This is a genomic window from Pseudoxanthomonas kalamensis DSM 18571, assembly GCF_010211745.1.
GTDB lineage: Bacteria > Pseudomonadota > Gammaproteobacteria > Xanthomonadales > Xanthomonadaceae > Pseudoxanthomonas_A > Pseudoxanthomonas_A kalamensis.
The window spans coordinates 402328-457602 of sequence record NZ_PDWQ01000003.1; the positions used below are offsets into that span (position 1 = coordinate 402328).

The following is a 55275-nucleotide window of genomic DNA, read 5'->3' on the forward strand; positions in this document are numbered from 1 at the left end:
GATCTGGTGATCGCCGCCGATGGGTCGGCGTCCGGTCTGCGTTCGGCGCTGCCGGGGCGGCGAGTCGAACGGCCATACCCGTGGGGCGCTCTATGGTGCCTGTTGCCGGCTCTGGATTGGCCATGCCGAAACGAACTCCGTCAGCGCTACGTGGCGGCGCGCAAGATGATCGGACTGCTGCCGGTCGGCACCCGTCCCGGCGACGGCGTGCCGCGCCTGAGCTTCTTCTGGAGCCTGCCGTCCTGCGACTTCGAGGCCTGGGCTGCGGGCGACCTGCAGGTCTGGAAGTCGGAAGTGGCCGCGATCTGGCCGCAGGCCGGCGAGTGGCTGGAACCGGTCACCCGGCATGTGGATCTGGCGCGCGCCGGTTACCGGGACATCGTCCTGCACGAAAATTGGCACAGCGGCCGCATGGTGCTGGTTGGAGACGCCGCGCACGGCATGAGTCCGCAACTCGGACAAGGCGTCAACATGGCCTTGCAGGATGCCGAGGCGCTGCGCGACGCGTTGCGCGAATGCGCCGGCACCGGTGAAGCGCTGGCGCAGTACCAATTGCGCCGCCGCCGGCATGTGGCGATCTACCAGTTCTGGAGCCGCTGGCTGACGCCGCTGTTCCAGTCCGAACACGACACCTTTGCCCGCCTGCGCGATCTGTCGTTCCTGCCGCTGGGCCGTTTGCCGGGTGGTCGCGGCCACATGCTGCGGGTGCTCAGCGACACCCAGCGAGGCTGGTTCGGCCGGCTACCGCTGCAACCGGGCTTCATCGCAGCGATGGCGCGGCATGCACCCGGCGATCCGAACGACTGAGCAGGTGGCGGCATCGGCCATCACCATGCGCTAAGGTATGGGCAGGATCGGTTGGCGGGCAGGAGCCGCCGCAGAGGAGGGCCGATGTCCGTACCGCCGCAGACACGCAACGACAATGCGTTCGAAACCCACGTTGTCGACAACCAGCCGCCGGAGTTCGGGCCCCGTGACCTGTGGGCCGACGACATCGCCCTGCGCGAAGCCGTGCAACGCGAAGGTGCCGGCGATTTCGCGGCCGCACTGGCCGACTATGGCGCATTGGCCGGCGACGAGCTGTACCGGATCGGTTTCGACGCCAACCGCGACAAGCCGCGGCTGAAGACCCACGACCGTTTCGGTCACCGCATCGATACGGTGGAATTCCATCCGGCCTACCACCGGTTGATGGACGCGGCGAAGACGCATGGCGTGGCCGGGCTGTCGTGGCAGGGGTCGCACGCCGGTGGCCATATGGCCCGCGCCGCGCTCAGCTACCTGCATCATCAGGCCGAAGCGGGCACCAGTTGCCCGTTGACGATGACCCATGCCGCGGTGCCGGTGCTGCGCCGCGAACCGGCGCTGCGCGAATGGGCCGACAAGGCCGCCGCGCCGCATTACGACCCGCGCGACGTGCCGATCGCGGACAAGGTCGGCATCACCATCGGCATGGGCATGACCGAGAAGCAGGGCGGCTCGGACGTGCGCAGCAACGCCACCGAGGCCGTGCCGCTGGCCGCCGAGGGCGAATACCGGCTGGTCGGGCACAAGTGGTTCTTTTCCGCGCCGATGTCGGACGGCTGGCTGGTGCTGGCGCAGGCGCCGGGCGGGCTGAGCTGCCTGCTGCTGCCGCGGCGCCTGCCGGATGGACGGAAGAATGCGTTCCGGGTGATGCGCTTGAAGGACAAGCTGGGCGACTGGGCCAATGCGTCGAGTGAGGTCGAGTTCACCGGTGCCTGGGCGCGACGGATCGGCGACGAGGGGCGCGGAGTGGCCACCATCATCGAGATGGTCATGCTGACCCGGCTGGACTGCATGCTCGGTTCGGCCGCGGAAATGCGCATGGCGCTGGCCCAGGCCGTGCACCACGCGCGGCATCGCCGCAGCTTCGGCAAGCGGTTGCTCGAACACGTGCTGATGCGCAACGTGCTGGCCGACCTGGCGCTGGAGTCGGAGGCCGCGCTGGCGCTGTCGCTGCGGGTGGCGAGGGCGGTGGATGCCGCGCCGCGCGATCCGCGCGAGGCGGCGCTGGCGCGGATCGCCACCGCGATCGGCAAGTACTGGATCTGCAAACGCGCGCCGGCCTTCGTCAACGAGGCGCAGGAATGCCTGGGCGGCGCCGGCTACGTGGAGGAATCGATCCTGCCGCGGCTGTACCGGCAGGCGCCGCTGAATTCGATCTGGGAGGGCAGCGGCAACATCCAGTGCCTGGACGTGCTGCGCGCATTATCGCGCGAACCGGACACGGCGGCGGCACTGCTGGCCGAACTATTGGCCGGTTGCGGCCGCGAGCCGGTCTTCGACGTGCACATGGGGCGCCTGCGCGCGGCGCTGGAGAGCGGCAAGCTGCAGGAAGCCGGCGCCCGCAGCTGGACCGAAAAGCTGGCGCTGGCCCTGCAGGCTTCTGCGTTGCTGCAGGCCGGCAGTCCGATCGCCAGTGCCTTCGTCCGCAGCCGGTTGGACGGCGGGCATGGTCTGGCGTTCGGCACCTTGCCCGACGACCTCGATTTCGACGGAATGATCGCTAGGGCGTTGCCCTGATCAGCGTTCGCGCCGATACAGGGTGCGGTCGACCGGACCGCGCAGGCGGGAAGCGGGCAGCGGTCGCGAGAGCTGCGTATCGGTAAGCCTGGACGAAGAGCTTTCGCCAGTCCCAGTTGCGGCCGGCGATGGCGTCGCCGAACTGCGCACGGCGGCGGCCGAGGCCGTCGGCGCCAGGTCGGTCCCCTGCACGATGCCCAGCGGGGCATAGCCGGCGTAGCCGGGGAACAGGGTGGACAGATTGGGGTTGGCCATGCGCCGGATCATGATTTCGGAAAACACCCGGCGGTAATCGGTGGTGACCGGAATGTCGCCGAAGGTGGGCGACAGCACCACCGGGTCGAGCCCCGGCCAGCTGCCGTAGAAGCGCCGGCCGTTGACCGGTCCACCCAGCACCAGCAGCGGGTTGCCGTAGCCGTGGTCGGTGCCGCCGTTGGCGTTGGCACGCACGCGGCGGCCGAATTCCGATTGCACGACCAGGGTCACCCGCGACATCTGCCCGCCGGCCGCCAGTTCGGCGAAGAAGGCGCTCAGTCCCTGCGACAGCTCGGCGATCTTGTTCTGGTAGTAATGGTAGCCGCTGCCGGCGGTGCCCTGGCCTTCGTGGGTATCCCAGCCGCCCAGGTCGAGGGTGGCGAAGCGCAGGCCCAGGTTGAAGCGGATCGACTGCGCGATGGTCCACAGCTGCTGGGCGAAGGTGCCGGTCGGCCAGTTGCCCGGCAACGAGGCGAACGACTGCCGCTTGATGGTGTCCAGCGCGGCTTCGGCGCGCGCGCCGCTGATCTCGATGCCGGTGCGGCCAGCCCACATCTCGGCCAGGGTTTCGTTGTGACCCTTGAAGCCGGTGGGAGAGTCATCGCGCACCTGTTGCCAGGCCCAGGCGCCGGCGTTGAGCTGGAAATCGGTCGGGCTGCTCATCACCAGTGCATCGCTGGCCCCGATCAGGTTGGCCGGCTGGGTGCCGGCCACGCCCAGCACCGGCATCGTCGCGGCCGGACTGCCCGGCAGGGTCTGCCAGGCGCGGGTCATCCAGCCGGTAGGCGAACCGTATTTGCCCGGCGTGCCGAGGTCGATGTACAGCTGGGCGTCGAAATGGCTGCGGGTCACCGTGGTGGCCATGCCACAGGCATGGACAATGGCCAGCTTGCCGTCGTTCCACAGGTCGCGCAGCCCGGTGGCCGAAGGATGCAGGCCGAAACCGGTGGCCGCACCGGAAGACAGGGTCAGCGGCAACGCGCCGTAGGTGCCGCTGGCGTCTATGGACAGGCTAGGGCGGGCCTCTTCGTAATGTGTGCGGTCGTTGCCGCTGACCGGGACCACCAGGTTCAGCCCGTCGAAGCCGCCGCGCAGGAACAGGTGTACCACGGTGTCGTAACTGTTGGCCGCGGCGACGGCATCGCCGGCGAATATGAGCGTGGAACCGGCGGCGCCGACCACGGCGGCTCCGCAGCAGCCCTTGACGAATTCGCGGCGCGTCAGCGTGTAATCGGTCATGGCGGCCTCAGCGGGTGAAGAACTCGGGGGAGAGCAGGATCAGCGACACCATGCTGCGCAGGCGCTGCTGGTTGTAGTGGCGCTTCAGGTCGCTGGCCGCCCAGCTGTCGGTGTCGGTGATGACGTAGCTGGCCGGGTCGCCGTTCTGCGCCATGAACGCGGCCAGGCGCTGCCGCCGCGCCGCGCTGGGCAGGTAGCCCAGCAGCCGCCGGCACCAGAAATCGACCAGGTTGTTGGCGGTCCACTGGGCGACATTGCTGCGGGTGGTTGCCAGGATCGGGCTGATCGGCACGCTGTTGTCCTGGGTCTCGGTCATCCAGTTGACCAGCTTCCAGGTCATCGCCAGCGAATTGGAGCCGGCCCAGGCTTCGCCGACGTCCGGGTAACCGTTCGGCGCCGGCCAGGCGTAGGGCAGGTGACCGGTGAAGCCGGCCCGCCACATGAAGGTATTGCTGGTGTCGTGATCCAGACGCAGGGTCCAGTCCTGTCCCAGTGCACGCATCGCCGCCACCGTGGCTTCGAACGGGCGCCGGATCTTCTGCCCCCAGGCGTTGTACATGTCGTCGGAATTGAGGATGTGCCGCAGCACCTTCTCGATCTGGTCGGGTTGCTGCCAGTTGGCGCGGAAGATCTCCGCCGCGCTGTCGATCAGCTGCTGCGAGGGTGTGTCGCTGATGAAGCGACGGATGATCTTCTTGCAGATGAACTTGGCCACCCGCGGATGGCTGGCCAGGCGATCGAGCACGTCGCGGCCGTCCTTCATCGCCGGCTGCTCGGGGTACAGCAGCATGCCGAGCAGGAACTTGGGGCCGGCGTCGTGCCAGGACTGGTGGTAGACGAAGGTGCCGTCGTCCTCGTCCGGGAACTGCCAATGGCCGTTCTTGGCCGACCAGCCGGTGAAGGCGGAGGCGGTTTCGTACACGTCGATGTCGGTGTAGCCGATCGGCAGGCTGGGGTCCTCGGGGCAAGGCGGGACCTGGAACGGGTCCATGAAACCCAGGTAGTTTTCCGCGCCGAAGGTGTGCAGTTCCAGCAGTTCGCGGGCCCAGTTCTCGTTGGGGCCGGAGCGCGAATTGTTGATGTTGTCCAGGTAGTACAGCATCGAAGTGCTCGTCGCCACCGCTTCCAGCATGGTGCGGAAGTTACCGAAGGCGTTGGCGCGGATCACGTCGCGGTCGTAGTGGACGAATACCGGGCCGGCACTGAAGTCGGTGCCCATCACGTTGAAGTGCGCATGCCAGAAATTGACCATCACCTCGCGCAGCTGCCGCTTCGAATAGGTCGCGCGCACGTAGGAGGCGCGTTGCACTTCGTTGGCGGGGCGGATGCGCACCGAGTATTCGGGGTCCGAGGCCACGTGGTCGGTCCACAGCTGGGTCAGCGACTTGCCCAGGGTGGTGTAGCCGTTGCTGGTCAGCCGCTGCTCCAGTGCCGAGTCGTCGATCGTCTGCCAGTCCAGCTGCCAGTCGACCCAGTTGGCCAGCCGCTGCAGGTCGGAACTGCCCAGCGCGTTGAATTCGGCGATGCTGGCCGCGGTGGCGCCGTAGCTCAGGTTGTTGAGCATCTGCACGGCGAACGGCGGCTTGGCCAGGGTCAGCAGGCGCGCACGCGCCAGCCCGGCGCTGGCCTGGGCCTCCCCGGTGCCCGCAATGGCCGGATCGATCTCGCGCGTGGCCGGCATCTGCACTCCGCGATAGCCGTACAGTTCCCGATGGCGCTTGCGTACCCGCGCCTTCAGCACGGCTTGCGGGTCGATCCACGACAGCGAGGTGTCGTCCGCCAGCACGGAAGGCTCGCCGAAATTCAGGCTGTGCGGGCGGGAAACCGGGGAAAACTGCCAGAGACGGGAGACGGGAGACGCCATGTGCCGGTTTCCGGATGGGGAGGCTCCCCGGAAAAATAGCAGGCATGTCGTGAAATCAATGCGACGGCGCGCACAACTTCACCCGCCCGCATTGGCGATCAGACCAGTCCGGTGGCGTAGTACAGGCCGATGATGAAGAACACGGCGCTGGTCTTGATCACGGTGACCGCGAAAATATCCTTGTAGGACTGGCGGTGGCTGAGGCCGGTGACCGCCAGCAGGGTAATCACCGCGCCATTGTGGGGCAGGGTGTCCATGCCGCCGGAGGCCATCGACGCGACCCGGTGCAGCACTTCCATCGGGATACCGGCGGCGTTGGCATTGGCGATGAAGCTGTCGGCCATCGCCGCCAGGGCGATGCTCATGCCGCCCGAGGCCGAACCGGTGATGCCGGCCAGCGAGGTGACCGTGATCGCCTCGTTGACCAGCGGATTGGGGATCGAGCCGAGTGCGTTGGCCACCACCAGGAAGCCCGGCAGGGCGGCGATCACCGCACCGAAACCGTACTCGGATGCCGTGTTCATCGAGGCCAGCAGGGCGCCGCCAATCGCGCTCTTGGTGCCTTCGGCAAAGCGGCCCAACACCGTGCGTCCGGCGAACGCCAGCACGGTCAGGATGCCGACCAGCAACGCGCCCTGCACGGCCCAGATCGCAGCGATCTTGGATACGTCCTGAACTACCGGCGCGGCTTTGCCGACCACCGAGGGAACGAATTCGTGGCTGCTGCCGTAGAACTGCGGAATATAGTGGGTGAACACGATGTTGCTGATTCCGACCAGCAGCAACGGCAGGATCGCGATCAGCGGATTGGCCAGCTTGCCGCCCTCGAAGGGCTCGGGTTCGTTGATCAGGCTGGCCGGGTCGCCATAGCCTTCGCCAGCGCGTCTGGCGCCGCGTCGGCGCCACTCCAGATAGCTCAGGCCCATGATCAGGATGAACACGCTGCCCAGCGTGCCGAGCATCGGCGCGGCCCAGGTATTGGTGCCGAAGAACGCGGTGGGGATGATGTTCTGGATCTGCGGGGTGCCGGGCAGGGCGTCCATGGTGAAGGTGAACGCGCCCAGCGCAATCGTGCCCGGGATCAGTCGCTTGGGAATGTCGCTCTGGCGGAACAGTTCGGCCGCGAACGGATACACCGCGAATACCACCACGAACAGCGACACCCCGCCGTAGGTCAGCAGCGCGCACACCAGGACGATGGCCAGCATCGCCCGTTGCGGGCCGACCAGGCGGATGGTGGCGGCGACGATCGATTTGGAGAAGCCCGACAACTCGATGACCTTGCCGAACACCGCGCCGAGCAGGAACACCGGGAAATACAGCTTCAGGAAGCCGACCATCTTCTCCATGAACAGGCCGGTGAACATCGGCGCGACCAGCGACGGGTCGGTCAGCAGCACCGCGCCCAACGCCGCGATCGGCGCGAACAGGATGACGCTGTAGCCGCGGTAGGCCACGAACATCAGGAAGCACAGTGCTGCCAGCACGATCAGGAACGACATCGACAGACTCCTTTCCGGGCACGACCGAACTCATGGTCCGCCCATTGCAGGGTCGGCAGTATCGGTCCCGCCACTACGGGGCGTCCCCTGTACGAAGGTACAAGTGATGCGGTCGCGGCAAGTGCCTAGTCTTGCCGTCGAACCGGCGACCCCCCGTTGCCGCATCTGGTAGTACCCGGAGGAGGGGAAAACGAATGAAGCGCAAGCACTTGAGCCTGGCGATTGCCGGCTTGTTGATGTCACCGGCGGCAGTCTGGGCGCAGGATGGCGCGAGCGCAGCGCCGGCCAGCGAGGCACGGACTCTGGACGCTGTCACCGTCACCGCCCGCAAGCGCGAGGAGACCCTGCAGGAAGTTCCGGTCGCGGTCACCGCATTCACCCCGGAAGCCCTCGAGAAGCTCAACGTCGAGGACATCGGCGACCTCGACGCACAGGTCCCAAATCTGACCATCTACGCCGCCCGCGGCTCGACCAGTACGGTGACCGCGTACATTCGCGGTGTCGGTCAGGCCGATCCGCTGTGGGGCGTGGATCCGGGCGTCGGCATTTACCTGGACGATGTCTACATCGCCCGCCCGCAAGGTGCATTGCTGGACGTGTTCGACGTCGAGCGCATCGAGGTGCTGCGCGGCCCGCAGGGCACCCTGTATGGCAAGAACACCATCGGTGGCGCGATCAAGTACATCTCGCGCGGCCTGCCGAACGAGGTGGACGGCTTCGCTTCGATCACCGTGGGCAGTCATAACCAGCTGGACGCCAAGGCGGCCATCGGCGGCCCCATCGGGGGCAAGGACAGCGGTCTGCGCGCCCGGGTCTCGGTGGCCAGCATGAACCGCGACGGCTACGGTGAGAACCTGTACAACGGCCAGGACGTCAGTGACAAGGAAATCAACGCCGCACGCTTCCAGCTCGGTGCCTACGCATCGGACGATTTCGACGTGCAGTTTGCCCTGGACTGGATGGACGACCAGTCCGGCGTTCGTGGCGGCAAGCTGCTGTCGGCCAATACCAGCCCGACTGCCAATTTCCTGTTCCCGGGTCTGGCGGCCTATACCCCGATGGATGATCGCTACGACATCTACAGTGCGATGGCCAACGTCAACGACACCACGATGAAGGGTGCCTCGGTCACTGCCACCTGGCGGCCGAACGACAACTGGGTGCTGAAGTACATCGGCGCCAAACGCGAGTCGGACACCGAGACCAATATCGACTTCGACATGACACCGTACCCGGTCGCCGATGTGCGTGCGTATTACAGCGACAACCAGGTCAGCAACGAGTTCCAGGCCAATTTCGACGCTGGCGGCCGCGCTCGCGGGGTGATGGGTGTGTACTTGTTCGACGGCGACGCCGGCGGCCAGGTGCTGAACAATTTCTTCGGCTTGAGCTTCGGCGACACTCAGGGTGTGGTCAACACCAAGAGCTTCTCGCTGTATACCGACTGGACCGTGGACCTGACCGAGAAACTGAAGCTCGACGTGGGTGCGCGCTATACTGATGAGGACAAGCACGCAGTTGCCTACAACATCGGCTATACCGATGACACGTTCACCATTCCGAGCGGTGTGGTGGCGGCGAATTTCGACAAGACGATCAACTTTAAGAACGTTTCGCCGAAAGTCTCGCTTGACTATCAGATCACCCCGGACATCATGGTTTACGGTCTTGCCTCGCGTGGCTTCAAGTCCGGCGGCTACAACATCCGTGCCAATACGACCGCGGTACCGCGCTCGGGCGAGCCGTTCGACGACGAGAGCGTGGACAGCTACGAAATTGGCGCCAAGATGGGTCTGCTGGATCAGACGCTATTCCTGAACCTGTCCGCGTTCCACAACATTTACGAGGACATCCAGCTCTCGGTGTTCACCCAGTACATCGACGGCAACGGCAATCCGCAGTTTTTCGGCGACTTCACCAACGCCGGCAAGGGCACGGTGGACGGCGTCGAGGTCGAATACCAGTGGCTGCCGACCGCGCACTGGCTAATCAGCGGCAACCTGGCCTGGCTGGACGCCAAGTACGACGAGTTCATCAGCGCCGGCGTCAACGTCGCCGATACGCAGAAGTTCACCAATGCGCCCGAGTTCTCCGGCGCGATCAACGTCGAGTACCGTACCGATCTGGCCAATGGCGGCAACCTGTCGGCACGGGTGGGCTATGTCTACCAGTCCGAGGTCTATCCGACCACCGACCTGAGCGAGGCGATCAAGCAACCGGGTTACGGCCTGCTCAACGCCGGTGTGATCTGGCGCTTGAACGATGCCTGGTCGTTCTCACTGCAGGGCAGCAACCTGACCGACGAGGAGTACCGTACCACCGGCTACAATCTGGAGTCAGCGCTGGGCATCCTCTCCGGTTTCTACGGGCCGCCGCGCGAATACTCGCTGACCGCCCGCTTCGACTTCTGAGTCGGACGCGCTTTCGGGCAATGAAACGACGGCGGCAGGCGCAAGGCCTGCCGCCGTCGCGTTATGCTCGGCCGATGCCAGCACGTCGCGCCATTCCCCGTAACGACCTGACCCGCACGGGATCGGCATGCTGAGCCTGGGCGTGGTCGTCATCGCCGCGTTGCTGTGGCTGGCCCTGCTGTTCGGCACCGCGCTCTACGCCGAACGACATGCCGGGGCGTTCGCCCGGCAATGGCGGCACGTGTACGCGCTGTCGCTGGCCGTGCACTGCACCTCGTGGACGTTCTACGGCACGGTGACCCAGGCGGTCCGCTATGGCTGGCCGTTGCCGCCGACCTTTGTCGGCGCGATCCTGTTCTACCTGCTGGCGGTGTTCTTCATGATCCGGCTGGTGCGGCTGGCGCGCGAGAGCAACGCCACCTCGCTGGCCGACCTGATCGCCACCCGGCTAGGCAAGGACGCATGGTTGGCGGCCACGGTGACGTTGATCGCGGCGCTGGGACTGATTCCGTACATCGCGCTGCAGCTGCGTGCCGTCACCCAGAGCTTCGCGACCCTGACCGCCGGACTGTCCGCCGGCGACTATGGCATGCCGCCGCTGTGGCGCGACGGTTCGCTGTACTTGGCGCTGGCGATGGCCTTGTTCGCGATGTTGTTCGGGACCCGCCGGGCCAGTGCCATCGAGCACAACCGCGGCCTGGTGCTGGCGATCGCTTTCGAGTCGGTGTTCAAGCTGGTGGCGATGCTGGTGCTGGGCGCTTTCGTCTGGTTCGGCCTGACCGAGTTGCGCGAGGTCTCGTTGCCGGCACCGGTGCAGGCGCAGCCGGTCGGCGGATTCGTGCCTCTGGTGCTGCTGGGTGCGCTGGGCATGTTCATCATGCCGCACCAGTTTCATGTCGGCGTGGTCGAATGCCGAGACGATCGCGACATCCGCACCGCGCGCTGGCAGTTTCCGCTGTACCTGCTGCTGATCGCGATTCCCGGACTGCCATTGGCACGTGCTGGCGCAAGCATGCTGGGGGACCGCGTTTCTTCGGACATGTACGCGTTGGCGGTGCCGATGGCGCAGGGCTACGACGGAGTGGCCCTGCTGGTGTTCCTCGGCGGCCTGAGCGCGGCCACCGGCATGGTCATCGTCAGCACGCTGACGCTGAGCCTGATGATAGGTAACCACTGGTTCGCGCCGGGTCTGCTGCGCAGCACCTGGTCGCGCGGGCGCAGCGACGACCATCGCGGCGGCCTGCTGATGCTGCGCCGCGCCTGCATCGTGGCGATCATGCTGCTGGGCTGGAGCTACAACCGCCTGCTCGGAGGCAACGAGGCGCTGGCCGACGTCGGCGCGGTGTCGTTCTCGGCGCTGGCCACGCTGACTCCGGCGCTGGCGTTCGCGGTCTGGCGTCCGCAGACCCCGGCGCGCGCCGCGACCGCCGGGGTGCTGGCCGGCTTCCTGGTCTGGGCCTGGGTGATGCTGGTGCCGATGCTGGTGGCATCGTCGGGGGCTGCGGGCGAATGGCTGCGCGAGGGGCCGTGGGGGCTGGCCTGGCTGGCGCCGGACTCGATGTTCGGCCTGACCGGCTGGAGCCGGTTGGCGCGCGCGGTGGGGACCAGCCTGTGCGTGGGCACCGCGGTCACGCTGCTGCTGGCCTCGCGCCGCAGTGCGCCGCACCGCAGCGAGGCGCGCGGCTCGGACCTGCAGACCCTGCGCAACGCCGGCCGCCGTTTCCTGCCGTCGCAACGGGTCGACGAACTGCTGCGCGGCGCGCCGGCCAGCGGCCCGGTGCCGGCGGCGATCGAGGCCGGGCTGGAGCGCGAACTGGCCGCAGTGCTCGGCAGCGCCTCGGCGCGGCTGCTGCTGGACGCGGCGCGGCGCGAAGCCGGGCCGGACCTGGACACGGTGGCGGCGATCGTCGGCGAGGCCTCGCAGGACCTGCGCTTCAACCAGCGCCTGCTGCAGGCGGCGCTGGAGAACATGAGCCAGGGCATCAGCGTGGTCGACCGCGAACTGAAGCTGGTGGCCTGGAACCGCCGCTATGCGCAATTGTTCGGCTATCCGAAGGAGTTGCTGCGGATCGGCGTGCCGGTGGCCGACCTGGTCCACTACAACCTGCGCCGGCTCGGCGCTTCCGAGCAGCGCACGGCGCATGACGTCGGCAAGCGCCTGCAGCACATGCATGCCGGCACCCCGTACGTGGCCGAACGCCGATTCCCGGACGGTACCGTGGTCGAGATCCGCGGCAACCCGATGCCCAGCGGCGGCTTCGTCGCCACCTTCACCGACGTCACCGCGTTCCGCGATACCGAGGCCGAACTGAAGCGCAGCAACGAGACCCTGGAGCAGCGCGTGCAGGAACGCACGGCCAGCCTGGATCAGGCACGGCGCGAGGCCGAGCGCGCCAACGATGCCAAGAGCCGCTTCCTGGCCGCCGTGGGCCACGACCTGCTGCAGCCCTTGCATGCCGCACAGCTGTTCACCGATTCGCTGTCGCAGCAGTTGAGCGGGCCGCAGCGGACGTCGCTGGCGCAGGTGCGCGGCGCGCTGGATTCGACCAGCGACCTGCTGACCGGCCTGTTCGACATGTCGCGGCTGGAGGCGGGCGGACTGGTGCCGGAAGCGCGTGACTTTCCGCTGGCCGAGGTGCTGGAACCGCTGGCTTCGGAGTTCCGTGCGTTGTCTGCCGATCGCGGACTGCGCCTGCGCTACCTGCCCAGTGCCGGCTGGGTGCATGGCGACCCGCAACTGCTGCGGCGCGTGCTGCAGAATTTCCTCGCCAATGCGGTGCGCTACACCGCGCAAGGCAGCGTGCTGCTGGGCGTGCGCCGCGAAGGCGGGCGCTGGCGGATCGAGGTTCACGACACCGGTCCGGGCATTGCCGAGGCGCAGCAGGAACTGATCTTCGAGGAATTCCGACGCGGCGACGGCGTGGCCGGGCAGGGACTCGGGTTGGGTCTGGCGATCGCCGATCGCATCGCCCGGCTGATGCGGGCGCCGCTGCGGATGCGCAGCCGGCTGGGGCGGGGCACGGTGTTCTCGCTGTCGCTGCCGATGGCGACAGCCGCCGCGGGACAGGAGCCGGTCGTTGTCCGCGTCGGTCTGGATGGTATCCATGTGCTGCTGGTCGACAACGATCCGGCGGCGCTGGCGGCGCTGCGGCAACTGCTGCAGGGCTGGGGTTGTACGGTCGATGCGGTCGCCAACGGTGTTGCCGCCGAGCGCGTATTGCAGACGCATCAGCCCGCATTGTGGCTGTTCGATTACCACCTGGACGATGGCGATACCGGCGTGGCGCTGTACCTGCGGCTGGCCGAACGGCATGGCGAGCGGCCGACGCTGATCCTCAGCGCCGACGATGGCGGCGAGGTGCGGCGGGCCGTGCTGGATACCGGCCTGTCGATGCTGCAGAAACCGGTGCGGCCGCTGGCGCTGAAATCGGTGCTCGACCGCATGCTTGCGCGACGCATGCAGGCCTGAGTCGGCGACCCCGGCGGGGTGGCGCTTACAATGCGCGTTTCCCGATTCCGGTCCTGCCGCATGCCTTATACCCCGATCGTCGCCACCCTGGGCTATGTGCTCTCGTCCGACCGCCGCCAGGTGCTGATGATCCATCGCAACGCGCGCGCGGACGACCAGCATCTGGGCAAGTACAACGGCCTCGGCGGCAAGCTGGAGCCAGACGAGGATGTGGTCGCCGGCATGCGCCGCGAGATCCGCGAGGAGGCCGGGGTCGAATGCACCTCGCTGCAGCTGCGCGGCACCATCAGCTGGCCGGGCTTCGGCAAGCAGGGCGAGGACTGGCTGGGCTTCGTCTTCGTCATCGACGCCTTCGAGGGCACGCCGCTGACGCGCAATCCGGAAGGCACGCTGGAATGGATTCCGGTGGACGCAATCATGGACCTGCCGATGTGGGAGGGCGACCGCGAGTTCCTGCCGCTGGTGTTCGACGCCGACCCGCGCGCCTTCCACGGGGTGATGCCGTACCGCAACGGGCGGATGCAGTCCTGGCGCTATTCGCGGATCTGAGGCGTTCCGGCGTTCACAGCAGGCCGGGGATCAGCGCGCGGGTGCGCTGCCGATAGCGAACGTAGTGTTCGCCGAACAGTTCCTGCAGCCAGCGTTCTTCCAGCTTCAGCTTGCGCCAGAACGAAACGAACACGATGGCGACCGCCAGCAGGCCGCGCAGTTCGTCGATCATCAGCGCGGTGCCGATGAAGCCGAGCAATAGGCCGGTGTAGATCGGGTGGCGCAGGCGGCGGTACGGGCCGGATTCGATCAGCTCGTGGTCCTGCTTCAGCTGCACCACCGCGCTCCAGTTGCGGCCGAGTACGGCGCGCGACCAGATTGCCAAGGCAAAACCGGCGTAGGCCACGATCAGGCCGGCCCAAGCCAGGATGCTGGACTCGGGCAGGAAGTGGCGCTTCAGCCAGGGCAGTGATTCGAACCAGTGGCCGGGGCCGATCAGCACGCAGGCCAGCCCCAGCGGCAACCAGTATTTCAGCCATTCCGCGCCGCGGCTTTGCGCACGGCTGGCGCGCTTGGCGCGCAGGCCGGAGACGGTCCAGTAGCCCAGCAGCACGGCCCAACCGGATTTCAGCGCAATCTCGAAGGGTGGCGTCATGCGGCAAGCGTACCCGGCTTGCGCCGGGTCGCGCATTCAGGCTTCGACCTGGCGTGCCGGGTCGCTGAGTTCGAGTTCGCGCAGCACCACTCCAGCCTGGGTGCGGTTGCGCACGCCGAGGCGGTCGAAGATCGCCGACAGGTGCGCCTTGACCGTGCGTTCCTGCACGTCCAGGCGATCGGCGATCTGCTTGTTGAGCAGGCCCTGGGCCACGTAGGTCAGGACCCGGAACTGTTGCGGCGACAGGCTGGCCAGGCGCGCGGCCAGTTCGGTGTCGTGGCTGGACGACTGTGCGCGCGCCACCGCGCCACGCAGCGAGGGCGGCAGCCACTGCTCGCAGGCCAGTACGCTGCGGATCGCCTCGCGCAGTTCCTCCAGGCCGGAACTCTTGGGCAGGTAGCCGGCCGCGCCGTGGTCCAGCGCGCGGCGCACCACGCGCGGGTCGTCGTTGGCCGAGACCACGACCACGGCCACCGCCGGGAACTGCGCGCGGATCGCCGCCAGTCCCGCCAGACCGTGATTGCCGGGCATGTGCAGGTCGAGCAGGACCAGGTCGATGTCGGGATGGGATTCCAGCGCGGCCAGCACGCCGTCCAGCGATTCCGCTTCCAGCACCGCCATCTGCGCCACGGCGTCGGCAGCGGCGCCACGCAGGGCGGCGCGGAACAGCGGGTGGTCGTCGGCGATCAGCAGCTTGGGCATGGAAGAACGTCCTGTGCCATTCACCGTAGCAGGAATGCTCGCCTGCTGCGTGGTACCAAAGTACGATGCCGGTCCTGCCGCGGACGACTACCCTGCAGCCATGAATATCCATACCTTCCCCGTAATGCGTGCTGCCGGCGCGCTGATGCTCGGACTGCTGGCGGCCTGCGGCACCCCTTCACCGCGCCAGCAGGCAACCGCGGAGGCCCGCATGATTTCGCCACAGCGCATCACCGAATACCGCGGCAGCGACGACCTGCTGACCGCTGGCCTGGGCATCGACGGGTTGCGTGCGATGACGCCGCCGGCCTTCGCCGATGCCGAACATCCGACCGCGGCCGAACTGCGCCGGCGCGCCATCTGGAGCAACTGGCGCGGGATCGCCGACCTGTCGCCGACCGGCGGCTACGGCCAGCTGTACGGCAGCACCGCCAGCGTGCCGGGGCGCGAATACGCGGCCTTCGCACGGCTGCCGGGGGCGAAGCAGCCGCATCGGGTGCTGGTGCAGGTGCCGGACGCATTCGATACCGGCAAGCGCTGCGTGCTGGTCGCGCCGGCATCCGGGTCGCGCGGCGTGTATGGCGCGATCGCCGTGGCCGGCGCCTGGGGGCTGCCGAAGGGCTGCGCGGTGGCCTATACCGACAAGGGCGCGGGCAGCGACTATGTCGATCTCGACAGCGGGCAAGGTGCGCGTTTGGACGGCACCCTGGCTGCGGCCGATGCCGGCGATGAACTGGGTTTCGCACCCGATGCGCCGGCAGGTGCGAGCGGGGTGGCGTTCAAGCACGCACATTCGCAGGACAATCCGGAGGCCGACTGGGGCCGGCACGTGAAGCAGGCGGCCGAGTTCGCGCTGGCGGCGCTGGACGAAGCCCTGCCGCAGGCGGCGCCGTTCACCTTCGACAACACCCGGATCGTCGCCGTCGGCATTTCCAACGGCGGCGGCGCGGTGCTGCGCGCCGCCGAACTGGATGGCGACTGGCTGGATGCGGTGGTCGCCGGCGAGCCGAACATCTACGTGGACAGCCACGGCGGACGTCCGCTGTACGACTTCTCGACCGAGGCCGCGTTGCTGATGCCGTGCGCATTGCTGCACCTGCCAGCCGACAGCCTGCCGCAGCCACCGCTTCGGGCGCAGGTCGAGCCGCTGTGGCAGGCGCGTTGTGCCGCGCTGCAGGCGGCCGGCCTGGTGCAGGGCGCGGACGTCGCCGCGCAGGCGCGTTCGGCCTATGAACAGTTGCACGACCGTGGCTGGGCCGATGAGACATTGCATACCGGCGTGCTCAGCGTCGGCTTCGACCTGTGGCGGGCGGTGGCGGTGACCTACGCCTCGGCCTATGGCCGTTACGGCGTCGGCGAGCATCCCTGCGGTTACGCGTTCTCGGCACAGAACCCGGATTTCAGTCCACGTGCGGCCACCGCGGCCGAACGCGCGGCCTGGTGGCCGGATGCGGCCGGCATCCCGCCGGGCAACGGGGTCGGCATCGTCGATACCCGGTTGGCGCCGCCGGATTTCACCCTGCCGGGCCTGCAATGCCTGCGCGACCTGTACGTCGGGCAGGGCGAAGCGGCAGACCGTGTCCGTGAAGGCATCGCCGCCACCCGCGCCGGCATGCCGCGCAAGGGGCTGCCGGTGGTGGTCGTGCACGGTACCGACGACGGTCTGGTGCCGCCGGCCTTCACCAGCGCGCCCTACGTGGCCGCGGCGCAGGCGGCCGGGCGCGACGTGCGTTACTGGCAGGTCCGCAACGGCGAGCATTTCGATGCCTTCCTCGCGCTGCCGGCCTACGGTGCGCGCTACGCGCCGATGCTGCCCTACGTGTACGCCGGACTGGATCAGGTCGACGCCCTGCTGAATGGTACGGGCGACATGCCGGCCGATGCGGTGATCCCGGCCCGCGGCCGTGGTGCCGGTGCGGTGGAGGCGGCGCAACTGCCGGTACCGTAGCCGGTTGCGGGATCCCGCGCGACCAAGGTCGAACGCGATGTCTCGGGGCCAAGGCTTCATCGTCGCCCTGTGGTTGCTATGATGAAGCCGTCCTCCGGGAGGGTCGGTGATGTTCGGATTTGGAACGGGTCAATCAGGTGATTTCGAGTCGCTGGCGCGGCAGTACTGGAGCGCCTGGGGCGATGCCCTGAGGCAGGGAGGCGCATCCGGCTTCGCTTCCGCGCAGCCGAACTGGCAGCAGGCCATGCAGTGGTGGTCGCAACTGGTGCCCGGCAGCGGTGCCGGTGTCGACGCGATGGGTGCGATCCATCGCTTCAACCAGCAGGCCAGCGACTGGTACGGGCAGATGCAGCAGATCGCTGCCCAGTTCGCCGGCACCGACAGCAGTGCAGACCAGATCGGCCATGCTTGGCGCGAGGCGATCGGCGCCAACGCCGCCAATGGCAACCCGTTCGCCGACCTGTTCAGGATGATGCAGGGGCAGGGACAGCGCAGCCTGCAGGGCTGGCTGGATCAGCTGGCGCCGGTCATCAACGGCATGCTGGAAAGCGCGGGCCAGCAGGGCGCGCAATGGCTGCATCTGCCGGCTTTCGGCCCGGCGCGCGAGCACGAGGAGCGCTGGCAGGCGCTGGCGCTGGCGCAGGAGGAGTACCAGAAGATCAGCGCCGAATACAACGCGGCGTTGTTGCGGGTAATGGAGCACGCGCTGCAGCGCTTCGAGGACAAGCTGGCCGAGCACGAATCGCCGGGACTGCAGCTGGCCAGCGCACGAGCGCTGTTCGACCTGTGGATCGACGCCGCCGAGGAAGCCTATGCCGAAGCCGCGCTGTCGGACGAATTCCGCCATTTGTACGGTGCGCTGAGCAATGCGCAGATGCGTCTGCTGGCTTCGGTGCAGGGCGAGGTCGAGCGTTTCTGCAGTCTGCTCGGCATGCCGAGTCGTACCGAAGTCGACGCCGCGCACCGCAAGATCAACGCGCTGGAACGGGCCATGCGCAAGGCTGCCCGGCAACCGGTCGCCGAACGGCGTGCGCGCCCGCAGGCGGAAACACGGCAGGACGCGCCGGCACCGGCCGAAGCGAAAACCGCACCACCGGCACGTCGGCGTGCGCCGCGCAAGACCAAGCCCGCGGCCACTGCCAAACGCTCGGCCCGCAAGCCGGCCAGGGTTGCCGCGCCGGCGAAGAAGCGGGCGATCGCCAAACAGGCGCCCAAGCCGACACGGACGGCGGAGCTTGCGAGTCGGCCGGCACCGAAGAAGACCGCACGGAAAACCGCCGCGAAGAAGCCGGCGACAAAGAAATCCGTGGCGGCAACGAAGCGCGTTGCGGTCAAGAAGCCCGCCATCGCCAAGGCGAAGCCGACGACCGCGACCCGGCCGACGCCAAGGAAGCCTGCGAAGAAGAAGGTGTCCGCGCGTCCGGCTACGGCGAAGAAGTCCGCGGTTGCCCGCAAGCCAGCGGCAGCGAAAGCCGCCCCCGGTAACGTGGTGTCGATGAAGGACTGGGTGGCGCGCTACGTCGCCGCCGGCGAGCCGGCATCCGCCAAGGCGGCATCGCGTAACCGCAAGCAGGGAGGCCGGCGATGAACGGTCCGCTCAACTTCACTCCCTTCACCCTGGCGCAGGAAGCGCTGAACATGCAGCAGAAGCTGGCCGCCGGCCTGCGCGTGCTGCCGCAGGTGGAGGATGTGCACTACGGCGCCACCGAGAAGCAGGAAGTCTGGCGCGACGGCAAGGTCGTGCTGTACCGCTTCGTCGGCGAGCGTGAACCTACCGCCAAGGTGCCGCTGCTGATCGCCTATGCGCTGGTCAACCGGCCGTACATGGTCGACCTGCAATCCGACCGTTCGCTTGTCAAAGGGCTGCTGGCGCAGGGCGAGGATGTCTACATCATCGACTGGGGCTACCCGGATCGCTCCGACCGCTACCTGGAGCTGGGCGACTACATCAACCGCTTCATCGACGGCGCCATCGACCACCTGCGCCAGAGCAGCGGGCAGGACGCGGTCAACCTGCTGGGCATCTGCCAGGGCGGGGCGTTCTCGCTGTGCTACGCGGCGCTGCACCCGGAAAAGGTCCGCAATCTGATCACCATGGTCACGCCGGTGGATTTCCACACCGCCGACAACATGCTGTCCAACTGGACGCAGGAAATGGACGTGGACTTGTTCGTCGACACGCTGGGCAACGTGCCGGCCGACCTGATGAACGCCAGCTACCTGATGCTGAAACCGTTCCGGTTGAACCTGCAGAAGTACGTCGGCCTGATGGACATTCTCGACGACACGCATGCGGTCGAGGATTTCCTGCGCATGGAGAAGTGGATCTTCGATTCGCCCGACCTGGCCGGCGAGGCCTTCCGCCAGTTCATCAAGCAGTTCTACCAGGCCAACGGTTTCGTCAACGGCTGCATCCGCATCGACGACGAGGCCGTGGATCTGGGTTTCGTCGACATGCCGGTGCTGAACATCTTCGCCGAGCAGGATCATCTGGTGCCGCCGGACGCCTCGCGGGCGATGCAGAAGCTGGTCGGCACCCGCGACTACACCGAACTGAGCTTCCGCGGCGGGCACATCGGCATCTACGTCTCCAGCCGCGCCCAGCGCGAAGTGCCGACGGCGATCCACGACTGGCTGGCCAAGCGTTCGCGCTGACCCGGGCGCCGCGCGCTAGACTTGCCGGCGAGCCAGCAGGAGGGCCATGCCATGTCCGCATCCCCCGAGTCCCGCCCGTTCACGCGCTCGCTGAATGATCGGATGATCGCCGGCGTCATGGGCGGTATCGCCCGCCGCTTCGGCTGGAGCAGCACGCTGCTGCGGATCGTGTTCGTGCTGGTGTCGATCCTGTCGGCGGCGTTCCCCGGCATCCTGGTCTATCTGATCCTGTGGCTGCTGATGCCGATGCAGACGGACTGAGGCCGATGCCCCGTGCCGTGGTCGTGTTGCAGCGCCTGCTGGGCGCGGCGTGGACCTTGCCCAACACCCTGATCGGATTGCTGGCCGGCGCGGCCGGGTTGCCGTTCGGCGCCCGGGTGGCGTGGCGTGGCGCGGAACTGGCGCTGGTGTTCCGACGCTGGCCGTGGGGGCCGGGCGGGGCGATCACCTTCGGCAACGTCATCCTGCACACCGGCCATGATCTGGATGTGGCGTGTTCCACCTACGAACACCGCGCCGGCCGTTGCGAACATCCGCTAGTGCGGCTGGGCGACCACGAACGCGCGCATGTGTACCAGTACATGCTGCTGGGGCCACTGTTCCTGCCGGTGTACCTGCTGTGCGGTGGAGTCAGCGTGCGCAACCCGTTCGAACGGGCCGCCGACCGTTATGCCCTGACCGGGCGCGGCTGGTGGCCGGGCATCGGCGCGCCGGGCGAATGAACCCACGTGCGGTGGGCCAGGGCCCACCCTACGCGGATCAAAGGATGACGGCAGGTTCCGTAGGGCGGGCTCAAGCCCGCCTTACGCGGGTTGGGCGTGGCGTGGACCTTGCCCAACACCCTGATCGGATTGCTGGCTGGCGTGGCCGGGTTGCCGTTCGGCGCCCGGGTGGCGTGGCGCGGCGCGGAACTGGCGCTGGTGTTCCGACGCTGGCCGTGGGGGCCGGGCGGGGCGATCACCTTCGGCAACGTCATCCTGCACACCGGCCATGATCTGGATGTGGCGTGTTCCACCTACGAACACCGTGCCGGCCGTTGCGAACATCCGCTAGTGCGGCTGGGCGACCACGAACGCGCGCATGTGTACCAGGTTCCGTAGGGCGGGCTCAAGCCCGCCTTACGCGGGTTACGGGACGCAGCGGATCACATGGGCTACCAACCTGGAGATTCGACTTCCTGATCACCAAGACGCTCGCGCTTCTCTCCGGTAGCGCGAACTAGTCCGGGGTTGTGGCCGGGCGGAGGCGGGGTCGGCACCTTTTCGGCGGGGTGTCGGCCCGACTTTTTTATGCGAAGCGATACATCGCTTCATCGGCATGAAAGTTATCCACAGAATATCAACAAAAATAGAACAACGGTCTTGACCCGCTTTCCGTAGCGTTCCGTAGGTATCCCCCTAAGTCCTTGACACAATGTTGCATCTCACAAGCTGAGACACGGGGTACCACAATATATGGGGGTGAATATTTTTTTCCGCCACTATTTTCGGTGTCGCTCCGCCGTGTTAACATTTGTTCGCAAATGGAACACTGCGTGTGACGTTCATCCAAGAAAAAACCCTCGCTTGCAGACGAGGGTTCGTTCCAAAACTGCTGACCGCGTAAGGAGGTGCCACAACCCGAAACCTGAACGAACTGTCCAACAGGGCGGATCGCGACAAGACAACGCAGGCAGCCTTGGCAGGCTCGGAATTATAGGCGTTTTCGCCGTTTCCGTAAACGTCTACGAAGTCTTCGAGTGACTCCGGCCATATCGGCAATCTACGACCCCTTCGATGGGAGCGGCGGTTTCCTGTTGGGTAGTTGCAATGACCCCTCAACTACGGAAATACCGATCATGACCGCACTACCGAAGTTCGACCCGGCTAAGCCGGTTGTTGTCAAACCGCGTTTGTCCGTGCGCAGTGCTGCAAAGTTCGTGCAGTTGCCTGCCACGGAACAGATGCGTCTGCTTCACGACCAGAAGTTTCCGAAGCAAACGCCGCAGGTGTTCATGCAGCCCTATTACGCTCCGCCGATCAACGGCATCAGAGGTTTCCTAGAGCGCGGTGTGGCTGCGTTGCCTGATGCTCGTGCGCAGCTGCAATCCATCAAGATTGCTTCAAGACGAATGCACTGCACTCGTGTGCTGGAGTCTTTCGTGCAGTCGGAGCACGCCAAGCGTGACTTGAAGCCGCAACCCACACCGCGCTACTACATTGACTTGAACGGGTTGGAGTTGCGCTTGGCACCTGATCTCGTTGCGCTCGATGGCGACGAGCTGCGATACATCTACTTTAACGCGAATGCTCACGAGCAGGATCCGAAAACTGCGCGGTTGCAACTGGAGTTCGCGTACTGGCTTCTGCGAGAGAGCGGGGTTGATGTGTTGCCGCGTCAGGTCGAACTCATCGACCTGTTTTCTGGGAAGTTGTTCCTCGGCAAGAAGCCACGCAAGGCGAGCCTGCGCGACCTTGCAGACAATGCGCGGATCATCGTCACGCTGTGGGAGACGATTGAGCCGTAACCCGTGAAATGGTGCGTCGTAACGCCGCCGGGGTTTTATTACCCGGCGGCGTTTTCATGTCAGCAGCCCAACGCCTATTGTGGACACTATCGTCCGTGGGCAGCGCGGGTAGTAGGAACGCGCCGCATGCGTGTGTAGGGCAACGCCGCGCCCACCTGCGCCCCAGCCTTACACCAGCCTTACACAGCAGCTAGCGCCCCAAATGGCAAGGGCCTAGCCTTTCGGCTAAGCCCTTGTTTTTATTGGTGCCGAAGGTGGGACTCGAACCCACACGCTTTTAAGGGCGGCGGATTTTGAGTCCGCTGCGTCTACCATTCCGCCACTTCGGCGCGGCCGGCGATTATAGCCGAGTCGGGGGCCGCAGGATCAGGCCGATAGTGCCTTGAGGACATGCTCCGGATCGTTGTGGATGGCCTTCAGCAGGGCCTTGGCCGGTCCGGTGGGGGAGCGCCGGCCCTGTTCCCAGTTGCGCAACGTGCCAATCTGCACATCGATGACCTGCGCGAACCTGGCCTGCGACAGCCCGGTCGCGGCACGGATGTCCTTGACCTTCAACGCATCCACGTGGAACTCGCGCGAAGGCGTGCGCTCTCCGCGGGTGATTTCGCCCATCTGCTCCAGGCTTTCGGCCAGTTGTTCGAAAAGCTGCTTGTCCATCATGCCCACCTGTCTTTGATCTGGCGCAGCGTCCGTTTCTGCTGTGGTGTCAGGTCGTCCTGGATGCCTTTCCGGTAGATCAGCAACAGCCTGATCTGCTCCGCTTCATCCACGTAGTAATAGATCACCTGCACTCCACCGCGCTTGCCCTTGCCGCCGGCGGACCAACGCACTTTGCGCAGCCCGCCGGTGTCCTGGATGACGTCGCCCGCCAATGGGTTGACGATGAGGAACCGCTGGAACAGCGCGTATTCCTCGTCGGTCAGCAACAGGCCGTGAAGATCGGCGTCTCGACGAAGATCATGGAGGGATACTACGCCAATGGCGTATATACGTCAACGGCGTAGTCACTACTCAGTGGCTGTTCGCCTCGTCCGTGCCCAGCTTGCGTTCCTCGCGGTGCTGCCACGGGCCGTCGGCTTCGGGCACGAATACGCCGCAGCACAGCATGGAGCGCTGGTAAACGTGCAGCGACACCGCCACCGAGTCGGCGCTGGGGTTGCGGATGGTGTGGTACTCGTGCGGCGGGATCAGGCTGCCGCAGGAGCCGGCGCCGGCCTCGATGGTGCCGACCGGGATGAAGCGGAAGCGGTCGGCGTCGGCGATGTCGCGTTCGGCCAGTTCGTACTGGGTGATTTCCAGCCGCCCGTGCCACACGCCCTCGACGCACCACATGCCGGAATGGTCGTGGATCTTGGTGCCTTGGCCCGGCCCCCAGGTCATGGCGATGACGCTGTAGCCGTGCTCGGGGCTGGTGTACAGCTCGCGGCGGGCGTAGTGGTCGGCGATCGGCTGGAACACGCAGTCGGGCAGGGCGACGCCGTCGTCGCGGATCAGGCCGCCGATGCCGCGGCGCAGGGCGTCGGTGACTGCCTGGTCGTCGCCCAGCGCCACCGCGGCGTCCAGGGTGGCGATCAGCTTGTCGGCGCCGGGGAAGTGCAGGGACATGGCACGGGTCCGTGGAAAGAAGGTGGACCCATTCTAGCCACGGCCGGCGCCGGCCGCAGACGCCGCCTGTCGCGCGGGCCGCAAGACCGGGCGGCGGTTCAGATCGAATCGAGGAAGTCGCCGATGGCCGGGCCGAAGCGCTCCATGTCGACCAGGAAGGCATCGTGGCCCTGCGGCGAGTCCAGGCCGAGGAATTCGGCGTCGTTGCCGCCCAGTCGCAGGCCTTCAGCGATCTGCTCCTGCTGCTGCAGCGGGAACAGGATGTCGGTGGTGGCGCCGATCGCCAGCGCCTTGTCGATGCGGATGTGGGCCAGGCCGCGCAGCACGCACAGGTGGGCGTCGTCGCTGACATGTTCGGCCAGGTCGAACCAGTCCATCGAACGGCTGAGGTACAGGTAGCAGTTGGGGTCGAAGCGGCGCACGAAGCGGCGGGCGTGGCCTTCCAGATAGCTTTCGACCTCGAATTCCATGCCGAACGGGTCGTCGTCGCGCAGATCGGTGTCCAGCCGCACGCGGCCGAAGCGGCCGTGCCATTCCAGCGCCGAGCGGTAGGTGATGACGCCCAGCTTGCGTGCCATGCGCATGCCCGACTCGGGGTAACTGTCTTCGCTGTAGTGGCCGTTGTTCCAGGCCGGGTCCAGCCGGATCGCCTCGCGCTGCAGCGAACGGATCGCAATCGAGAACGGCAGGGCCTGGGCGCTGCCGGAGACGTTGATGTGGGTACGCGCCAGTCCAGGGTGGCGCAGCAGCAGCGACAGCGCGGTCATGCCGCCCATCGAGTTGCCGATCAGGCAGGCCAGTTGCTCGATCCCCAGTCCGCGCACGACTTCGGCCGCGGCGTCGGCCACGTCCTCGATGGACAGCGCGGGAAAGTCCAGCCGGTAGAGCTGGCCGGTGGCGGGATCGACCGAGGCCGGGCCGGTCGAGCCCTTGCAGCTGCCCAGCGAATTGACGCAGACCACGAACCAGCGATCGGTGTCGATCGGCTTGCCGGGGCCGAGCATGCGTTCCCACCAGCCTGGCTCCGGGTTGTCGGCATGGCTGGCGGCGTGCGCGTCCGGCGACAGACCGGTAACGATCAGGATGGCGTTGCCGCGCTTGGCGTCCAGCCGGCCCCAGGTCTCGTAGGCGACCCGCGCGCCGTGCAGCTCGCCGCCGCGATGCATCGGAAACGGCGAGGGCAAGGCATGGAAACGGGTGCCGGGCGGGATGAATTCGGTCATCGCGCAAGTTTACCGGGCATGGCCGCAACGGCTGGCGGATTCGCCGGAAAACAGCATTGCAGGCTCAAGGCCTGCTCAGGGCGATGGGGCGCCGATGATCAGTTCCACCGGTTCACTGCTCGGCAGTTTGACCCGCACCGGCGTCGATTCGACATCGCCCTCCTGCCGCATCGCGCTGCCGCTGGCCGACAGGCGGGCGAACACTTCCACCTCGTCCAGCATCGACAGCTTCTGCGTCGGCATCGGGCTGTCGCCGTCACCCAGGGTCAGCGACAGCGGCAGATCGGTCAGCGGGTGGCGTTGCACGGCCACCGGCATCGGCGGTCCGCCGGGGATGCGGGCGATGACGAACACGCTGGCCCCGCCGTGCGCTTCGCGTGCGGCCAGCTCCGGGTCCAGCGAGACGCGCACGGCGATGGCGTGCGGACCGGCGGTGTCCGCAGCAGGTGCCGGGGCTTCGGCCGGCGTCAGCGGCGGCAGGCCGGCTTCGGTGCGGGCTTCGTCGATCTGCTGGCGCAAGGCCGCAGCGGCCTGCGGATCGACCTGGGCCAGCAGCGGTTCCCAGGTGGCGGCGGCATCGGCCGGACGACCGTCCTGGCGTTGCCAGACGCCGAGGAACCAGGTGGCGCGCTGGTGCATGGGGTCGATCTTCAGCGCGCGCTGCAGCAACTCGACGGCAGTGGCGTCGAAGCGTTTCTGCGGATCGGCCATGCTGCGCGCCTGCGCGGTTTCGGTCAGCGCCTCCGGGTCGTCGGGCAGCAGCGCCAATACGCGTTCGTATGCCTGCAGGGCTTCGGCATGGCGGCCCTGGCTGGACTGCGAGCGCGCCAGCAGGCGCCAGCCCTCGGGCTGGTTGGGGTCGCGCTGCAGTTCTTCCTGCAGGCGGGCGATGGCTTCGTCCAGCGAGGCCGGCATCTGCGCGGTATGGTTGGTCTCGACCTGCAGCGCGGCCGGGGTGCCGAGCACGGCGTACAGCGCCACCGCGCACAGGGTCATCACCGCGACCGCAACCAGCATCGGCTTGCGCGCGTGCCGGCGCAGCGGCCACAGCACGGCACCGAAGGCGAGCAGGGCGGCGCAGGTGGCGACGATGGCGAACAGGGCGTTCTTCGGGTCCATCACCACTCCTGTTCGTCCTGGTCGGCGACCGTCGGCAGCGCGCCACGGCGGCGGGCCAGCACCCGCCAGACGATGACGGCGCCAAGCAGCAGCAGCAGTGCCGGGCCGAACCACAGCAGCCAGGTGCCGGTTTCCAGCGGCGGGCGGTACAGCACGAACTCGCCGTAGCGCTGGACCAGGTAGTCCTTGATCTCGGCGTCGCTCTTGCCCTGCTGCATCAGTGTCAGCACTTCGCGGCGCAGGTCGTGGGCGATCTGCGCGTTGGAGTCGGCCAGCGACTGGTTCTGGCACATCACGCAGCGCAGTTCGTGGGTCAGCGTCTGGAAGCGGGTCTCCTCGGCGGTGTCGCGGAACTGCAGCGGCGCGGGGTCGCTGGTCTGGGCCAGGGCGGACAACGGGGCCAGCAGCAGGCATGCCAGCAGGATCCAGCGACTCATGGCGTGCCCTCCAGCGTGTCCAGCAGCGGCAGCAACTGGTCGTGGATGATATCGTCGTCCAGCGCGCCGACATGCTTCCAGCGCACGATGCCTTCGGCGTCGACTAGGAAGGTTTCCGGTGCGCCGTAGATGCCCCAGTCGAGCGCGGCGCGGCCGTCTTCGTCGGTAATCACCACCGTGTACGGGTTGTCGTACTGCTCCAGCCAGCGCAGCGCGTCCTCGCGGGTGTCCTTCAGGTTGTAGCCGACTACGATCACCCGCTTGGTATAGGCGAAGCGGGCGATCACCGGATGCTCGACCCGGCATTCCGGGCACCAGCTGCCCCAGACGTTCATCAGGAACGGCTTGCCGCGGAAATCGGCCAGGGTCAGGCGCTTGTCCGGCGCGTGCAGGACCGGCAGCTCAAAGGCCGGTGCCGGCTTGCCGATCAGGGCCGAGGGCAGGACGTCGCGGTCGGGATCGCCGGAGCGCTTGACTCCGTAGGCCAGCAAGGCGAGCAGGCCCAGGAAGACGACGGCGCCGGCGACGATGCCGAGCTTGCGCGCATTGCCGGAGGCGGGCGGGAGCGGGGCGCTCAAGGTGAAGCCTCCTGCGCGGCCGTGTTGCGTTCGGCCGGACTGCGGCGGAAGCGGCGGTCGGCGGCGGTGACGAAGCCGCCCAGCGCCATCAGCAGCGCGCCGAACCAGATCCAGCGCACGAACGGCTTGACGTGCACGCGTATCGCCCAGCTGCCGTCGCCCAGAGGTTCGCCAAGCGCGACATAGACATCGCCGAACACGCCGGGACGGATGCCGGCCTCGGTCATGACCTGACCACCGCTGGCGTAGGCGCGCTTTTCCGGATGCAGGGTGGTCAGCGGCTTGCCGTCGCGCAGCAGCTGCACGTGGCCGCGGTCGGACAGGTAGTTGGGTCCCTGGGTTTCGTCGACGCTTTCGAAGTGGAAGGCATAGCGCCCCACTTCGACCGTCTGCCCGGGCTGCAGGGCCAGTTCACGCTGCACATTCAATGCTTCCACCAGCAGGGCGCCGATCAGGAACACGGCGATGCCGAAGTGGGCCAGCGTCATGCCCCACATTTCCAGCGTCAGCCGGCCACTGTTGCGCAGCCGCGTCCACACGAAATACCCGGTGCCGGCGGCCACCCACAGCGCGCCGAGGATGCCGGTGGCGGTTTTCCACGCACCCTGCGGCGCCAGGAACCAGACAATGGCGGCGCCGACAATGGCCAGCCCGGCCCATGGCGCCAGCAGTGCCAGCACGCGGCGGGGCTGTTCGCGTTGCCAGCGTACCAGCGGGCCGAACGGCAGCAGGGCGACCATCGGCGCCATCAGCACGAAGAACAGCAGGCCGAAGTACGGCGGGCCGACCGAGATCTTGCCCAGGCCCAGCGCGTCGGCCAGCAGCGGGTACAGCGTGCCGAGCAGGACCATGCCGCAGGCCGAGGCCAGCAGCACGTTGTTGGCCAGCAGCAGGGTCTCGCGCGAAGCCGGCGCGAACGGCGCACCGGCGGCGAAACGCCCGGCCCGCAGCGCGTACAGCAGCAGCGAGCCGCCGACCACCAGCGCCAGGAACACCAGCACGAACAGGCCGCGGGTCGGGTCGGCGGCAAAGGCGTGGACGCTGGTCAGCACCCCGGAACGGACCAGGAAGGTGCCCAGCAGCGACAGCGAGAACGCGGTGATCGCCAGCAACAGGGTCCAGCCCTGGAAGCTGCCGCGTTTCTCGGTGACCGCCTGCGAATGGATCAGTGCCGCACCGGCCAGCCAAGGCATGAAGCTGGCGTTTTCGACCGGATCCCAGAACCACCAGCCGCCCCAGCCCAGCTCGTAGTACGCCCACCAGCTGCCCAGCGCGATACCCAGGGTCAGCAGGCCCCAGGCCACGTTGGTCCACGGCCGGGTCCAGCGCAGCCAGCGTGCATCCAGCCGACCTTCCAGCAGGGCAGCGATGGCGAAGGCGAACGGTACCGCGAAGCCGACGTAGCCGGTATACAGCAGCGGGGGATGGACGATCATCCCCGGGTCCTGCAGCAACGGGTTCAGGTCGCGGCCTTCGGCCGCCGCCGGCAGCAGGCGTTCGAACGGGTTGGAGGTGAACACCAGGAAGGCGAGGAAGCCGACCGCGACGATCCCCATCACCCCCAGCACGCGCGCGACCACCGGCTGCGGCAACTTGCGCGAGAACTCGGCCACCGCCGCCGTCCACAGCGCCAACACCAGCGCCCACAGCAGCAGCGAGCCTTCGTGCGAGCCCCAGACCGCCGTGTAGCGGTAGACCAGCGGCAGCAGCGAGTTGGAGTTCTCGGCCACGTAACGCACCGAGAAGTCCTGGGTGACGAAGGCGACGGTCAGGATGACGAAGGCGGCCAGCACCAAGGTCAGTTGCACGACGGCGGCCGGGCGCGCCACGGCCATCCACTCGGCGCGCCCCAGCTGGGCGCCGGCCAGCGGCAGCAGCGCCTGCAGGCAGGCGACCAGCAGGGCGAGGATCAGGGCGACTTGGCCGAGTTCGGGAAGCATGGGGTCAGGTCAGGTAGAGACGGCGGACTGGCCGCGGGCGAGAAGGAACACAGGACCGGTCAATTCGCCGGCTCCGCGGGCGCGGCGGTCTGCACGTCGTGCTTCTGGTGCGCCATGCCCATCTTGTCGGCCACTTCCTTGGGCATGTAGGTCTCGTCGTGCTTGGCCAGCACGTCCTCGGCCACGAACACGCCGTCGCGCATGCTGCCGGTGGCGACCACCGCCTGACCTTCGCGGAACAGGTCGGGCAGGATGCGGTCATAGCTGACCTGCAGTTGCGCATCGCCGTCGGTGACGCGGAAACGCGCCTCCAGCGAGCCCGGCTCGCGCCGGAACGAGCCTTTCTCGACCATGCCGCCCAGGCGGAAGCGGGTCTGCTGGCCGGGGTCGCCGCGCAGCACTTCTGCTGGCGTGTACAGATAGGTGATGTTGCGGCGGATCGCCAGCGTGACCAGGGTGGTGGCCACGGCGGCGGCGACCAGCAGGGCCAGCACCCACAACAGGCGGCGGCGGCGGGTCGGGTTCATCGGTGCAACTCCACGCTGCCGTCGCGTCGGCCCTGTTCGCGCTGCACGCGCATGCGCACGCTGCGCAGCACGCGCCGAATCTGCAATTTCGGCGAGAGCCAGTCCCACAGCAGCACCACGGCGAACACGGCGTAGGCGCCGATCACGTAGGACAGGTAGTTCATCGGTCCGCCCCGGCCAGTTTCGCCACCCAATCCTTGCCGGATTCGCGGCGCAGGTTGTCGGCGCGCGCGCGCGCCAGCAGCGAACCGGCAAACCAGAATTTGGTCGCCAGCACCATGATCCACAACGGCGCCATCATGCTCGAGTCCATGCTGGACTCGCCGAACACGCGGATGGTCTGGCCCTGGTGCAGCGAATTCCACCACACCACCGAATAGCGGATCACCGGCAGCAGGGCAAGCCCCACGATCGACAACAGGCCGGCGGCGCGCGCGGCGGCGCGGCGGTCATCAATGGCGTTGTACAGGCCCATGACGCCAAGATACAGGAACAGCAGGATCAGCTCGCTGGTCAGGCGCGGGTCCCAGTCCCACCAGGTTCCCCACATCGGCTTGCCCCAGATGCTGCCGGTGGCCAGGGTGATCACGGTGAAAGCGGCGCCGATCGGGGCGCAGGCCATGGCCAGGATTTCGCACAGTTTGATCCGCCAGATCAGGGCGATGGCGGCATACACGGCCATCAGCCCGAACACGAACAGGCTCATCCAGGCGCTGGGCACATGGATGTAGAGGATGCGGAAACTGTCGCCCTGCTGATAGTCGGCGGGCACCCCGAACAAGGCTCGCCAGATGCCCAGGCCAAGCAGTACCAAAGCCGCCAGATAGCACCATGGTGCCCAGCGTGCGGCGAAGCGGTCGAAGTACGGAGGCGAACCCAGTTGATGGAACCAGCGAATCACCGGATTCATGTCGAACCTTGTCCAGACTGACGGAGAGCGGGCATCGATTCCGGGGCAACCCCGATCAGGCTCGACGCCGGATATGCGTAACCCGGCCATTTTTCCAGACTCTGCCCGGCACGCCAAGCCGGCGGCCGGACAGGTGTGGGTCCACGGTTACGGCTTCAGGGTCAGCGTGCCCTTCATCATCGCGTAATGGCCGGGGAAACTGCAGAAGAACGAATACGGGCCGGCAGTGAGTTTGGCGACGGGAATCTTCACCGATGTGGTTTCCCCGCCTCCGATCAACGTGCTGTGGGCGACCACGCGGGGATCACCGGCCTTGACATAGTCGGCGGCAATGCCGGCCTTGATGCCGTCGGAGGCGATTGCGGCAATGTCGGCGGTCTTGGAGATGACCACGTTGTGGCCCATTGCGGCCTTCGGCAATTTGCCGGTGTGCTTGAGGTTGATGGTGAACTCGGCGCAACTCTTGCTGACATCGATGTTGGCCAGGTTGAACTTCATCGCGTCGTTGCCCTCCAGGTCGACCGAACAGGTGGCAGCCATGGCCAGTGGGGTGGCAGAGCACAGGGCGACGGCGAGGAAGAGCTTGCGAATCATGCGGTTCTCCAGTGGGTTGAATGGGGGAGCGTTTTCCGAGCACGTGTCGATTTTTCCAACTTTGAAGTTTCGACAACCCGGAAGTGGAAGAAGTTCAACTTGTGCATGGCGCTGTTATTGCCAGGCATGCGGGCTGCGTGCGTGGTTCAGGGCGGCAGACTCGACAGCCAGGTGGACAGGGCTTGTATGCTTTCCGCATCAAGGCGTTGGCCGACGCTGGTCATGACGGCGTCGTTGCTCGAATAGTGCATCTTGCCCTCATGGAACGCATCCAAGCGCGACTGCAGGTAAACAACATGCTGACTGCGCAAGGCTGGGTAGATTGCGTAGGGCGTATTGCCGCTGCGGTCGGTTTGGTCGGCCAGCGCGTGCCCGCGTGCGTCGGAGCCATGGCAACCTTGGCAAGGGGGTATGCCTTTGTCCGGGTCGCCGTGCAGGTATAGCGCTTCACCGCGTGCCAGCAGTGTCGGATCGGGGGATGGAACACTGTCGTCGTGCGGCTGTGCCTCGGGTTTCTGCGTGGCGTAGAAGCTGGCTAGGTCACGGATGTCCTCTTCGCTGACCTCGGCAGTCAATACCGTCATCGGAGAGTCCGGTAGTGTGCCGCGCTTGTATTCCATCAATTCCCAGTAGAGGTAGCTGGCGCTTTGCCCAGCCAAGGTGGGAATCATTGGTGCAACCGAAACTGCACCGGTGGGACCGTGGCAGGTGGCGCAGAGCTCGGCCTTCCGGCGGCCGGCCTCGATATCCCCCGGCGGTGCGCCACGGTGGCGAAGGTCGTACCAGTCGTGTGTTACCGCCGCGGAGGCTTCGTCTGGAAGCGCGCCGGCGGTTGCAGTTTCGTCGCTGGCAGTCGATTGTGCGAAGACAGCCGCGTTGACGGCCAGTGCGACGACGAAGCCCAAGGAGAAACGGATTCGGCTCATAGCTGGATCTCCAGCAGTACGCCCAGCAGGTTGACGCTGTAGTTCTCGGGGCCACCATCGGTGTAGACGCGGTGATCCAAGACCTGGCCGTCGGCAAAGCCGAGATAGTGCCAGTCGGACATCACTGCTTTCTCATACGTGTCGAACAGGCGCACGCCGATCCGTGAACTGAGTGGTAGCAATAGGCTCAACGTGTACGAGTTCGAGCGATAGACCATTGGCGGGTAGCCGCCAGTCAGAAGCGGAGCTAACGCCGGATCGGTCAGCGCCGCCGGTGAAGCGAAACGGTAACCGGTGATGCCGCGCGAGTACGTCCAATTCCAGGAACCATCGAGAGTAGCGCGACCGATTCGCTGAGACCAGCTTGCACCGGCGTAGTGATTGCGTTGCTTGTCGTCGAGCCACCAGCGGTTTTCCTCAGGATAGTTCTCACCGCCGAGGCTGGGGTTGTCCGTCAGTGCGCCAGTATCGTTGACGTTGGCAAACGCCAGTTTCGATCGATCATGGCCGTACCAAAGTCCGGCCACGGTGCCAGGGTTCGGTTGCCACTCCCATTGCAGGCTGGCGCCGAGGGTGTCGTACTTCTGCCGACCGAGTTCGGCGTCGTAGTCGTTCCAGTCGCCGCGCACCGAGGCGTAGACCGTCATCGCGTGCGGCAGAACGAAGGTTGCCATCACGTCAAGTTTGTTCTGATCGCGACTGGAAACATCGTACTTGCGCAATTCCTCGACCGTATGCGCCATCGTGCCGCCAACTGGCTCGACGTAACCGGGCAAGTCGCTGGAGAAGGTGAACTCGTAGGGGTCGTATTCGTATTCGCTGCCACTGCGCTTCAGCCAGGTGTAGTTGACCCGAAGTGTCAGCCAGTCGAACGAGCGATTGGTCCAGTTCAGCTTGATGCTGTTGTCGTCGGTGGCCTCGACTTCGCGGTGGGATCGCTCGGTGCGGCTGAAAGTGAAGGAGGCGCCGACGGTATTGCTCGTCCCCAGTCTCCAATCAGCGCCAGTCGAGGCCTCATGGATTTCCTTGTCGAGCGGCAGGTTGCGTACCCGGGTCAGCACCGAAGCGTTGCCATAAGGATCCCAGACCCCCATTTCACCAGGGACCACGCTGCCTTGAGCGCCGTTTTCACTAATGTAGCCGTATTGCCCGGTCAACGGGTTGTATGCCCAGTAGGTACCGTCGTAATCGTCGCGCTGGAAGCGGACACTGGCGCGCCACGTCAGATTGCCAGTTGGTTGCAGTACCACGCGTGCATCAAGTAGCTGGCTGTTGATGGCCAGATCGGCCTTGGTGCGCGATAGCGCCGCAGTGGTGTTCCAATCTGCGCAGTCGTACAGGAATCCAGGAAGCGGGATGCCGAATTGGCCCTGGCAAGGCATCGGTGCTACCAAGTCATCGTTCTGGCTGCTGCGGGTCAGCGAGGTGGTCAGTGAGAAATCGCCGTTCCAAGCGATCTTGCGGCTGAAGCTGGCGCGCAGTTGGTGGTAGTCGTTGTCGGGTTCGTAGGAGAACTCGCCCAGTCCGAGCTGTGGGGTCGACACTGGTACAACGGGATAGGTGCCCAGTGGTACTTCGTAATCGAAGCTGTTGTAAGCATTGCGGAAATATGAACCGGTATAGCCGAATTCCATCCGCCACAGGTTGCCAACAAAACGCAGGCCACCATTGAGATTCACTGTGCTGTCATCAATCGGGCGAGGAATTTCGTAGACACCACCGTTGTCGGGAAACGGGTAGTTGAAGAAGAATGGGCCGCCGAACTGACGTGCGCCCTCGCGGGTCTCGTGGCTGCCGTTGAAGTAGCCAGTCCAGCGCTTGTTGAAGGCGTAAGTGATGCCCAGCCCCTGCTTGTCGCGAACCACCTTGAGGATACTTTCCGGCTGTGCTGCTGATACCGCTGCGACTTGCGCCGAGGTGCTGGTGGTAGGAGTCAGCGGCTCCTTCAATGTCAGGTGTTGGCTGCCGATGCCGTCCCAGATCGAGCGCGCGTTGCCACTGACGACATTCGGCTGGGAACGAACGAAGGCCTGCATCCGGTACTTGCCTGCTTTGCCGAGCAGGGCACGGTAGTACTGGCTGTCTTCGTTGAGCATCGAGCCGTGGAATTCAAAGTAGCGGCCGTCGGATGGGTGCTCGAAACGCAGGTCGGCCCCCAGGACCATGCCGTCGTCCCAATTGGAGAAACGCCGCCACTGCATCGCGTTCTCGTCGCCGGAAAGCGACAGGTAGCCCAACTGGAACGTTTTCCGGCTCAGCCACTCGCCATCTTCGGCATATTCGGGTGTGGCCGGGACGCAGGTATAGAGGAAACCGGTCGGGGTACGTTTGGGTTCGCCAGCCAGCCAGCTATAGCTGTCCGGGTCGCAACCATGGTCGAGTTTGCCGGCGGGGTTGAGCGCGTTGCCAAACTGCAGGTCAATACCCAATCCGCTGTCTTGCGCGTACGCGTGACCAGCGCCCATTGCCAACGATAGCAGCGACAGACGCAATAAACTGTTTCGAGCTTGCCAAGCTTTGGACATCATGGCTCTCCCGCTACTTGTGGAATCGCGGTCCAGAAGGGTTATTGGAACCATGGATCTGGGAATGGCAGCTCAGGCAGCCACGTCCCATCAAACGCTCGTCCGGAGCTGCGCCGGTAGCCAGCATCTGCTCGTTGAACAGATCGTTGGGGTGACGCATGTGCGAGTGGCATTGTTGACACAGCATCGGCACCGGAGCGACCAACAACGCATGCTGGTTCGACCCATGAGGGGTGTGGCAGTTCAAGCAGCTTTCGCGTACTGGTGCATGCTCGAACAGGAATGGACCGCGCTTCTCGGCGTGGCACTGGTAGCAGGTCTCGTTGACGGTATTGGTTTTCAGCAGGGGGGCATTGATCGTCCCATGTGGGTTGTGACAGTCGACGCAGGCCATCTGGCCTTCTGGCAGGGGCATGTGCGAGCGACGGTTGAACTGCTGGCGGATGTCCTTATGGCAGGTCGCGCATGTATCGTTGATCGATTGCTTCGCGGTCAGCCCCTCGGCCGAAAGTTTGGCCATCGGGTTGTGGCAGTCACTGCACGACAGGTCGTTGCGCTGGTGCACCGAACCGGTCCAGTGGTCGCGAGGGCCGCCGGCGTGACAGCCGAGGCAGCTGGAGGTCTGTGTCTGGATCGGGGTGCCGCCGTCGTGGGTAAAGGCGATGATCAGGCCTTTCTTTGTGGGGTTCTCGGCATGAGCCGAACCGGCTCCGTGACAGGCCTCGCAGGTTGCAGTCGAGGGGTCGGCGGCCAACGCCACGCGCATGCCCAAGGCATGGGTTGTATGGGCGAAGTTCTGCTGCTCGCGCGAATGGCAGGCGGTGCAAGTGGCTTCGCCGACAGGCTTAGCATCCGGGGCCTGTGGATTGCGGGCTGCAGTTGCGTGGGCAAAGCCGGGGGGCGCATCAAACCCGCCGTGCCAAGCCTGCGGCCCTTCGCTTGCAAGATTGGTTTCCGGCAAGTTGTGCGGGTTGCTTCCCCGCGTGTCCTGCGCGCCAACCGGCGTCAGCCAGCCGACAGTCACGAGAATGGCAACTGCTGAAAGCAGCAAACCCGCGAAAAATCGCATTGTTCCCTCCTTGCACTAGCTGGCCGATGCTGCTGGCTAATTGCACGGTATAACCACAATTACACTTAAGTCTGGGAACAAATTTCCAGAAGGTCAAGTGCGGGTGCAGCAAAATCGGAGAGGAGGGGGGGCAATCAGGCCGCAGAAATGGGCAGCATGCCGTGCAGGAAGATCGATAGTGCCTTGCGGGCGCCTTCGCGCAGCTGTTCCTGGCTCATCCGGTCCATGCGGCCGCTGGCGCTGTGAATGATCACTGTGCCGAATACCATCGGGAAAAACTGGCTGGCCGCCAGTTCGGGAGGGAAGGGTCTCAGCCGTCCGGCATCCATTTCGCGGGTGAAGTATTCGGTCAGCGAGTGTTCTGCAGTCTCCACTCCGTAAGCGAAGAACCAGTCGCGCAACTCGGGAAACTGCAGTCCTTCGGCCAGGACGATGCGGTGGGTGACGATCCGTTCCGGGGTCAGGAATTCGTCCAGCATGTGTTCGGCGGCGGTGACCAGCGCCTGTTCCGGCGGCAGCGGGGACTGCAGAAGTTCGTCGAGATCCTCGCCGAAGGCGCGAATGCTGCGGGCCATGATCGCGTGCGCCAATCCTTCCTTGTCGCCGAACACGCGGTACAGAGTGGCCAGCGAACCGCCAGCCTTGGCGACGATGTCCGACAGCCGCGCGTTGCGGTAACCCTTTTCCAGGAAAACCTCAGTCGCGGCCGCCAAGATGCGTTCGACACGCTCCTCGCCACGCTTGCGCAATTCGACTTGCGGGCGGGGCTTGATCGGTGCCGAGGCTTCGTAATCAGTCCGTGATTTTGCTTGGCGTTTCATGTTCGATGGCAGAAGACGGAGTGTGGCAAGCCGGAGATGCGGGGCCGAATGCGCAATGTAACTGCCCGGAGGATGCCAGCGGTGGTCGGAGAGCCTTGCAAAAGGTTTCCAGTTCCGGGCAGTTCAGGTCCCGTGGTTCGGACGTGACGCGGTATACGGTACCACCCGCATTTGTGTATGGCACATTTCTGCTGGACCGAATTGTCCGGCAGGGTCAATTCAGCGAAATTTTTATCGCGGCAGCGGCCGCCAACGGCGCAAGGATGATGACCAATATCAGTCCTGCGGCCAGCATCAGCAAAGGGCCAACCGGATCGGCGCCTTGCGCTGCGCGGGCAACGCTGCCGACACCGAACACCAGCACGGGAACGTACAGCGGCAAGGCCAGCAACGCGACCAGGATGCCGGAACGGCGCATGCCGACCGTCAATGCCGCGATCACCGAGCCGAGCAGGCCAAGCAGCAGTGTGCCCATCAGCAACGAAACCATCAGCACCGGGAGCAGTGCGTGCGGCAATTGCAGCAGTTCGGCGAACACCGGCGTGGCCAGCACCAGCGGCAGCGAGGTGCCCAGCCAGTGCCCGAACACGCGCACCGTTACCAGCCAGGTCAGCGGTACCGGCGCCAGCAGCCATTGCTCCAGCGAGCCGTCGTCGGCATCGCCGCGGAACAGGCTGTCCAGCGAAAGCAGGCCGGCGAGCAGCACGGCCACCCACAGCACGGCGGCGCCGACACTGGCCAGTCGTTGCGGATCGCGGCCCAGGGCGAGGGCGAACAGCACCACCACCAGCAGGGCGAACAGCATTGGCTGGAAGGCGTCGCCGCGCCGGCGCCACAGCAGCCGCAGGTCGCGCAGCAGCAGGGTGCGGGCGCTGGAAAGCAGGGTCGGCGAATTCATCCGGTCACCGCCCGCAGCAGCAGGGTGGAAGTGCGCACCGGCGGCGCCGCGTAGGCGCCGTGGGTGGTGACCAGCGCCGCGCCGCCGGCCTGCAACTGTGCCGAAATCATCCGGTTGACCAGATTGATGCCGTCCAGGTCGAGGTTGGCATAGGGTTCGTCGAGCAGCCACAGCTGCGCCGGCGACAGCCACAGCCGGGCCAGCGACAGGCGCTTCTTCTGCCCGGCCGACAACTGCCGTGCCAGCGCTTCCTGGTAACCGGCCAGGCCGACGATGGCCATCGCTTCGTCGATGCCGTGTCCGTCGCGCTGTCCATGCAGGCCGCACAGGAATTCGAGATTCTCGACGGCGCTCAGGTCGGCCTTCAGACCCGGCAGGTGTCCCAGATAGGCCGCACCGTGCGGCGAAGCGAAGCGCACGCTGCCGGCATCGGCCGACAGCAGACCGGCGAGCACCCGCAGCAGGGTGGTCTTGCCGGCGCCATTGTCGCCTTGCACCAGCAGGGCCTCGCCGGCCTGCACGGAAAAGTCCAGCGGCCCGAACACCGGCATGTCGTTGCGGGAAAAGGCCAGGCCGCTTGCGGTCAGCAGGGGCGGGGAGGAAGCGACGGCGCTCATCGTCGCCATTGTATCGGCAAGCGCGCTTCAGCCGGCCCAGTCGGTATAGGGATGGTCGAAGGCATCGTCCGGGCGCGGCCACAACATGCGCAGGCGGACCGGTTGTCCCTGCTGCCAGTACAGGATTCCGGCCTGGCCGAAGTCGCGGGCCAGCGCCTCTGCCTGGTGTAGTGGCAGGTCCGACACCAGTTGGCCGTATTCGACCGCACCGCCCTGCGCATTGCAGCCCAGGGCGGTGCAGGCGTTGTAGCCGGCACTGGACAGGCGCTGGCTCAGGCGTTCGCCCGCCAGTCGGTTCTCGCCCGGGGTGGCGGCATCGGAGTGCGGGTTCCAGGCGGTGATGAAGGTGTAGCTGGCGCCCGGCAGCAGGCGTTCGATGTCGTCGGCTGGCATGCCGACCTGGAACAGCCATTCGCGCCGGCCGATGGCGACGAAGTAATGGGCCAGGGCATAGGCTCTGGCCAGTTGCACGGTCGTTTCCGTTCCCGGAACACTGTCTTTGGACATGTCCGCGATCCCCAGTCGCCCGCTTTGCGTACACTGCGGCCCCCGTACCCTGAACCATCGGAGATCGCTTTGCAAACCAAGCTGCCCAAGGTGGGGACCACCATTTTCACGGTGATGTCGCAGCTGGCCGCCAAGCACGGCGCGGTCAACCTGGGTCAGGGCTTCCCCGACTTTCCGGCGCCGGCGCGACTGGTCGATGCGCTGGCGCAGGCCATGCGCGAGGGCCACAACCAGTACGCGCCGATGACCGGCGTGCCGGCGCTGCGGCAGGCGATCGCCGACAAGGTGGCGCGCTGTTACGAGGTACGGGTCGACGCCGAAAGCGAGATTACCGTGACCAGCGGCGCCACCGAGGCGCTGTTCGATGCGATCCACGCGGTGGCGCGGACCGGTGACGAGGTGATCGTGCTGGACCCGGCCTACGACAGCTACGAGCCGGCGATCGAACTGGCGGGCGCGGTCGCCGTGCATGTGCCGCTGGATCCGCAGACCTTTGCCGTGGACTGGGAACGGGTGCGGGCGGCGATCACTCCGCGCACCCGGCTGCTGATGATCAACAGTCCGCACAACCCGTCCGGCGCCATGCTGGACGAAGGCGACATGCAGGCGCTGGCCGCGATCCTGCGCGACAGCGGCATTTTCCTGATCTCCGACGAGGTCTACGAGCACATCGTGTTCGACGGCCGTCGTCACGAATCGGCGCTGCGTTACCCGGAACTGCGCGAGCGCGCCTTCGTCGTGTCCAGCTTCGGCAAGACCTACCACTGCACCGGCTGGAAGATCGGCTACGCGATCGCGCCGCCGGCGCTGAGTGCGGAATTCCGCAAGGTCCACCAGTACAACACCTTCACCAGCTTCTCCCCGGCGCAATATGCCTTCGCCGAAATGATCCGCGCCGAACCCGAGCACTACGAGCAGCTCGGCGCGTTCTACCAGGTCAAGCGCGACCGCTTCCGCGCGCAGCTGCTGCAGACGAAACTGCAGCCGCTGCCGGTGCCGGGCGGGTATTTCCAGCTGGTGGATTATTCGGCGGTCAGCGATCTGCCGGATCACGAATTCGTCCGCTGGCTGACCATCGAGCACGGCGTCGCCGCGATCCCGCTGTCGCCGTTCTACGCCGTGCCGCCGCCGGGGCAGAGGCTGGCGCGCTTGTGTTTCGCCAAGAACGAGGCCACGCTGGACGCGGCGATCGGGCGCTTGAAAAGGCTGTAGGGGCGGCATCAGCCGCGACCGGGCTTTCATGGGAAAGCTTCTTCGCGGCTGACGCCGCTCCTGCAGGAAGCCCCCCCTACAGGAACACGAACGATGCAAGACCTGCGCATTTCCCTGGTCCAGGGCGCGACCCGCTGGCACGACCCGGTTGGCAACCGCGGGTACTACGCTGAGCTGATCGCGCCGCTGGCCGGCAACACCGACCTGGTGGTCCTGCCGGAAACCTTCACCAGTGGCTTCAGCAACGATGCCATCGACAGGGCCGAGGACATGGACGGGCCGACGGTGGCGTGGATCCGGCAGCAGGCGCGCGACCTCGGCGCCGCCGTGACCGGCAGCGTGCAGCTGCGGAACGAAGGCGGCGACGGCGCGGTCCAGGTATTCAATCGCCTGCTGTGGGCGACGCCCGACGGCGAGCTGGACTGGTACGACAAGCGCCACCTGTTCCGCTACGCCGGCGAGCACAAGCGCTACGCGGCCGGGCGCGAACGGCTGACGGTGGAGTGGAAGGGCTGGCGGATCAATCCGCAGGTCTGCTACGACCTGCGTTTCCCGGTGTTCTGCCGCAACCGCTACGACGTCGAGCGGCCCGGTGGGCTGGACTTCGACCTGCAACTGTTCGTTGCCAACTGGCCATCGCCACGCGCGTACGCCTGGAAGACCCTGCTTCGCGCCCGTGCGATCGAGAACCTGTGCTATGTGGCCGCGGTCAACCGGGTCGGCCGCGACGGCAACCAGCTCGATTACGCCGGCGACAGCGCGCTGATCGACTGTCTCGGCCAGCCGTTGGCCGAGATGGGGCCGGAAGAGGGCATCGTGACCACCATCGCCTCGGCCGAGGCGCTGCTGCAACACCGTGAACGTTTCCCGGCGATGCTGGATGCGGACCGTTTCACACTGGACTGAGCGTGTGCGGCCTCAGCGGTAACCGGCTGCCTGCAGTTCGAACAGCTCGGCGTAGCGGCCGCCCTGCGCCATCAATTGTTCGTGGGTGCCGCTGGCTTCCACCTTGCCCTGGTCCAGCACCAGGATGCGGTCGGCCATGCGCACGCTGGAGAAACGGTGCGATATCAGCACCGCGGTACGGTCGTCGGATAGTTCCTTGAAGCGCTGGAATACCTCGAACTCGCTGCGCGCATCGAGCGCCGCGGTCGGTTCGTCCAGGATCATCACCTGCGCGTCGCGCATGTAGGCGCGGGCGATGGCGATCTTCTGCCACTGGCCGCCGGACAGGTCCAGGCCGGTATGGAAACGGCGGCCGATCAGCTGGTCGTAGCCGTGCGGCAGGGTGGCGACCACCTCGTCGGCCATGCCGCGCTCGGCGGCGCGGCGGATGCGTTCGCCATCGCCGATGAACTCCACCTGGCCCATGCCGATGTTCTCGCCGGCGGTCAGGTGGTAGCGGACGAAGTCCTGGAAGATCACCCCGATGTTGGCGCGCAATTCGTCGATGTCGTAGTCGCGCAGGTCGTGGCCGTCGAGCAGGATGCGGCCCTCGTCGGGGTCGTACAGCCGCGCCAGCAGCTTGACCAGGGTGGTCTTGCCGGCGCCGTTCTCGCCGACCAGGGCCAGCACTTCGCCGGCGCGCAGCTCGAAGCTCAGTTCGCGCACCGCCCAGCGCTCGGCGCCCGGATAGCGGAAGCCGACGCCTTCGAACACGAAACCCCGGCAGATCGGCCGCGGGAACGCGACCGGATGCGGCGGCGAGACGATCTCCGGCTGGACTTCGAAGAACGAGAACAGGTCATCCAGGTACAGGGCCTGGCTGGCGACCTGCGAGAACCCGGCCAGCAGGCCTTCCAGCAACTGGCGCAGGCGCTGGAAGCTGCCGGCCAGGAAGGTCAGGTCGCCGATGCTGAAATCGCCGCGCACCGTGCGCCAGGCGATGTAGCCGTAGGCGGCGTAGTAGCCCATCGTGCCGAGCGCGGCCAGCAGGGTGCCCCAGAAGGCACGCTGCCGCGCCAGTTGGCGGTTGGCCAGATAGAACTTGTTGGCGAGGTCGCGGTAGCGGTCGATCAGGAAGCGGTTGAGGTTGAAGATCTTGACCTCTTTGGCTGTCTCCACGCTGGCGCCGGCCTGGCGCAGGTATTCCAGCTGGCGGCGCTCGGGCGTCCAGCGGAAGTTGAGCGAGTAGCCCTGGGTGTTGAAATGCGATTCGCCAAGGAATGCTGGTACCAGCGCCACCGCTAGCAATACGATCAACCATGGCGCGTACACCACCAGGCCGGCGGCCAGGCTGATCACGGTAATGGTGTCCTGCGCCTGCCCGAACAGCAGACTCATCAGGTTGGAGCGGCCCATGGTCTGCCGGCGCGCGCGTTCCAGCTGGTCCTGCAGGTCGGCGTCCTCGAAATCCTCCAGGTCCAGGGTCGCCGCGTGCTCCATCAGGCGGATACTGGTGGCGTTGTTGAACAGCTCCGACAGCAGGGTATCGGCGTAGCCGACCAGACGGCCGAGCAGGTCGGACAGGATCGCCAGGCCGAACTCCAGCGCCAGCAGCCACAGCAGGTGATTTAGCATGCCGTCGCGCCAGGCGTCGCCGAGCTGGTCGAACGGCAGCCCGAGCCCGACCAGTCGCACCACTTCGTCGATGATCAGCTTGCCGATGTACAGCGTGGCCAGCGGCATCAGCGCGCGGATCAGGCGCAGGCCGATGCTGGTTACGGCCAGCGCGGGGCTGGTGGCCCAGACCTGCTTCAGGAACGGCGGCAGGTTGCGCATCGCGTCGAAACGCTGGCGCAGGCTGAGGCGGGATTCGGCGGTACTCGGCTTGGGAGCGGCTTCGGCGGTGCGGGAGTTGTCGGTCGGCATAGACCTATTGTGCATGCGGATCGGGCATCGGGTGAGGTGGCCTCGGGTAAAATATCGATTCCCCTGCAAGCACCGAGCCCGCCGTGAACGCTTCCCCCGCCAGCATTCGCCAGCAAGACCTGATCCAGTCCATTGCCGACGCGCTGCAGTACATCAGCTATTACCACCCGGTCGATTACATCCGCAGCCTGGCGACGGCCTACGAGCGCGAGGAATCGCCGGCGGCCAAGGACGCGATGGCGCAGATCCTGATCAACTCGCGGATGTGCGCCGAAGGCCACCGGCCGATCTGCCAGGACACCGGCATCGTCACCGTGTTCCTGGAAGTGGGCATGGACGTGCGCTGGGAGGGCTTCACCGGCTCGCTGGAAGACGCCGTCAACGAAGGCGTGCGCCGCGCCTACAACGACCCGGACAACAAGCTGCGCGCCTCGGTGTTGGCCGATCCAGCCGGCAAGCGCCAGAACACCCGCGACAACACCCCGGCGGTGATCAACGTCAAGATCGTGCCGGGCAACACCGTGGACGTGATCGTCGCGGCCAAGGGCGGCGGTTCGGAGGCCAAGAGCAAGTTCGCCATGCTCAATCCGTCCGACTCCATCGTCGACTGGGTGCTGAAGACGGTACCAACCATGGGCGCCGGCTGGTGCCCGCCGGGCATGCTCGGCATCGGCATCGGCGGCACCGCCGAGAAGGCGATGTTGCTGGCCAAGGAGTCGCTGATGGAACACATCGACATCCAGGAGTTGATCGCGCGCGGGCCGTCCAATCGGATCGAGGAACTGCGACTGGAGTTGTACGAAAAGGTCAACGCCCTCGGCATCGGTGCGCAGGGTCTGGGCGGGCTGACCACGGTGCTCGATATCAAGATCAAGGATTACCCCACGCACGCAGCCAACCTGCCGGTGGCGATGATCCCGAACTGCGCCGCGACCCGCCACGCGCATTTCACCCTCGACGGCTCCGGCCCGGTGGCGTTGACGCCGCCGTCGCTGGATGACTGGCCGAAGCTGACCTACAACCCGCAGAACGCACGACGGGTGAACCTCGACACGATCACGCCGGAAGACGTGTTGACCTTCAAGCCCGGCGAAGTGTTGCTGCTCAACGGCAAGATGCTCACCGGCCGCGATGCCGCGCACAAGCGCATGGTCGACATGCTCAACAAGGGCGAGCAGCTGCCCGTCGATCTGAAGGGGCGCTTCATCTATTACGTCGGCCCGGTCGATCCGGTGCGCGACGAAGTCGTGGGTCCGGCCGGCCCGACCACCGCCACCCGCATGGACAAGTTCACCGAACAGGTGCTGGCGCAGACAGGCCTGCTGGGCATGATCGGCAAGGCCGAGCGCGGACCGGCGGCCTTGGACGCCATCCGCAAGCACCAGTCGGTCTATCTGATGGCAGTCGGCGGTTCCGCATATCTGGTGTCGAAGGCGATCAAGGCAGCCAAGGTCGTCGGCTTCGCCGATCTCGGCATGGAGGCGATCTACGAGTTCGAGGTCAAGGACATGCCGGTCACCGTCGCCGTGGACTCCCAAGGCACTTCGGTGCACAGGACCGGTCCGCGCGAGTGGCAGGCGCGAATCGGCAAGATCCCGGTGGTGGTCGAACCAGCATGAGCAAGGCGACCGTGCTTGTTGCTGGAGCGGCGGACGCTCAGTTCACGTAATCGTCGAACTTCCTGCCGCCCTGGAACGGCATCAGGTGCTGGCGCAGGATGCCGCGCGGCACGCTTTCCAGTTTCATCACCCCGTATTCCCGCGGCCATTGGCCGCGGTCACGCGGCAGCTTGAAGGTGCCCATCAGCATGTCCACCAGCGGCAGGTGGATCGCGTAGTTCACGTCCAGATAGTCCTCGTGCCGGGCGTGGTGCCAGTGGTGATAACGCGGCAGCACGACCAGATACTCCAGCCAGCCGAAACGGATGCCGAGGTTGGCGTGGGCGAGTACGGCCTGCAGGCCGACCAGGATCACGTAGGCGTTCACCGCCGAGGCGGAAAAGCCCAGCACCAGCAGCGGCAGCAGCACTGCGCTGCGGGTCAGCACGATCTCGACGAAATGGATGCGCGAGCCGGCCAGCCAGTCCATCTCGCGGCTGGAGTGGTGTACGGCGTGGAAGCGCCATAGCCACGGCACGTTGTGATAGGCCCGATGCAGCACGGCCTGGGCGAGGTCGGCCATGAACACGGCGATCAGGAATTGCGCCCACACCGGCAGCGACTGGATCAGGTTCTTCAGCGCCGGGAACGCGGCCAGTCCGGCGATGGTCGAGGTCGACGCGGTCACCAGGATCAGGATGAACTGCACCAGCACGTGGCTCATGAAGAAGTAGGCCACGTCGGTCCGCCAGCCGGGGCGCAACGGCGAGACCTGGCGCTGGCCGAGGTAGCGCTCCAGCGGCACGAACACCAGTGCCGAGAAGAACAGCGAGATCACGAACCAGTCCAGCCCCAGCGAGTACGGCGTCTTGCCGATCGCATCGAACTGCACGTTGGTGCCACCCAGCAGCACCGCCAGCGTTGCAGCGCCCACGCCGATGGTGGCGATGCGCTTGTTGCGGTCGCGCAGGATGGCCAGGGTGCCGAGGATGAAGGCGGCGACCAGCCCGGCCAGCAGCAGGTGGCGGGCGAACTGTTCGCTGTAGACCGCACGGAATTCCTTGCTGGTCAGCAGTTCCGGGAAGTGGAAACACAGCACCGCCAACAGGCTCAGCACGCCGAGCATGGCCGAGGCATAGGCGAAGAACGAACGGCGCGGGCGGGTCACGAGGCCTCCTTGCGGATGGGGGGTCTTCCTACCCGGGATTGTATGTCAGTCGATGTGCCTGCCGTCCAAGCCGACTCCTGCTTCGCCCTCCCGCGAGCCCGGTTACGGCGTCGGTAGAATGTCGAGCACCGCCTCGGGCGGGCGGCACAGGCGTGCGCCCAGTGCGGTGACGACGATCGGCCGGTTGATCAGGACCGGATGCGCCAGCATCGCCTCGACCAGCGCCGCGTCGTCGGCCTCGGCCAGCCCCAGTTCGGCGTACAGGGATTCCTTCTGCCGCATCACCTCGCGCACCGGCACCTGCATGCGCTCGATCAGCGCCAGCAGGGTGGCGCGGTCGGGCGGGTCCTGCAGGTATTCGATCACGCTCGGCTCGATGCCGGCGTTGCGGATCATTGCCAGGGTGTTGCGCGAAGTGCCGCAGCGCGGGTTGTGGTAGATCGTGACGTCGGCCATCAGTACCACTCCAGCAGTGAAACGCCGAGACCGATGTAGGTCGCCTTGTGGTTGTAGTCGATCATGCTCTCGCCGTAACCGTCGAACACCTGCACGTGTCCGCGCAGCAGGTTGTTGATCGGAAACCCCCAGTCCAGCTGCAACGCGCCGTGCGAGCGGTCGCCGCCGCGCAGCGAATGCCGCGCCATCAGCGAGACCTCGTGGCCGTCGCGATGGTAGGTCAGGGTGGCATCGCCGCGGCCGATGTAGTCTTCCATGTCGTGATTGTTGTCGTCCTCGGCGTCTTCCTCGATGCGGTACCACGGCCGCAGCACCAGCGCCCAGTTCTCGCGGTCCAGGCCGACGTTCAGGATCACCCGGTTCCAGCTGCGCGACAGCGGGTCGGCACGACCGTTGGACTGGTGGGTCAGCGAAATGCCGGTCATGCGTCCAGCCCAGCCACCGAGGTGGTAGCTGTTGCGGAACACTAGTATTGCTTCCGGTTCGTAGTTGGTTTCGCGGAACGGGCGCGAGGTCTCGCTGTTGTAGGCCTGCCAGCGCGAGCTCTGGGTATAGCCGACCCAGACGTCGCCGTTGTCGCCGAACAGGTTCTCGGCGACCTTGGTCTTGAAGCTGAGCTGGAATTTGAGCTCGGTGTTCTGCAGGTTCTGCGGGGTGGTCACCCGGTTGGCCGGGTTCGGCGAATACGGCAGTTCGTTGGTCTCGCTGGTCCAGAACGCCGGCAACAGGTACACCGGCTTGTAGGCGCGCAGGTTGAAGGTACCCAGCTTGGAGTCGCGGGCCAGTTCCCAGCGGCTATCCAGCAGCGAGCCGCGACCGGCGTTGCCGAGCGCCTGGGCCGAGGCGGATTCGTCGTACTTGAACAACTCGTCGACCCGTTGCCGCAGGCGGGACTCGGCAGGGTCCGCGGGCTTGTTCTCGACGGCGACATCTTCGGCCGCCAGCCGGGCTTCGGCAGCGGCCTGGTCGGCCAGGCTGGCATCGTGCGATCCACGGCCGGCCAGCGCGTCGTAGCACTGCAGCCGTCGGGCATCGCTTTCGATGCCGGCACAGGCTTCCAGGGTCTGCGGCGAGGCGGCCAACAGCAGGGTCGGGGTCGCCAGCGGCAACAGGGCGAGGGCGGCAAGCGGGGGGTGTCGCATGCGGACGGACAATTCCTTTACCGATGAGTGCAGCAATGCTAATCGATTCGCGTGCCGCAGGTGTTTCAGACCAGCCAGGCGAACACGAACAGGCCCAGCATGGCAAAGGTCAGGCCCAGCTTGAGGACCACGCCGATCACGATGCCCAGCCAGGTGCCGAAACCGACCTTGGTGGCCTTTCGCCATTCGCGGCTGTGCCACAGCTCGCCGGCCAGGGCGCCGACGAAGGGCCCGACCAGCAACCCGATCGGCATGAAGAACAGGCCGATCAGGCTTCCCAGCACCGAGCCGAGCAGCGCCTTGCGGCTGGCGCCGACCCGTTGCGCGCCGATCGCGGTCGAGAAAACGTCGACCGCCAGCGACAGCAGGGTCAGCAATCCCAGCAGGGTCAACGTGACCCAGCCGATCTGCTCGAAATTGCCCGCCCAGGCGGCCAGCAGCATGCCGACGAAGACCAGCGGCAGGCCCGGCAGGGCCGGCAGGATCACGCCGGCGACCCCGATCAGGATCAGCACGCCGGCCAGCACGTACCACACGGGTTGCAACTCAAGAGGCATATTACTTACAAATCAATTGGTTACATGAAATGTCGAATGACAAATTCAGCAATTGCAATTTTACAGGGGGCGGGTTAGTGTGGGGGCGCTGTGCTTGCAAAGGTCACCGCGGAATGTGGCCTGATGCGGTCGTCCCGGATTCGCTGCATCGTTACACGCTTGCTCCTTAGCAACCAGCCGACACTCAACCGATTTGTTTCCGCCACTCGTTTCAAGGGGTCAGTGAAAGATGTCCGAGCGTGAAAACGGAACCGTGAAGTGGTTCAACGATGCCAAGGGGTTCGGCTTCATCAGCCGCGAGAACGGCGAGGATGTGTTCGTGCATTTCCGCGCCATCCAGGTGCAGGGATTCAAGAGTCTGAAGGAAGGCCAGAAGGTCAGCTTCACGGTCGTGCAAGGCCAGAAAGGCCTGCAGGCCGACGCCGTCGAGCCGATCTGAGCGGCGGAACATGAAAGACATTCCGCCGTGCCGTTCCGGCGCGGTGGTGGACTGGCCCGGCCGAAAGCCGGGCTTTTCTTTTGCCGTTGCCGTCAGATTTCAACGCGGCACGACCCGGCCATCGACCACACGCACCACGGCGTTCTCGCGGATGCCGCCGAGCTGATCCTGGTGGATCACCAGGCTGCGGCCATCGTCCATGCGCACGTGGATGTCGTAGCTGTCGCGCGCCGGCGCGGCCGGCTGCGGTGCGCCCTGCGCTACTGAGCCGACGATCCCACCCAGCACCACGCCCCCCTGCGTGCTCTGGCTGGTCCGCGCGGAGGACACCACGTCGATGGCGGTGACGATGCCGCAATCGCGGCATGCCGCTGTCGGTGCCGGAGCCGGTGCATGATTGCCAGACGTGACCGTCGCCGTGCCGGCGCAAGCGGACAAGGCCAGCAGCGCCAGGCAGACGATCGCAGCGCGCAGGTCGCGCACCGGGAATCAGCCCCGGAAGTCCTGGTGGCAGCCCTTGCAGCTTTGCATGAACTGGTCGGCCATCGCACCGGCGGCGGCGCAGTCGGTCGGCGGCGTGGCCAGGCTGGCGTCGAGCTTGGCGCGGAACTGGCTGGCATGATCGCTGAAGCGCTGGTCGTCGGCCAGGTCGGGGAAGGCCATTTCCAGATCGTTGGCCATCGCGCGCAGGGTGCGCACATGCGGGACGGTATCGGTGGCGGCGCAGCGGTTGGCGGACACGGCCTGCTGCAGCAGCTTGCTGTGCTTGCCCATCACGTTCATCACGCTGTCCGGATAGGGGTCGTGGCGGGCCTGCAGGGCGCGCACGATCATCACCGTTGCCACGCTGCCGATCACCAGACCGATCAGGAACATGAACAGGTAACGGGAAGCGGCGGAGGGGCGGGTCGGTGCAGCATCGCTGGCCATGGGGCGGGCTCCTTGGTGGGGGCGCTGGGACGTCGTGTTGCATGGTACGACGCCCGACCAGTCGCGCGCCACGCCTAGAATATCGATATGGATCATATTGTCGTGGATGGACGTGGATAGCGCTGCAAGCGAACGTTTCGCGGGAATCGACCGGTTGTACGGCACCGGCGCGGTCGGCCGTCTGGCGGCGAGCCGGGTGGCGGTGGTCGGCATGGGCGGGGTTGGCTCATGGGTGGCCGAAGCGCTGGTGCGTTCCGGCGTGGGCCATCTAAACCTGATCGATGCCGACGACATCTGCGTCTCCAATACCAACCGGCAGTTGCCCGCGCTGGAGGGCCAGTACGGCCGCAACAAGGCCGAGGCGATGGCCGAGCGCTGCCGCGCGATCAACCCGCAGGCCACGGTCGAGGCGGTGCCGGCCTTCGTCACCCCGGCCAACCTGCAGGAGTTGCTGGATCGCGGTTTCGACCTGGTGCTGGATGCTTGCGACAGCTTCCGGGTCAAGGTCGAGATGATCGCCTGGTGCCGGCGGCGCAAGCTGCCGCTGGTGGTGTCCGGTTCGGCCGGCGGGCGCACCGATCCCACCCAGGTCCGCGTGCGCGACTTGTCGCGTACCGAGCACGACGCCCTGCTGGCGTTGGTGCGCAAGAAGCTGCGCGGCGAATTCGGTTTCCCGAAGAATCCGCAGCGCTATTTCGGCGTGCCGGCGGTGTATTCGCTGGAAAACGTCAAGTATCCGCAGGCCGACGGCAGCGTCTGCGGCTTGCGCCCGGTGCTGGGCGCCGATGCCGCCCTGAAGCTGGATTGCGGGTTGGGCCTGGGCGCCGCGACCCACGTCACCGGCAGCTTCGCCTTCGCGATGGTCGGCAAGGCGCTGGAACTGCTGCTGAAACGGCCGCCGTAAGGCCCTGCCGGGTCATCCGGCGGTCGGATCCAGCTTAAGCCGGAACAGCCGTGCCGCATTGCGGGTGGTGGCCTCGACCAGCGTGGCTGGCGGGATGCCGCGCAGTTCCGCGATGGTTTCGCAGACGACAGGCAGCCGCGCCGGTTCGTTGCGCTGGCCGCGGATCCCCGCATCCGGCTGGTCCGGCGCGTCGGTTTCCAGCAACAGGGTGTCCAGCGGGACCTCGGCGGCGATCCGGCGCAGCCGGCGGGCGCGTTCGTAGGTCACCGGCCCGCCCAGGCCGATCAGGAAATCCAGCGAGGCAAGTTGTTTCGCCTGCTCCGGGCTGCCGGAAAAGCTGTGCACGACACCGCGCAACGGTCCGGTCCGGCGGATCGCAGCGATGACCGCATCGACCGCACGCCGCGCATGCACGATCACCGGCAAGTCGAATTCGCGCGCCAGCCGCAGCTGACCCTCGAAATAGCCAAGCTGGGCGTCCGGATCGAGGCCTTCGACGAAATGGTCCAGCCCGCATTCGCCGACCGCGACCGGGCGCTCGCGCTCGATCCAGGCGCGCAGTTCCTCCAGGTGTTGCGGGCGGTGTTCGGCCAGGTACATCGGGTGCAGGCCGTAGGCCGGGAACAGGCCGCTGCCCGGCGCGCACAGCCCGCGCAGTTTCGGCCAGCCGGCCGCGGCGACCGCGGGGACGATCTGGGCATGCACGCCGGCGGCGCGTGCGCGCTCAACGACTGCGGCGCGATCGGGGTCGAATTCGCCGGAGTCGAGGTGACAGTGGCTGTCGACCAGCACCGGACCGGTCAGCGCTGCGGTTCGACCGGCGGCGCCTGCTCGATGACCTCCGGCGATTTGCGCTGCTTCCAGTTGGCCAGCAGCAGGGTGCCCAGGCCGAGCAGGATCTCGTCGGCGAACGGCACGAAGTCCGGAATCAGGGTGTCGATCACGAACAGCGCAGCGACCAGCTTGAACAGGGTCGGGTAACGCAGCTTGCGCGCCCATTCCATGATCGGATGCAGCAGGGGAGTGGCCATGGCGAACGGCTCCGCATTCGGGAATGCGAACACGCTACCACGGCGACACGGGCGGTTCATGCGGCGGCAGGTCGGGCCCTGGACTGGGCGGGTTTTCGTTCAGGCAAGGCGTGATGCAATGTTGTCGGAAATTTCCCCGCCATGTCGCCGGCCTGCCCGGCAGGAGCCTCCCATGAACCGGAACGTTGCCACGATATTGATAGCGCTCGGAGCCCTGGTGCTCGGCGGGGCAGCGGTCGCGGCCTACATGAGCCGGCAGGCCCCGGCGCCCGCCGCCATGCTGGACACGGCTTCGCTGCCGGAAGCGGTTTCGCAGGCGCAGGACGACGTTGCCGCCGTCGACAACAGCATCCCGGAGCCGGTTGTCGAGTACGCGCGGGTGCTGAGCGTCGCACCGGTAACCAGTAAGGAAAAGGTATACGCCACCGTGATCGGCAGCGAGGCGGTGCGCGAGACCACCACGACCACGACCCCGCACGAGGTCTGCGAGGACGTGGTGATCGAGGAGCGCGCGCCGGAGAAGGACGGCAATGTCGGCGGCACGGTAGCCGGCGCGGTCATCGGCGGCGTGCTCGGCCACCAGGTCGGCGGCGGCAACGGCAAGAAAGCGGCGACGGCCGCCGGCGCCGTGGTCGGCGGTATCGTCGGCAACAAGATCGACAAGAATCACCAGGGCGGCGAAGTGACCAGCCGTACCGAGCGCCAGTGCCACACCGAGCAGGCCAGCTCGGAATCGACCCGGGTGACCGGCTACAACGTCACCTACCGCAATCCGGACGGCACCACCGGCACCATGCGCATGGACAAGAAGCCGGGCAACAGCATCCCGATGGGCAGCACCGACAAGGTGCTGGGCTACGACGTGACTTACCGTCTCGGCGACGAGGAAAAGACCATCCGCATGGACAGCAAGCCGGCCGGCGACAGCCTGCCGGTGATCGACGGCAAGGTGATGGTGGCCGCGGCCGGCGAGGGCGACCAACGAGGGGGCTGATTGCCCCACTGCGGCACGCAGTACGCAACCGGTACCGTTTCGGGGGAAAGGTCGGGGTTACGGCGTGGCCGTAGTCGCGAATACAATTGCCGCTTCCGCAACTGACCGGCATCGGCAATGGCCCTGAATCCCTTCGATCTCTACGACGTCCGTTCCCTGCTCAGCGAAGAAGAGCGCGCGGTGCAGGACAGCGTGGCGCGTTTCGTCGACGAGCGCGTGCTGCCGATCATCGGCGACTGCTTCGACCAGGGTCGCTTCCCGATGGAGCTGCTGCCGGAGATTGCCGAACTGGGCCTGCTCGGCTCCTCGCTGCCCGAGGAGTACGGCTGCGCCGGCCTCAACGGCGTCAGCTACGGCCTGATCTGTCAGGAACTGGAACGCGGCGACAGCGGCCTGCGCAGCTTCGTCAGCGTGCAGTCCTCGCTGTGCATGTACCCCATTTACGCCTACGGCAGCGAAGAGCAGCGCCGACGCTGGCTGCCGGACATGGCCGCCGGCAAGGTCATCGGCTGCTTCGGCCTGACCGAGGCCCACGGCGGCTCCGATCCTGCCAGCATGAAGACCCATGCCCGCCGCGACGGCGAAGACTGGGTGCTGAACGGCTCCAAGATGTGGATCACCAACGGCAACCTGGCCGATATCGCCATCGTCTGGGCGCATACCGACGACGGCATCCAGGGTTTCGTCGTCGAAAAGGGTTTCGCCGGCTTCACCGCGCAGGAAATCAAGCACAAGATGAGCCTGCGCGCCTCGGTGACCAGCGCGCTGTATTTCGACGGTGTGCGTGTGCCGGAGGCCAATCGCCTGCCCAACGTGAAAGGCCTGAAGGGGCCGCTTGGCTGCCTGACCCAGGCCCGCTACGGGATCAGCTGGGGTCCGGTCGGCGCCGCCATCGCCTGTTTGCAGGAGGTTCTGGAATACACCAAGGAGCGGATGCTGTTCGGGCGCCCGGTTGCGGCCACCCAGAGCGCGCAGATCAAGATGGCCGACATGGCCCGCCGCATCACCTGCGGGCAACTGCTGGCCCTGCAGCTGGGGCGGCTGAAGGATGCCGGAACCCTGCAGCCGCAGCAGGTCTCGCTGGCCAAGTGGAACAACTGCCGCATGGCCATCGACATTGCCCGCGAATGCCGCGACCTGCTCGGCGGCGCCGGCATCACCACCGAGCATGCCGCCATCCGTCACGCGCTGAACCTGGAATCGGTGATCACCTACGAAGGCACGGAAACCGTGCACCAGCTGGTGATCGGCCGCGAGCTGACCGGTATCAACGCGTTCTGACCCAGCGGCCGCACGCTTCCCGCCATTGCGGCGGGCGACACCCTGATTCCGAGTCCGTCCATGACTGCCAAAGCAATCCCCGCCCGCATGAAGGGCGTCAACCGCGCCGAGATCTGCGACCGCAATTTCAGCGAGTTCGTGCAGGAATGGAGTGGCGATGTGCGCCGTCGTCCTGCCGCCGGCGAGCAGGTGCTGCCGGGCAGCGCGCTGGACGCGAACGGCTTCGTCGAACTGCTGGAATCGCAGTTGGTCAGCCGTCACCTCGACCTGATGGCGCGCGTATTGCGGGTGCAGAACAAGGTCTTCTACACCATCGGCAGCTCCGGCCACGAAGGCAACGCGATGGTGGCGCGGCTGACCCGGCATACCGACCCTGCATTCCTGCACTATCGCAGCGGCGGCTTCATGGCCGAGCGCTTCCGCAAGCTGCCGGGAATGGACCCGGTGATGGATTCGGCGCTGTCCTTCGCCGCCAGTGCCGAGGACCCGGCCAGCGGTGGTCGCCACAAGGTCTGGGGCAGCAAGCCGCTGTGGGTGTTGCCGCAGACCTCGACGATCGCCTCGCACCTGCCCAAGGCGCTGGGTACCGCGGTCGCCATCGAGCAGGCGCGCCGCATTGGCCATGCCTTGCCGATCCCCGACGACAGCATCGCGATCTGCTCGTTCGGCGATGCCTCCAGCAATCACGCCACCGCGCAGACCGCGTTCAACGCGGCGGCGTGGACCGCCTACCAGAAGCTGCCGGCGCCGGTGCTGTTCGTTTGCGAGGACAACGGCATCGGCATTTCGGTGAAGACCCCGGACGGCTGGATAGGCCGCAACTTCCGCAACCGCACAGACCTGGACTATTTCCATGCCGATGGCCTGGACCTGGCCGCCGGTTACGGTCAGGTGCAGGCAGCAGTGGAGCACTGCCGTCGCAGGCGCCGGCCGACTTTCCTGCACCTGCGGACCACCCGCATCATGGGCCACGCCGGCACCGACTTCGAGATCGAATGGCGTTCCATCGAAGAACTGTGCGCGGTGGAGGCGACCGATCCGCTGCTGCGCTCGGCGGCGATCGCACTGGAATCCGGCCTGTATTCGAAGGACGAATTGCTGGCCTTGTACGAAGGCATCCGCCAGCGCTGTTTCGCCGCCGCCGAGCAGGCCGACCGCACGCCAAAGATCGACACGCTGGAACAGGTGATGGCACCGCTGGCGCCGTACACGCCGATGGCGGTGGCGAAGGAGGCCGAGCGGCCGGCACCGCACGATACGCGTGTGGTCGCATTCGGTGGCGAGAACAAGCTGCCGGAAACCCTGCCGCCCCGGCACCTGTCGATCCAGATCAACAACGCGCTGCACGACCTGTTCTGCAAATACCCGGAAGCGCTGCTGTTCGGCGAGGACGTGGCGCAGAAGGGCGGCGTATACACGGTGACCAAGGGCCTGCAGAAGGCGTTCAAGGGCAGCCGCGTGTTCAACACCCTGCTAGACGAGACCATGATCCTCGGTCTGGCCCAGGGCTACGCCAACATGGGCATGCTGCCGCTGCCGGAAATCCAGTACCTGGCCTATTTCCACAACGCCTGCGACCAGATCCGCGGCGAGGCGGCCAGCCTGCAGTTCTTCAGCAACGACCAGTACCGCAACCCGATGGTGGTGCGCATCGCCGGCCTCGGCTACCAGCGCGGCTTCGGCGGTCACTTCCACAACGACAATTCCATCGCCGCCTTGCGCGACATCCCCGGCCTGGTGGTTGGCTGCCCCTCGCGCGGCGACGATGCGGCGATGATGCTGCGCACGCTGGCGGCGCTGGCCAAGGTCGATGGTCGGGTCGGCGTGTTCCTGGAGCCGATCGCGCTGTACATGACCAAGGACCTGTACGAAGCCGGCGATGGCCAGTGGCTGTTCCCGTATCCGCCGCAGGAGCAGGCCATGGCCCTGGGTGAAGGCCGCGTCTACCAGCCGGAGGCCGACGATCTGGTCGTGTTCACCTACGGCAACGGCGTGCCGATGAGCCTGCGTGCGGCACGCGACATCGAGCGCCGGCTGGGCTGGACGGTCCGGGTGGTCGACCTGCGCTGGCTGGTGCCGTTGAACGAGGGCTTCATCGCCGAACAGGCCAGGTCGGCCAAGCGGATCCTGATCGTCGACGAGGGACGCCATTCGGCCGGTGTGGGCGAGGGCATCATCACCGCGATTTCAGAAGCCGGCTACCGCGCACGTCCGTTC

Annotated in this window: 52 protein-coding genes, 1 tRNA gene and 1 pseudogene (2 of these 54 cut by a window edge); 20 read left to right on the top strand and 34 right to left on the bottom strand. The window is 66.3% G+C overall.

The genetic code is table 11. From position 1 onward, the window contains the following. Both CSC70_RS08185 and CSC70_RS08190 read left to right on the top strand, forming a co-directional pair. A protein-coding gene (locus CSC70_RS08185; protein ID WP_246189358.1) for an FAD-dependent oxidoreductase crosses the window boundary here: on the top strand, positions 1-807 show its 3' portion. The gene continues 444 nt to the left of window position 1, outside the view; 807 of the gene's 1251 nt are visible here — the last part of the coding sequence; its start codon lies off the left edge, out of view; the stop codon is at positions 805-807. Between the two features lie 84 nt (positions 808-891). Further along, a complete protein-coding gene (locus CSC70_RS08190; RefSeq protein ID WP_162456173.1) occupies positions 892-2544 on the top strand; it encodes an acyl-CoA dehydrogenase family protein in 1653 nt (550 codons plus the stop codon). Here CSC70_RS08190 and CSC70_RS08195 read toward each other — a convergent pair whose 3' ends face one another. The 3 genes from CSC70_RS08195 to CSC70_RS08205 all read right to left on the bottom strand — a co-directional run bounded on the left by CSC70_RS08195 (position 2545) and on the right by CSC70_RS08205 (position 7404). Continuing rightward, positions 2545-4038 (bottom strand): DUF1501 domain-containing protein, encoded by a 1494-nt coding sequence (locus CSC70_RS08195; protein ID WP_162456174.1) that lies wholly within the window; start codon positions 4036-4038, stop codon positions 2545-2547. A gap of 7 nt (positions 4039-4045) precedes the next feature. Next, entirely contained in the window at positions 4046-5902 is a 1857-nt protein-coding gene (locus tag CSC70_RS08200; protein ID WP_162456175.1) for a DUF1800 domain-containing protein, read from the bottom strand. 98 nt (positions 5903-6000) lie between these two features. Beyond that, on the bottom strand, positions 6001-7404 hold the full coding sequence (locus tag CSC70_RS08205) for a GntP family permease (RefSeq protein ID WP_162456176.1): 1404 nt from the start codon (positions 7402-7404) through the stop codon (positions 6001-6003). Positions 7405-7598: 194 nt separating this feature from the next. Between CSC70_RS08205 and CSC70_RS08210 the strand changes: the two genes are divergently transcribed. The 3 genes from CSC70_RS08210 to CSC70_RS08220 all read left to right on the top strand — a co-directional run bounded on the left by CSC70_RS08210 (position 7599) and on the right by CSC70_RS08220 (position 13833). Continuing rightward, positions 7599-9815 carry a TonB-dependent receptor gene (locus CSC70_RS08210; RefSeq protein ID WP_211369452.1) on the top strand — a complete coding sequence of 739 codons (2217 nt, stop codon included), beginning with the start codon at positions 7599-7601 and terminating at the stop codon, positions 9813-9815. 127 nt (positions 9816-9942) lie between these two features. After that, entirely contained in the window at positions 9943-13284 is a 3342-nt protein-coding gene (locus CSC70_RS08215; protein ID WP_162456177.1) for a PAS domain-containing hybrid sensor histidine kinase/response regulator, read from the top strand. A 60-nt stretch (positions 13285-13344) separates the two neighbouring features. After that, positions 13345-13833: an NUDIX hydrolase gene (locus CSC70_RS08220; protein ID WP_162456178.1), complete on the top strand. Its 489-nt coding sequence runs from the start codon at positions 13345-13347 to the stop codon at positions 13831-13833. Between the two features lie 13 nt (positions 13834-13846). Here CSC70_RS08220 and CSC70_RS08225 read toward each other — a convergent pair whose 3' ends face one another. Together CSC70_RS08225 and CSC70_RS08230 are read right to left on the bottom strand one after the other, a co-directional pair. Then, a complete protein-coding gene (locus CSC70_RS08225) occupies positions 13847-14428 on the bottom strand; it encodes a methyltransferase family protein (RefSeq protein ID WP_162456179.1) in 582 nt (193 codons plus the stop codon). A 36-nt stretch (positions 14429-14464) separates the two neighbouring features. After that, a complete protein-coding gene (locus tag CSC70_RS08230) occupies positions 14465-15130 on the bottom strand; it encodes a response regulator (protein WP_162456180.1) in 666 nt (221 codons plus the stop codon). A 100-nt stretch (positions 15131-15230) separates the two neighbouring features. Between CSC70_RS08230 and CSC70_RS08235 the strand changes: the two genes are divergently transcribed. From CSC70_RS08235 to CSC70_RS08265, 7 genes and pseudogenes are all read left to right on the top strand, one after another. Beyond that, the gene (locus CSC70_RS08235; RefSeq protein WP_246189359.1) at positions 15231-17078 is read left to right on the top strand and encodes a D-(-)-3-hydroxybutyrate oligomer hydrolase; all 1848 of its coding nucleotides are present in this window, start codon (positions 15231-15233) and stop codon (positions 17076-17078) included. A 109-nt stretch (positions 17079-17187) separates the two neighbouring features. Beyond that, a complete protein-coding gene (gene phaE, locus CSC70_RS08240; RefSeq protein ID WP_162456181.1) occupies positions 17188-18666 on the top strand; it encodes a class III poly(R)-hydroxyalkanoic acid synthase subunit PhaE in 1479 nt (492 codons plus the stop codon). Further along, positions 18663-19733 carry a class III poly(R)-hydroxyalkanoic acid synthase subunit PhaC gene (locus CSC70_RS08245; protein WP_162456182.1) on the top strand — a complete coding sequence of 357 codons (1071 nt, stop codon included), beginning with the start codon at positions 18663-18665 and terminating at the stop codon, positions 19731-19733. The genes phaE and CSC70_RS08245 overlap by 4 nt, the downstream gene beginning before the upstream one ends. A 51-nt stretch (positions 19734-19784) precedes the next feature. Further along, a complete protein-coding gene (locus CSC70_RS08250) occupies positions 19785-19994 on the top strand; it encodes a PspC domain-containing protein (RefSeq protein WP_162456183.1) in 210 nt (69 codons plus the stop codon). Between the two features lie 5 nt (positions 19995-19999). Next, complete coding sequence (locus CSC70_RS08255) at positions 20000-20455, top strand: hypothetical protein (RefSeq protein ID WP_162456184.1); 456 nt, start codon at positions 20000-20002, stop codon at positions 20453-20455. A 96-nt stretch (positions 20456-20551) separates the two neighbouring features. Next, positions 20552-20824, top strand: a pseudogene (locus CSC70_RS08260) (hypothetical protein); the annotation flags it as partial. A gap of 746 nt (positions 20825-21570) precedes the next feature. After that, entirely contained in the window at positions 21571-22239 is a 669-nt protein-coding gene (locus CSC70_RS08265; RefSeq protein WP_162456185.1) for a hypothetical protein, read from the top strand. Positions 22240-22482: 243 nt separating this feature from the next. On the opposite strand, the gene CSC70_RS08270 is transcribed toward CSC70_RS08265, so the two are convergent. The 20 genes from CSC70_RS08270 to CSC70_RS08360 all read right to left on the bottom strand — a co-directional run bounded on the left by CSC70_RS08270 (position 22483) and on the right by CSC70_RS08360 (position 38535). Further along, positions 22483-22568: transfer RNA gene (locus CSC70_RS08270), tRNA-Leu, on the bottom strand. Positions 22569-22605: 37 nt separating this feature from the next. Further along, positions 22606-22896, bottom strand: a complete 291-nt coding sequence (gene nadS, locus CSC70_RS08275; RefSeq protein WP_162456186.1) for a NadS family protein — start codon at positions 22894-22896, stop codon at positions 22606-22608. Further along, the gene (locus CSC70_RS08280) at positions 22896-23165 is read right to left on the bottom strand and encodes a type II toxin-antitoxin system RelE/ParE family toxin (protein ID WP_246189360.1); all 270 of its coding nucleotides are present in this window, start codon (positions 23163-23165) and stop codon (positions 22896-22898) included. The genes nadS and CSC70_RS08280 overlap by 1 nt, the downstream gene beginning before the upstream one ends. Before the next feature lie 85 nt (positions 23166-23250). Next, positions 23251-23844, bottom strand: coding sequence for a cysteine dioxygenase family protein (locus CSC70_RS08285; RefSeq protein ID WP_162456187.1), 594 nt, complete (start codon positions 23842-23844; stop codon positions 23251-23253). A gap of 98 nt (positions 23845-23942) precedes the next feature. After that, positions 23943-25067 carry a homoserine O-acetyltransferase MetX gene (metX, locus tag CSC70_RS08290; RefSeq protein ID WP_162456188.1) on the bottom strand — a complete coding sequence of 375 codons (1125 nt, stop codon included), beginning with the start codon at positions 25065-25067 and terminating at the stop codon, positions 23943-23945. A 75-nt stretch (positions 25068-25142) separates the two neighbouring features. Beyond that, positions 25143-26186, bottom strand: coding sequence for a tetratricopeptide repeat protein (locus CSC70_RS08295; protein ID WP_246189361.1), 1044 nt, complete (start codon positions 26184-26186; stop codon positions 25143-25145). After that, positions 26186-26623 carry a cytochrome c-type biogenesis protein gene (locus CSC70_RS14675; RefSeq protein WP_246189362.1) on the bottom strand — a complete coding sequence of 146 codons (438 nt, stop codon included), beginning with the start codon at positions 26621-26623 and terminating at the stop codon, positions 26186-26188. The genes CSC70_RS08295 and CSC70_RS14675 overlap by 1 nt, the downstream gene beginning before the upstream one ends. After that, positions 26620-27201, bottom strand: a complete 582-nt coding sequence (locus CSC70_RS08300) for a DsbE family thiol:disulfide interchange protein (protein ID WP_246189363.1) — start codon at positions 27199-27201, stop codon at positions 26620-26622. Before CSC70_RS08300 ends, CSC70_RS14675 begins: the two co-directional genes overlap by 4 nt. Then, complete coding sequence (locus tag CSC70_RS08305) at positions 27198-29141, bottom strand: heme lyase CcmF/NrfE family subunit (protein WP_162456190.1); 1944 nt, start codon at positions 29139-29141, stop codon at positions 27198-27200. The genes CSC70_RS08300 and CSC70_RS08305 overlap by 4 nt, the downstream gene beginning before the upstream one ends. Before the next feature lie 59 nt (positions 29142-29200). Further along, the gene (gene ccmE / locus CSC70_RS08310; protein ID WP_162456191.1) at positions 29201-29668 is read right to left on the bottom strand and encodes a cytochrome c maturation protein CcmE; all 468 of its coding nucleotides are present in this window, start codon (positions 29666-29668) and stop codon (positions 29201-29203) included. Continuing rightward, the gene (gene ccmD, locus CSC70_RS08315) at positions 29665-29832 is read right to left on the bottom strand and encodes a heme exporter protein CcmD (protein WP_162456192.1); all 168 of its coding nucleotides are present in this window, start codon (positions 29830-29832) and stop codon (positions 29665-29667) included. The genes ccmE and ccmD overlap by 4 nt, the downstream gene beginning before the upstream one ends. Continuing rightward, positions 29829-30578 (bottom strand): heme ABC transporter permease CcmC, encoded by a 750-nt coding sequence (gene ccmC / locus CSC70_RS08320; protein WP_162456193.1) that lies wholly within the window; start codon positions 30576-30578, stop codon positions 29829-29831. Before ccmC ends, ccmD begins: the two co-directional genes overlap by 4 nt. 147 nt (positions 30579-30725) lie before the next feature. Further along, on the bottom strand, positions 30726-31172 hold the full coding sequence (gene azu, locus CSC70_RS08325; RefSeq protein WP_162456194.1) for an azurin: 447 nt from the start codon (positions 31170-31172) through the stop codon (positions 30726-30728). A 146-nt stretch (positions 31173-31318) separates the two neighbouring features. Next, positions 31319-32098, bottom strand: coding sequence for a c-type cytochrome (locus CSC70_RS08330; RefSeq protein ID WP_162456195.1), 780 nt, complete (start codon positions 32096-32098; stop codon positions 31319-31321). Beyond that, positions 32095-34626 (bottom strand): MtrB/PioB family outer membrane beta-barrel protein, encoded by a 2532-nt coding sequence (locus tag CSC70_RS08335; RefSeq protein WP_162456196.1) that lies wholly within the window; start codon positions 34624-34626, stop codon positions 32095-32097. The genes CSC70_RS08330 and CSC70_RS08335 overlap by 4 nt, the downstream gene beginning before the upstream one ends. Positions 34627-34636: 10 nt before the next feature. Beyond that, positions 34637-35692 (bottom strand): DmsE family decaheme c-type cytochrome, encoded by a 1056-nt coding sequence (locus tag CSC70_RS08340; RefSeq protein ID WP_162456197.1) that lies wholly within the window; start codon positions 35690-35692, stop codon positions 34637-34639. A gap of 134 nt (positions 35693-35826) precedes the next feature. Next, complete coding sequence (locus tag CSC70_RS08345) at positions 35827-36513, bottom strand: TetR/AcrR family transcriptional regulator (protein ID WP_162456198.1); 687 nt, start codon at positions 36511-36513, stop codon at positions 35827-35829. A gap of 214 nt (positions 36514-36727) precedes the next feature. After that, entirely contained in the window at positions 36728-37411 is a 684-nt protein-coding gene (gene ccmB, locus CSC70_RS08350; protein WP_162456199.1) for a heme exporter protein CcmB, read from the bottom strand. Then, positions 37408-38028: a heme ABC exporter ATP-binding protein CcmA gene (gene ccmA / locus CSC70_RS08355; RefSeq protein WP_162456200.1), complete on the bottom strand. Its 621-nt coding sequence runs from the start codon at positions 38026-38028 to the stop codon at positions 37408-37410. Before ccmA ends, ccmB begins: the two co-directional genes overlap by 4 nt. A gap of 27 nt (positions 38029-38055) precedes the next feature. Then, entirely contained in the window at positions 38056-38535 is a 480-nt protein-coding gene (locus CSC70_RS08360) for a DUF3293 domain-containing protein (protein WP_211369453.1), read from the bottom strand. A gap of 63 nt (positions 38536-38598) precedes the next feature. Here CSC70_RS08360 and CSC70_RS08365 point away from each other — a divergent pair, with 63 nt between their 5' ends. Together CSC70_RS08365 and CSC70_RS08370 are read left to right on the top strand one after the other, a co-directional pair. Then, a complete protein-coding gene (locus CSC70_RS08365) occupies positions 38599-39747 on the top strand; it encodes a pyridoxal phosphate-dependent aminotransferase (protein ID WP_162456266.1) in 1149 nt (382 codons plus the stop codon). Between the two features lie 93 nt (positions 39748-39840). Continuing rightward, the gene (locus CSC70_RS08370; RefSeq protein WP_162456202.1) at positions 39841-40653 is read left to right on the top strand and encodes an amidohydrolase; all 813 of its coding nucleotides are present in this window, start codon (positions 39841-39843) and stop codon (positions 40651-40653) included. Between the two features lie 12 nt (positions 40654-40665). Here the strand turns inward: CSC70_RS08370 and CSC70_RS08375 are convergent, their stop codons facing one another. Further along, positions 40666-42573, bottom strand: coding sequence for an ABC transporter ATP-binding protein (locus tag CSC70_RS08375; protein ID WP_246189364.1), 1908 nt, complete (start codon positions 42571-42573; stop codon positions 40666-40668). Between the two features lie 68 nt (positions 42574-42641). Here CSC70_RS08375 and CSC70_RS08380 point away from each other — a divergent pair, with 68 nt between their 5' ends. Continuing rightward, on the top strand, positions 42642-44177 hold the full coding sequence (locus tag CSC70_RS08380) for a fumarate hydratase (protein WP_162456203.1): 1536 nt from the start codon (positions 42642-42644) through the stop codon (positions 44175-44177). A 37-nt stretch (positions 44178-44214) separates the two neighbouring features. On the opposite strand, the gene CSC70_RS08385 is transcribed toward CSC70_RS08380, so the two are convergent. The 4 genes from CSC70_RS08385 to CSC70_RS08400 all read right to left on the bottom strand — a co-directional run bounded on the left by CSC70_RS08385 (position 44215) and on the right by CSC70_RS08400 (position 47479). Next, entirely contained in the window at positions 44215-45324 is a 1110-nt protein-coding gene (locus CSC70_RS08385; protein WP_211369454.1) for a sterol desaturase family protein, read from the bottom strand. A 102-nt stretch (positions 45325-45426) separates the two neighbouring features. Next, positions 45427-45780: an arsenate reductase (glutaredoxin) gene (arsC, locus tag CSC70_RS08390; RefSeq protein ID WP_162456204.1), complete on the bottom strand. Its 354-nt coding sequence runs from the start codon at positions 45778-45780 to the stop codon at positions 45427-45429. Then, a complete protein-coding gene (locus tag CSC70_RS08395; RefSeq protein ID WP_162456205.1) occupies positions 45780-46922 on the bottom strand; it encodes a phospholipase A in 1143 nt (380 codons plus the stop codon). The genes arsC and CSC70_RS08395 overlap by 1 nt, the downstream gene beginning before the upstream one ends. Positions 46923-46987: 65 nt before the next feature. Further along, on the bottom strand, positions 46988-47479 hold the full coding sequence (locus CSC70_RS08400; protein WP_162456206.1) for a DUF456 domain-containing protein: 492 nt from the start codon (positions 47477-47479) through the stop codon (positions 46988-46990). Positions 47480-47708: 229 nt separating this feature from the next. Here CSC70_RS08400 and CSC70_RS08405 point away from each other — a divergent pair, with 229 nt between their 5' ends. After that, complete coding sequence (locus tag CSC70_RS08405; RefSeq protein WP_162456207.1) at positions 47709-47918, top strand: cold-shock protein; 210 nt, start codon at positions 47709-47711, stop codon at positions 47916-47918. A gap of 99 nt (positions 47919-48017) precedes the next feature. On the opposite strand, the gene CSC70_RS08410 is transcribed toward CSC70_RS08405, so the two are convergent. Continuing rightward, positions 48018-48401, bottom strand: a complete 384-nt coding sequence (locus CSC70_RS08410; protein WP_425501538.1) for a glycine zipper 2TM domain-containing protein — start codon at positions 48399-48401, stop codon at positions 48018-48020. 6 nt (positions 48402-48407) lie between these two features. Then, entirely contained in the window at positions 48408-48848 is a 441-nt protein-coding gene (locus CSC70_RS08415; protein WP_162456208.1) for a hypothetical protein, read from the bottom strand. Between the two features lie 112 nt (positions 48849-48960). On the opposite strand from CSC70_RS08415, the gene CSC70_RS08420 reads away from it, so the two are divergent. Next, positions 48961-49752, top strand: coding sequence for a tRNA threonylcarbamoyladenosine dehydratase (locus CSC70_RS08420; RefSeq protein WP_246189365.1), 792 nt, complete (start codon positions 48961-48963; stop codon positions 49750-49752). A gap of 12 nt (positions 49753-49764) precedes the next feature. Here CSC70_RS08420 and CSC70_RS08425 read toward each other — a convergent pair whose 3' ends face one another. Both CSC70_RS08425 and CSC70_RS08430 read right to left on the bottom strand, forming a co-directional pair. After that, complete coding sequence (locus CSC70_RS08425) at positions 49765-50541, bottom strand: TatD family hydrolase (protein WP_162456270.1); 777 nt, start codon at positions 50539-50541, stop codon at positions 49765-49767. A gap of 11 nt (positions 50542-50552) precedes the next feature. Continuing rightward, a complete protein-coding gene (locus CSC70_RS08430; protein ID WP_162456210.1) occupies positions 50553-50783 on the bottom strand; it encodes a DUF6116 family protein in 231 nt (76 codons plus the stop codon). Between the two features lie 172 nt (positions 50784-50955). Here CSC70_RS08430 and CSC70_RS08435 point away from each other — a divergent pair, with 172 nt between their 5' ends. From CSC70_RS08435 to CSC70_RS08445, 3 genes are all read left to right on the top strand, one after another. Next, positions 50956-51777: a glycine zipper 2TM domain-containing protein gene (locus tag CSC70_RS08435; RefSeq protein ID WP_162456211.1), complete on the top strand. Its 822-nt coding sequence runs from the start codon at positions 50956-50958 to the stop codon at positions 51775-51777. A 117-nt stretch (positions 51778-51894) separates the two neighbouring features. Then, positions 51895-53058, top strand: coding sequence for an acyl-CoA dehydrogenase family protein (locus tag CSC70_RS08440; RefSeq protein WP_162456212.1), 1164 nt, complete (start codon positions 51895-51897; stop codon positions 53056-53058). Between the two features lie 60 nt (positions 53059-53118). Further along, a protein-coding gene (locus tag CSC70_RS08445) for a thiamine pyrophosphate-dependent enzyme (protein ID WP_162456213.1) crosses the window boundary here: on the top strand, positions 53119-55275 show its 5' portion. It continues 105 nt past the right edge of the window; only the first 2157 of its 2262 coding nucleotides appear in the window; its start codon is at positions 53119-53121; the stop codon falls past the right edge of the window.

Excerpts from the sequence above, each read along its gene's own strand:
- CSC70_RS08190 (WP_162456173.1), top strand. The coding sequence starts at position 892 with ATGTCCGTACCGCCGCAGACACGCAACGACAATGCGTTCGAAACCCAC.
- CSC70_RS08195 (WP_162456174.1), bottom strand. The coding sequence starts at position 4,038 with ATGACCGATTACACGCTGACGCGCCGCGAATTCGTCAAGGGCTGCTGC.
- CSC70_RS08200 (WP_162456175.1), bottom strand. The coding sequence starts at position 5,902 with ATGGCGTCTCCCGTCTCCCGTCTCTGGCAGTTTTCCCCGGTTTCCCGC.
- CSC70_RS08205 (WP_162456176.1), bottom strand. The coding sequence starts at position 7,404 with ATGTCGTTCCTGATCGTGCTGGCAGCACTGTGCTTCCTGATGTTCGTG.
- CSC70_RS08210 (WP_211369452.1), top strand. The coding sequence starts at position 7,599 with ATGAAGCGCAAGCACTTGAGCCTGGCGATTGCCGGCTTGTTGATGTCA.
- CSC70_RS08215 (WP_162456177.1), top strand. The coding sequence starts at position 9,943 with ATGCTGAGCCTGGGCGTGGTCGTCATCGCCGCGTTGCTGTGGCTGGCC.
- CSC70_RS08220 (WP_162456178.1), top strand. The coding sequence starts at position 13,345 with ATGCCTTATACCCCGATCGTCGCCACCCTGGGCTATGTGCTCTCGTCC.
- CSC70_RS08225 (WP_162456179.1), bottom strand. The coding sequence starts at position 14,428 with ATGACGCCACCCTTCGAGATTGCGCTGAAATCCGGTTGGGCCGTGCTG.
- CSC70_RS08230 (WP_162456180.1), bottom strand. The coding sequence starts at position 15,130 with ATGCCCAAGCTGCTGATCGCCGACGACCACCCGCTGTTCCGCGCCGCC.
- CSC70_RS08235 (WP_246189359.1), top strand. The coding sequence starts at position 15,231 with ATGAATATCCATACCTTCCCCGTAATGCGTGCTGCCGGCGCGCTGATG.
- phaE (WP_162456181.1), top strand. The coding sequence starts at position 17,188 with ATGTTCGGATTTGGAACGGGTCAATCAGGTGATTTCGAGTCGCTGGCG.
- CSC70_RS08245 (WP_162456182.1), top strand. The coding sequence starts at position 18,663 with ATGAACGGTCCGCTCAACTTCACTCCCTTCACCCTGGCGCAGGAAGCG.
- CSC70_RS08250 (WP_162456183.1), top strand. The coding sequence starts at position 19,785 with ATGTCCGCATCCCCCGAGTCCCGCCCGTTCACGCGCTCGCTGAATGAT.
- CSC70_RS08255 (WP_162456184.1), top strand. The coding sequence starts at position 20,000 with ATGCCCCGTGCCGTGGTCGTGTTGCAGCGCCTGCTGGGCGCGGCGTGG.
- CSC70_RS08265 (WP_162456185.1), top strand. The coding sequence starts at position 21,571 with ATGACCGCACTACCGAAGTTCGACCCGGCTAAGCCGGTTGTTGTCAAA.
- nadS (WP_162456186.1), bottom strand. The coding sequence starts at position 22,896 with ATGGACAAGCAGCTTTTCGAACAACTGGCCGAAAGCCTGGAGCAGATG.
- CSC70_RS08285 (WP_162456187.1), bottom strand. The coding sequence starts at position 23,844 with ATGTCCCTGCACTTCCCCGGCGCCGACAAGCTGATCGCCACCCTGGAC.
- metX (WP_162456188.1), bottom strand. The coding sequence starts at position 25,067 with ATGACCGAATTCATCCCGCCCGGCACCCGTTTCCATGCCTTGCCCTCG.
- CSC70_RS08295 (WP_246189361.1), bottom strand. The coding sequence starts at position 26,186 with ATGGACCCGAAGAACGCCCTGTTCGCCATCGTCGCCACCTGCGCCGCC.
- CSC70_RS14675 (WP_246189362.1), bottom strand. The coding sequence starts at position 26,623 with ATGAGTCGCTGGATCCTGCTGGCATGCCTGCTGCTGGCCCCGTTGTCC.
- CSC70_RS08305 (WP_162456190.1), bottom strand. The coding sequence starts at position 29,141 with ATGCTTCCCGAACTCGGCCAAGTCGCCCTGATCCTCGCCCTGCTGGTC.
- ccmE (WP_162456191.1), bottom strand. The coding sequence starts at position 29,668 with ATGAACCCGACCCGCCGCCGCCGCCTGTTGTGGGTGCTGGCCCTGCTG.
- ccmD (WP_162456192.1), bottom strand. The coding sequence starts at position 29,832 with ATGAACTACCTGTCCTACGTGATCGGCGCCTACGCCGTGTTCGCCGTG.
- ccmC (WP_162456193.1), bottom strand. The coding sequence starts at position 30,578 with ATGAATCCGGTGATTCGCTGGTTCCATCAACTGGGTTCGCCTCCGTAC.
- azu (WP_162456194.1), bottom strand. The coding sequence starts at position 31,172 with ATGATTCGCAAGCTCTTCCTCGCCGTCGCCCTGTGCTCTGCCACCCCA.
- CSC70_RS08330 (WP_162456195.1), bottom strand. The coding sequence starts at position 32,098 with ATGAGCCGAATCCGTTTCTCCTTGGGCTTCGTCGTCGCACTGGCCGTC.
- CSC70_RS08335 (WP_162456196.1), bottom strand. The coding sequence starts at position 34,626 with ATGATGTCCAAAGCTTGGCAAGCTCGAAACAGTTTATTGCGTCTGTCG.
- CSC70_RS08340 (WP_162456197.1), bottom strand. The coding sequence starts at position 35,692 with ATGCGATTTTTCGCGGGTTTGCTGCTTTCAGCAGTTGCCATTCTCGTG.
- CSC70_RS08345 (WP_162456198.1), bottom strand. The coding sequence starts at position 36,513 with ATGAAACGCCAAGCAAAATCACGGACTGATTACGAAGCCTCGGCACCG.
- ccmB (WP_162456199.1), bottom strand. The coding sequence starts at position 37,411 with ATGAATTCGCCGACCCTGCTTTCCAGCGCCCGCACCCTGCTGCTGCGC.
- ccmA (WP_162456200.1), bottom strand. The coding sequence starts at position 38,028 with ATGAGCGCCGTCGCTTCCTCCCCGCCCCTGCTGACCGCAAGCGGCCTG.
- CSC70_RS08360 (WP_211369453.1), bottom strand. The coding sequence starts at position 38,535 with ATGTCCAAAGACAGTGTTCCGGGAACGGAAACGACCGTGCAACTGGCC.
- CSC70_RS08370 (WP_162456202.1), top strand. The coding sequence starts at position 39,841 with ATGCAAGACCTGCGCATTTCCCTGGTCCAGGGCGCGACCCGCTGGCAC.
- CSC70_RS08375 (WP_246189364.1), bottom strand. The coding sequence starts at position 42,573 with ATGCACAATAGGTCTATGCCGACCGACAACTCCCGCACCGCCGAAGCC.
- arsC (WP_162456204.1), bottom strand. The coding sequence starts at position 45,780 with ATGGCCGACGTCACGATCTACCACAACCCGCGCTGCGGCACTTCGCGC.
- CSC70_RS08395 (WP_162456205.1), bottom strand. The coding sequence starts at position 46,922 with ATGCGACACCCCCCGCTTGCCGCCCTCGCCCTGTTGCCGCTGGCGACC.
- CSC70_RS08400 (WP_162456206.1), bottom strand. The coding sequence starts at position 47,479 with ATGCCTCTTGAGTTGCAACCCGTGTGGTACGTGCTGGCCGGCGTGCTG.
- CSC70_RS08405 (WP_162456207.1), top strand. The coding sequence starts at position 47,709 with ATGTCCGAGCGTGAAAACGGAACCGTGAAGTGGTTCAACGATGCCAAG.
- CSC70_RS08415 (WP_162456208.1), bottom strand. The coding sequence starts at position 48,848 with ATGGCCAGCGATGCTGCACCGACCCGCCCCTCCGCCGCTTCCCGTTAC.
- CSC70_RS08430 (WP_162456210.1), bottom strand. The coding sequence starts at position 50,783 with ATGGCCACTCCCCTGCTGCATCCGATCATGGAATGGGCGCGCAAGCTG.
- CSC70_RS08435 (WP_162456211.1), top strand. The coding sequence starts at position 50,956 with ATGAACCGGAACGTTGCCACGATATTGATAGCGCTCGGAGCCCTGGTG.
- CSC70_RS08440 (WP_162456212.1), top strand. The coding sequence starts at position 51,895 with ATGGCCCTGAATCCCTTCGATCTCTACGACGTCCGTTCCCTGCTCAGC.